Genomic DNA, 57,671 nt, shown 5'->3' with positions numbered 1-57,671 from the left:
GATCGCCGGCACCTGCTCGCGCCTGATCGTATCCGAACAGGGGCGGATCAGCGTCAGCGGCCCCGAAGTGATCGAGACCAACAAGGGTATCGAGGAATTCGACTCGCGCGATCGCGCGCTGGTGTGGCGCACGATGGGTGGCAAGCATCGCTACCTCATCGGCGGCGCTGATGCGTTCGTCGACGACGAGGCGCAGGCGTTTCGTCAGGCGGCGGTCGACGCGCTCAAAGCCAACAGGCGATGCGACGTGGCGGTGCTCGAAGCCGAGCAGACGCGCCTCGAGCGGCGATTGCAGCGTTTCGGCGAGGCCGAGGACGCCGTCGAGATCTGGCAGACGCTTAGCATCGACCAGCCGACCCAGATCCCCGCACTTCCGACCGGCGCATTTCTTCGCGCGGCAAGCAACAGGGAGAACGCCGATGACGCTCGATGACATCCTGGCCAGTCTCTTTCCGAACGGCAGCAAGATCGCAACCACGGGCGCGATGATCGCGGGACAGGCGATCCTGCCCGATGGAGGTCGCGTCCACGTGCTCGGCATCACGCAGGGTCAGCCGCTCGGCGTCGACGAGGCGATCGTGCTCGCAGGGCGCGTGATCGAGATCGTCAAATCCGGCGATCGCGCGCCGATCCTGGTCCTGGTGGATTCCGCCAGCCAGCGCATGAGCAAGCGCGACGAGTTGCTCGGCCTCAGCGAGTATCTGTCGCATCTCGCCAAGACCCTGCTGCTGGCCGAAGCCGAAGGACATCGCACCGTCGGACTGCTCTATGGCGGTAGCGCGGCGGGCGCGTTCATCGCCACCGCGCTCGCCACGGCTACGCTGGTGGCGCTGCCCGGTGCGCATCCCGCCGTGATGGATCTGCCGTCGATGGCGCGGGTCACCAAGCTGCCGATCGATGTGCTGAAGGCCAAGGCGGAAGCGACGCCGGTGTTCGCGCCCGGCCTCGACAACATGGTGCAGACCGGCGGCATTCACGCAGTCTGGGATGAAAATACACCTTTGGCGCCGCAGCTTGCCGCCGTGCTGCAACGGCCGCAGGGACAGGACGATCGCGCCCGGCTCGGCGCCGAGCGTGGCGGCCGGCGGAAGGCGGCCGAGATCGCCGATCGGGTTGTCACACTCGCGGCAGCCGCGCATCAGGAGGCGCCACATGGCTGAAGCCCTCCAGCGCCATACGATGGTGACGGCCTCGGCCACCGGCTGGGCCGCCGCGATGAGCCGAAATCCCGCGCTCGCCAGCGAGCCGATTATCAAGGGCTGGGCGCGCGCCGGCCGCCCGCTCGTGGTTCGCAGGCCGGCCTGCAACGATCTCGCAGGCATGATTCCGCTTGGCCTGCCGCTGCCGCCGAGCCACGGCAAGCGGCGTATCGCCGTCGCGCTCGCCCCCGGCGAACTCATCACGCATGCTCCGCCGCCATTGCTGGCGGATGCGGCAACATCGGCGCCGGCGTCGTGGCGCCAGACCATCGACCTGCTCGTCCGCCTTCTGCCGGAGACACGCACATTCGGCAGTCTGGCCTGGCAGCATCTCACCGGCCTGCCCTATCTGTCCGATGGATCGGACCTCGACCTGCTCTGGCCGCTGTCGTCGGCGAGGCACGCGAACACCCTGCCGTCCGACATCGCGCGGATCGCAGAGACGGCGCCGATGCGGCTCGACGGCGAGATCGTCTATCACGCCGGCGGCGTGCAATGGCGCGAGCTGACCGGCGCTGACGAGGACGAAGTCCTCGTCAAGGGCGCGGCCGGCGTTCATGTCACCATGCGTGCGGCGTTTCTCGCGGGTGGCGCGTCATGAATGTCGCGCTGAGATGGCAAGCGCCGCCGCAACGCGCGCTCCGCGCGGAGCAGCTCGGTCATCTCGCATCACTGTGCCTGAAGCTCGAAGTCGAGACCTATCCGAAGCCGGGGCTCGTCAGCCACGTCGACAACGGCGCGCATCGCGATATGGACGCCGGGCTCCTGTGCCGAAGTGCCGACACGCTGGCTCCGTTCTTCCACGACCTCGCAGCCGCGGGCGCCGAGGGCGCCGGCATGGACCGGTTGCGCGCGATCGGGGTTGCGGCGGAGCGCGCGATGTTGGCGGCGACCTCAGGTGTGAACACGCATCGCGGCGCGATCTTCGGACTGGGTCTGCTCTGCGCCGCGGCCGGGTATCGCGGCGCTCTCGGCATTCGCAAGCCGCTCGGCGAATTGGTGTCGCAACGTTGGGGCGACGCCATCTACGCAGGCCCGATATCCCTGCGTAGCCACGGCGCCGTGGCGTCACGTCGCTACGGCGCCGGCGGCGCCAGGGCGGAAGCGGCTTGTGGCTTCCCCTCCGTCTATGACATCGCCCTTCCCGCGCTGCATGCGGCGCGGACGCTCGCGCCTCGGGATGAGGAGGCGGTCCGGGTTCAGACCTGCATGGCGCTGATCGCAGATGTTGCCGACACCAATCTGTTGCACAGGGGCGGAGTTGACGGATTGCGCTTCGCGCAGGCTAGCGCATCCGCATTCCTTGCCGCAGGCGGAATCGGTTGCCCAGGCTGGCGCAAGCACGCCGACGGCATTCACCAGGCGTTCGTCGCGCGCAATCTCAGTCCGGGCGGATCGGCAGATCTGCTCGCCATGGCTCTGTTTGTGGACGCTCTCTTCGTCGATCGGCTGGCCCCCTGATGCTTGCACTGCTCTGCGGCGGACAAGGCACCCTGTCGGACAATATCTTCGATCTTGTCGCCGATCGGCCTGCTGCGGAATCGGTCTTCGCCGCTGCGACCGCTTGTCTCGGCGAAGATCCGCGGAAGTTCATCAGGACGCGCCGCGCGGACGAGCTGTCCGCCAACCATGCCAGCCAGATCCTAACCGTCACATCGGCGCTCGCGATCCACGCCTGTATCGCGGACTTGCTGACTGAGGGCACCGCTGTCACGGGCTACAGCGTCGGCGAGATGGCGGCCTGGAGCGTTGCGGGAATATGGACCGCCGCCGAAGCGTTGCGACTGACCGATATCCGCGCCCGATTGATGGACGGCGTGGCGGGGCCGGATGGGCGGCTCGGCTATGTCCGCGGGCTCGAACGAGCCACGCTCGAACACCTGCTCGAGACGCACCGCTGCGAGATCGCAATCAGGAATCCCGGCCTTCTTGTCGTGGTTGGAGGCGCGGAGTGCGATGTCATCGCCCTCTGTCAGGAGGCGACGACACAGGGCGCCGCCCGCGCCGGTCTTCTCGCCGTCAAAATCGCCTCGCATACGACGCGTCTCGAACCGGCCTGCACGCCCTTGCAGCAAGCGCTTGCGACCAGCAGACGCGCTCCTGTCGCAGACCAACGAACCCTCCTCGCAGGGGATGGCGGCGAGCGCATCTTCTCCGTGACCGATGCGACAGCAAAGCTCGCATGCCAGATCGCGCGCCCGATCGACTGGGCGGCGACGCTGGAGGCTCTCGTAGAGCTCGGGGTCGATCAAGTCCTGGACCTCGGTCCAGGACACGCGCTTGCCGAGATGACGCAAGGCTTCCATCCATCGATCCGCTGCTACGCCGCCGACGGATTTCGCACGATCGATGGTCTGCGAAATTGGGTTGTTTCCGAATAGGCAGGGCGCCCGGCGGCTCGCGATTGAGCGAACGCATGAAATTTCTCGAGAGAACTCGCCCTCGACAAGAGAAGCCTCCAGATACTCACCGCGATCGGTGCTGAAAGCTGTGGTGTTGAGCGACGCCAGGCATTGCCCCATAAGCCCTGTTGGACCCAAACCAGGGAGCCGCGCCGCCAGGGAGCTCGAGGCCCATTCTGCCTGCTGGCGTCAACTCGCCGCTGGCAAGCGAATAATAGCTGGGGCAGCAGCGCGGCCCACCGAATGGTTAGACTCGCGCTCAAGACGGAGACAAGCCCCAAAGCCATCAGCAGCATGCCAAGCCAGGTCCAAACCCGTCCGTCATCGCCCGCCTCTGCGGCGGAAAAGGCGAGCGGCGCCGCCGAGGCGGCAACCACGTCACTGGCGGCTGGCGCCTCAGCAAGGAGTGCCTCCACGTCGACCTGGCGCGGCGTGATCTCGTCGGCCGTGAGCCGGTCGCGTTTGGAAAGGGGGGCCGGCGACGCGCGGGTTGCGATCCCGGTGGCGAGGACGGGACTGGCATCAACCACCTGCGCGGGCACGGACGGGCTCGGCCGGGACGTATCCGCAGGTGCGGAGCGCGGCAGCTCCGCGCGCGCATCCACCACCGTCTTCCGCTTGCGCGCCGCGGTCTGGTTCTCTTCGGCCGCGGCGACACGATGTTTGGTGGCGCGTTGCTGAACCAGCTTCTTCGCCCTCTCAGTTCCTTCGGCGATCTGGAACCAGCATCTGCGCTGGCCTTCCACCCGATAGACCCAGTGCTGGCCATCGGCGGTCGACTTGCCGGGCCGCGTCAAGCACTCTGCTTCCGCGGAAGCGGGCGCAGGGGCTGTGGCGGGACCGGCATTGAAGAGTTCGGAAAGAGGCGTCGAAAACGCGGATGATGTCGAGAGACCTGCAATAAGCGTAAAAGCGGCGCAATAAACTCGCAAATGACCGGACATGGAAAACCCCGGTGTTGCGCCCCTGCCCGGACGGGAGCGTTGGCCGTGACCTAGGTCGCAATGCGACTTAAATCCGGCAACGCCGTGGATTCATTTTGGCCGCAGGCGATCTGGCCGTCAGCTCGATTGTCCATTTTCGCCATCCCCTCAAGGTCGCACTTTCAAGCATCGGCCCACGCAAAGTTGCAAAGGCTGTTTACCCGAACGGATGTAGCCGATGTTACGGGTGCCAGACGAAGCGCTATATCCGAACTGACGACTGGGCATTCGACCTTCCCGGGATGACAGTCTGTCCGGAGTGCAGAACCCGTCCGATCGCGCGGAGCGATTGCGATGAGGGAGGCTACGATGGATTTTTCGCGGATGTCGGATGGAATCCGGCTGCATCACGCCTCCCATCGCCACGATGGGTACGATGGTGACGACGAAGCGGGTCCGGCACCGAGCGCACCGTTCCTGACTGACGCGGTTGGCGGTGGCGCCCTGGTCCATGGTCCCCGCCCGTTTGCAGGTCAATTTGCAGATTCTGGAGCGCACCCCGCGAGCGCGAACACCCAGCATCATGACTCCGACCCGATTCAATCCAAACATCCCACGTCGGTGGGCGACACGGGCGGCCACGTCGGCAACCACGCTGCGGCGGGCCTGGATGCTTCGTCCACCACGCCCGCTTCCGGCGCATCACATCCCGGGATGGGCATTGCTGCGGTCGAGAGCGGAGCCAACACGGCCGGAAACGGCGGAGATGGCTACTTCTACGGAAGCATCATTCACGCGTCCCTGTTGATCTATCAACCGATCAACATCTCGGTGAGCTTGGGATACGGCTCGGTCGCCCTGGCCAACCAGTCCAACAATTTGAATGTCGATCAGTCCGCTTTTCAGATGGCCGGCGTCGGCGGCCATGGCGGCAATGACAACATTGCATCGGGAGGCAGCGTCAGTACGTCCTTAGGCGCCGGCGTGATCGCGAGCGGTGACAACGGCGCCGGAAACGGCGGCAGCGGCTATTTCTCGGGTGCGATCGTGGACGCTCCCGTGGTGATCTATCATCCGATCAATATTGCGGTGGCGGCCTCGGGCGGCACTGCGCATGCAAGTCAATCGAACACGGTGGATATCGATCAATCGGCCACTCAGATCGCGGGCGTCGGCGGAAGTGGCGGAAATGGCAATTTGGCCGCCGGCGGCAGCGTCATGACGCTCGACCCCAGCTGGGGATCAAGCAACGGAGGCGGCGTCTTTGGCGTTCAAACGGGCGGAAGCCAGGCCGGCAATGGCGGTGACGGCGTGTTCCACGGTGAACTCGTCCATACCTCGTTTGTAATGTACAACCCGATCAACATCGCAATCGCGGGCTATGGCTCCAGCACTTACGCGGTCCAGATAAGTGATGTCTCCGTGGATCAATCCGCGGTTCAGATCGCTGGCATTGGCGGGCACGGCGGCAACGACAACGCCGCAGCGGGTGGCCATGCAAGCCTTCTCTCCCATAATCTGTGGGGCGGCTCCGATACGATCGCGACCGGTTCGAACAGCGCAGGCAATGGCGGCAACGGCTATTTTGCCGGCAGTCTGATCGACGTCAGCGTGGCGATCTATGCACCCATCAACATCGCAATCGCAGGTCCCCATTCGACGGCCGTAGCCGATCAGGTCAACAACGTGCACATCGACCAGAGTGCGGTCCAGATCGCCGGCGTTGGCGGGGACGGCGGCCACGGCAATCTCGCACTGGGTGGCGATGCCGCGCATCTCTTGTCGGATATTCACCTGGTGGCATAACGAAACGTCGCATCGCTCGCATAGCCGATCGCATCGCGGCACGCGCCGTCGCCACTCTTCGCATGCAAAGCCCGCGCAGAGGCGCCTCTCCTGACGAAATGTCGTACTTTCGTACGTAGGCCCACCAAACCGGATGGTGTCCGATTTGACATCTATCGCCATCGCGCGTGGGCGGACCAGACTTGCCGCGCGCGTCCGCCTGATCGGGATGGATGTTGCACGACAGCCAACAAACCGACGGAGGCCTCAAATGATGCCAAAGGCAATCAACATCTCGGATACGATCAAAGTCAAATCGATCGACACCGGTGGTCAAAGTGCCGGAAATGGCGGCGACGGTACTTTCAAGGGAGCCATCATCAGCAAGCCGACTGTCAACTACGATCCGACCAACAAGGCGGAAGGTGCCGACGTGCACGTGAACACCGGCGATCACGTCAAACAGACGGCGGATTGGGATGCCGGCGGCGCAAACGCCAAGGCCTCGTATTTTTCGAAGGCCCATGGCGGAGACGCCGAGTCGAATGGAAGCCAAAAATCCTACAGCGGCTACGATACCTCCAAGGTCTACGCCAATACGGATGCCACCCAGATCAACAAGGTCATGGTGGACCAGCACCAGGAAGTTGTGGCCGGCATCGGCGGCGATGGCGGAGACGGCAACTTCGCATGGGGTGGCGGAGTGACCTTCCATCTCGATACGCTCTAACCAGCCGCTCGTCCGACTGGCAGGACCGGCGGCCGCGGCCGCCGGTCCTGGATTTCACGCCAATGATCTACCGATGCCGTTGCCGGATTGCGTTGGCCATCGGTCAAGCGCGCCGGACCTCGATTTCAGGCGGTGACGATCATGCTGATGCCGCCCATTCGGTTGCCTATCCTGCCGCAGATCGGGACGCCACTGCACGCGGCACTCCGGTCCTGCGCGGGACCGCTCGGTCTCGTATTCGCGTATAGCTGCAGCTACAACCTGCTCCTGTTTGCGCCCTCCATCTATCTTCTTCAGATCTACGACCGGGTGTTGTCGAGCCGGAGTGGCGACACCTTGCTCCTGCTCACGCTCATTGTCGCGATCACTGTGGTCGTCGGCGGCGTGTTCGATGCATTGCGGCGCGCCGTCCTGGGACGCCTTGGCGCCTGGCTCGACGATCGCCTTCGTCCTTGCGTGCTTTCGGCCGGCCTCGAATCGGCGCTTCGCAGCGATTGGACGCAAGCGTCGGGCGCGTATCGGGATCTCACGGTGCTGCGCCAGTTCGTCGAGTCCGGCGCATGTCCGATGCTGTTCGACGCGCTCTGGGCGCCCCTGTTCCTCCTTGTCCTCTTTCTGATCCATCCCCTGCTCGGCGTGGTGGGCGCCTGTTGCGTCGCCTTCCTGTTCGCGCTCACGGTTGCCGGAGAGCTGGTCACCGAAGACGTTCTGCTCAGATCCGGCGCCGCGCTGTCCAGAAGCTGCGGCCGCCTCCAGACTGCAGCGAGCAACATCCACATGATCCGCGCCATGGGAATGTTCGATAGCGCTGCGCGCATGATCCACCGTGACGCGCAGCACGCCCGCAGAGAGCACGATGTGGCACTCCGGCGAGGCGAGATCGTCTCGCTGGCCACCAAGCCGGTTCGCGCGCTGTCGCAGGTCTTGATCATGGGGGCTGCCGCATGGCTTGTCCTCGATCACGGGAAGAGTCCGGCCATCATCTTTGCTGCCACGCTGATGTTCAGCCGGGCGCTCGCGCCGGTCGAAAGTGCGGTCGCAGGCTGGAAATCACTCGTGACGGCCGTGAGCGCCTGTCAGCGGCTCGGCGCACTTCTCGCCGCATTCCCCGCCGCCCGGCAGCAGAGCGCGGAGGTTTCTCCGCTGCAGGCGCCAAGCGGCCTCGTCGTCGACAATGTCGGCGTGAGGCTTGCGGGGACCAGCCATCTTCTGCTGAACGGTGTCTCGTTCAGCCTCATGCCCGGAGAATGCCTTGGCATCATCGGTCCGTCCGGATCAGGCAAGTCCTTGCTCGGCCAGGTGATCGCCGGGCTGTCGATGCCAACGCATGGCCGTATCCTCCTCGACAATACCGACGTCTCGCTGCTTCGCGAGGGCCGAAGCGGCGACCGCCTCGGATATCTCCCCCAGGACATCAACCTGCTCGGCGACACGATCAACGACATCATCGCACGCCTTGAAGATGCCGACCGGCGGAAGGTCATCGAAGCGGCCAAGCTCGTCGGTATCCATGGGGCGATCATGGGCCTGCCGCTGGGGTACGACACGGTGGTTCAGAGCGAAGCAACCTTCTCGCGCGGGTATCGGCAGCGCCTCGGTCTCGCCCGCGCCTTTTTCGGCAGTCCACGCCTCGTCGTTCTCGACGAACCCAACGCCAGCCTCGACTATGGGGGCGAGCGAATGCTCCTGGATGCCATCGAGCGCATGAAGCTCGCAGGCGTCATCCTTGTCGTCGTCACCCACAGGATGGGTCTCCTCGCCGCCACGGACAAGATTGCCATCATGGAGGGCGGTGCGGTCGCCGCGTTCGGCGACAGCGAGGACATCTTTGAACGGCACCTGAGCCGACCCCAGGTTACTTCGCAGATAGCGCCATGATCTGGAACTCTCTCACCGTCTGGAAGCTTCCCGCCGTCTCGAGACTTCCCATGGTCTGGGACCAGCTCATGCGAGCGCCGGCGAGCCCGCTGCCCGCCCGGCGATCTGGCGTCGTGGTGACCGCAATCGACGATTTCGAGCCTCTGGAATTTCCATGGTGCTCGACGCCCACGCCGACCTCTCCGCGTGGAAGGCTTCGCGGTATCACCGTCGCGGGCAATCTGCTGGTGCTCTGCTTCATGCTGGGGCTTGGGACATGGGCGAGCCTCGCGCCGCTCGAGAGCGCCGCGATCGCGTCCGGCGTCGTGGAATCGGAATCGAGCCGCAAGACGATCCAGCATCTGGAAGGCGGTATCATCAGGAAGATCCTGGTTTCGGATGGCGATATCGTGCGCAGCGGCCAAACGCTGATCGAGCTGGACGACACCCGGGCCGGCTCGGAGATGCAAAGCCTCCAAGGCCAATTCTGGGATGCCGCTGCTCGTGCCGCACGGCTTCAAGCCGAGCAGCAGAGATTCGAGAGGATCGCAATCCCGGACGCGCTGGAACAGGACAGCAGGCAGAGCGAGGTGGCGGCCGCCGCGGTGTCGGCGCAGCAATTCATTTTTCAGGCACGCCTCCAGGTTCACGAGTCGCAGCTTGCGGTCATTCGCGAACGAAGGCGTCAAGTCGAGAAGGAGATCGAAGGTCTCAAGGCTCAGGAAACCGCCACCGGGCAACGGGTCGACATCGTTCGGGAGGAACTGGATATGGTCGCGACCCTCGTCAACAAGGGACTCGAACGGCGGCCACGGCTGCTGAACCTGCAGCGGGAGCTGGCCGACGTTGAGGGCCGCCGCGGCGAGATCGCCGCGCAGATTGCCCGCGCCGGGCAGGTCATCAGCGAACAGCAGGCCACCTTGTTCAAGCTCGAGAGCGAGAGGCAGAACGAGATCGCACAGTCGCTTCGTGAAGCACAGAACCAGATATTCCAACTCCGCGAGCGGTTGCTTGCGGCCAGAGATCAGCTATCGCGAACGGAGATCAAGGCGCCCGAGGACGGCGTGATAACCGATCTGCGGGTTCATACGGCCGGCGGCGTCATCGGAGCGGGCGCTCCGCTCATGGACCTGGTGCCCCGGCAAGACCGTCTCATCGTGACCGCGCGCCTGAGGCCCGAGGACATCGATGTGGTTCATCCCGGCCTCAATGCCGAGGTTCAACTCGTACCGTACAATCAGCGTCGCGTGCCTCGCCTGAAGGGAACCGTCGTGCACGTATCCGCAGACCGGCTGCTCGACAAGCGTACCGACCAGCCATACTACGCGACCAGGATCCGGATCGACGACGGACAGATCGTCGCGAACGACATCCAGATCGTCCCCGGCATGCCGGTTCAGGTGTTCATCACGACGGGGCGCGGCACCGTGGCTCTCTACGCGCTCAGGCCCCTGCTCGACAGCTTCCGTGGTGCATTCAGAGAGGACTGAAGCGCGATGAGATTGGGGTGAATCGTCATCGCGCCTTCCGGGTCCGGATCATGCATTAGGTCTCCGGCATGAGAGCCACGCCGGGGACGTGATCGCGACTCGGCGCGGGCAACCGGCCGCGCCAGCGGAGCACGGCCTCCGTGCGATTGTGCGCGGCACATTTCCTCATGATATGCTGAATGTGCATTTTGACCGTGCTTTCCGACAGGCCCAATTTGGCGGCGATCAGCTTGTTGGGCAGGCCGAGCTCCAGTTCCGCCAGAACCTGTTGCTCACGAGGCGTGAGATCGGTCACGCTCCTGTCGATAGCCACTCTGGCTCCCTCGTTCATCAGATATGCGGGCGCGAGCCCGCGCGCATCCGGCGGCTCGAAATCCGGTATCCTGTTCATCCCGGCCACAGGCAACGGCCTGTAGGCGCCGCCGACGAGAACAAGGCGCAGGCCGGCTATGGCGATCTCGATCGGTAGCGAGGTGGAAATAAAGCCGCGCACGCCCCGCTGCATCGCGGCCTGCACGGTCGGCTCGTCCTCGTGGTTTGACAGGACCACAGTGGCGGCGTTGGGACAACACTCCGCAACGAAGGCGAGATCATCCTCAACCGAGGGATCGCCGATGGGCTTGTCCGCGATACTCAGCATCACCAGACGAACATCGCGGGCTGACGTGCAGTCCAGGCCTTGGACCGATGCCATGTCAAGGATCTCAAGTTCGTCCAGCTCCCGCCTGAGGACGTGCAGAATGCATGTACGAGGCAACAGGAGCGGCTCGATGATCACCAGAACCGGCAAGTGAAGCGATTCATTGAGCCGTTTTGAAGCGTTGGTTATGTCGTGCATGATGTCCTCGAGATGAAAAGAACCTCCGCGATATTCCCATTCCGTATTGCGTCTCCCCTGCTCCTGCATTCAACCTGAATGCAGCATCACGAGAGCGGCGCAGTGCCGCCGCTAGTGCCAAATCCACTGCGGGGTCACCTGGCGCCTGGGTGGAAATTCTTTCCGCTCAAATCATTTCGACGCGCACCACGCCGTGGCGCAGTCGACGCATTCCCTCAATTGCAGATGTTTCGATACGCGGTTGACGCCGCCGACCCTGATTTGCCGTCGACGACATATGCTTCATCCTCCTTCACGAGATACAGGAACGGCCTCTCGCCAGTCTCGCCGCCTGACGCGCTTCTTCCTTTCACGCGGCCGCAAATCGTATCCACGGGGCGTCCAAACATGTTCTTTCGCATTGCGCGCTTCACGTCGCTGAGTTCGACCGTTTCCGGCCCCCTCATCTGCGTCGCGATCGCAACCTTCGCCTTGTCCAGAGCAGGGTCCGGCATTTCCGCGGGCCGTTCGGATGCCGGGACGCTGATGCTCGTCCGCGGGGACGCCGCTTTGGCAAGGTCGGTCGATCCGCGTTTCTTCGGAGATTTCGGAGATGATGTCTTGCCGGGCCTTGCCGGCGTTGCGGAACTCGATCTGACAGCCGCAGGCTCTTGCGCCAACGCCGTCGGCATTGGCTGCGCGGGTTGGGCGACAGCGAAACAGGGTCGTGACGCGCATCCGAGGAAGTACCCTCGGGAAGGCGCAAACCAGCCAAAGCCGATCAGGACTCCCGCCAGCACTCCGACAAAAAGCAGTCCCATCCGATTCCCCTCCTCCGGGAGCTCGGCTCGCACTCGTAACTAGGACTAATTCCGCGCTGGTGATCTATCTGTTGCGCAAAAGCATTAAGCGCCCATTAAGCGCGCGCCGTTGTCCGGCCCATGCCTGGATGGGCGGATTAGATCGGGCTCCAGACCCGTGCCGAAATGACCGCGCCGATTGCCACAATGTAGTCGTTTTTCTGAATTCGGCGGAGATCGCCACGCGAGGAGGACGTTCCCCCGCTTCGGACACGCGATCTGCAGGACGACGGCGACTTCGGCGGTCGGCCGACGACTTATCCGCCAAATCGCTTGATCAGCTTTGAGCCCTTGGCTGCATCGATCTGCTGGCCAGTCAAGTCGGAGCCGGCGCTCAATCCTTTCGTCATGAGGTTCTTGACGCGTTGCGCCGCCTGCTTCTCATTGGAATAGTCGATCTCGACATGATCGAGGCTCATCAGATGGCCAAGCTCGTGAGCCCAGGCGCGTCCATTGGCGTGGTCATTGCCATACCACTGGACGAAGCTTGCCGGCTCGGGTTCGCTATTGGGGTATGAACTTCCGCCGGCGGATAGATTTTCAATCGAATTGACGATGTAGATGTGGATGGCATTGTCCGGATCGTGCCGAGAGGCAAGAACACCCAGCAATCGCTGATCATTGCTGCGCGCGCTCTTTGCCATGTCGAGCGGCTTCTCCATCAAGCAATCGCTGATCACGAACGCGATCTTGGCCTTTGACCAGATCGTATTGACCACGTCGAGCGCCTTCTTGGCCGTGTCGCTGCTCCATTGCCCGGGCTCAACGACCCCCCTGTCGGCAAATGGCGTGATGTAAATCCTCAACGGAATGGGCATCAGCTTCTCCGAAGTCCGAAATTCCAATCGTGAGCGGTTTGTTTGACCCTTGTTAGCCACAACGGCGACTATGACTGAACGTGAATCGGGTCAGACGAGCATGTGCCCCTGGTGCGTGGGTCGGCCAATCCAGCTGGAAAATGTGTCGCGAAGACCCGGAAGTCTCCGCAAGGAAAGACTGGGGCCGGGCTTACGTTCAGAATGGCCGATGCAGACTCGAACGGCATGCTTGAACACGGCGCTACACGATATCGGCTGAAATCTTCAAGGCAGGAAGAACATGAATGGCATTCCGCCGCCTTCCGGCTTGTTGCTTGCGCTGGCCTCGGGTCTTGCGGGTCTTGCAGGAGCAGCCTCCCTCTCCCTTCGTTCAAGTCTTGCGGACGGGGCCTGACGGACCTTGCGCTTCTCGCATTCATCGTCGCCATTCAGAAAGTAACCCGCAGCGCAGGCAATCTTGACACAACGATCGCCGTCGCGCTTTAGGCCGGATCCGCAAATCAAAGGACAAACCCGCGCCGCCTTGAGCTTGATCGCATCGAGCGCATCGGCGCTCGCGGTCTTGGTATCGAACTTGGTGCCGGCGCTTTGATTGAACAGCTCAAGCGAGCGCCGCGACGCCGCATCCCACTCCCCACTGGCCGATCCCGTGAGGCAGCCGACCCGGCGCAATTCGCTTTGCACCGATTTTGCCAGCTCAGCTGGCGAAGGTGGCGGCACGGGAGCCTGTGGATTGGGGAGCGCTGCCACTTTTGTGTCCGTGTTTGCCTTCGCCTCTTGCGGCTGCCCTGTTGCTGATGGTGCGGCGTTCTTCGCGGCAGGTGCCGTTTCAGCCGCGACACGCCTTTGTTCGGCTTGAGCAGCCTGATGCTGCGCGGTTTCCTTGGCGGCCTCGGCGGCGGCCCGAGCTTCCTGCGCTGCCTTCAGATCCGACGCCGCCTTGGCAAGTTGCATCTGTTGTGCGCCCTCGTTGACGAGCCGCGCCTGCTCCTGCTCGGCCTGACGCGCCTTTTCGGCCGCAGCAACACGCTTCTCCTCCGCATCGATTTTGGCGAGCTGAAGCTTTGCGAGACTTGCGTAGTAACCATCCGGATACTGGACGATGAAGAAGTTCAGTGCATCCTTGTTGCCAACCTGCAGCGCGAGCTCGTAGTCGCGCCGTATTTCGGATCGCAGCGTTGGCGATGGAGCAGCTTCCTTCGCGGCCTCCTTGGCTGGTTCTCCGGCTGGTTCCCTGGTTGGCCCCTTGGCTGTTTCCTTGGCGGGCACCAGCGGCACGTCGTCGCCGCCAAGAGTGCCGTAAACATAGGGCTCCTGCCGATTGCCCGTTGCTTTCATGACGTCATCGCGAACGAAACCGAACACCCTGCGCAAATCCAGACCCGGAGTCCCGATATATTTGACCAATGCGGCAGCGTAGGGACTGTTCTTGCTGTTGCCGTCCGACGCTGTCGAGCCAGCCTTGGCGGCGAAGGCAACCAGAGTATTCGCCGTCGCCGGCTCAATTCGGGCAAGGCCCCGGCTGATGGACCGCGAGCCGACCGTCCGTTTCATCTTTTCGGAGAAAGGATTGTTGCGGCAAGCGTCGAGGATCACAAGTCGCAGCTGCCTTGCAGGTTCAATGGCCAGCATGACGCGATCGAGCGAAAACGCCTCATCGTACACATCCGTATCGCGCTCAAGGGTGGCGTCGACCGGGATCAGGTAGTTCGTACCTTCGATCTCCATACCATGACCGGCGTAGTAGATGACGGCCACATCTGCGTCGCGAGCCTGATCGGCAAAATCGCGCAGCGTGCGCCGCATCTCGATCGCCTGAAGATCCTGGCGGGTTTGCACAACGTCAAAACCTGCGTTCTTTAGTGTCGCCTCGACAATCGCAGCGTCATTGACGGGATTCGAAAGTGGCGCCGCGTTTTTGTAGGCAGAATTGCCAATGACAAGTGCGACGCGATTCCCCGCCCATGCCGGCTGACAGAAGAAGAGCAGCAGCACAGGAAGAAGGAACAAGATTCGGCGCAAATTCACGAATCCGTGCAAACCCATGGCAGTACTACTGTTTAATTATGCGCTTTATCATTCGTGTCGCCACGACAGGTTCGGTTCAATGACAACTCGACGATCCGGAAGGTCCGCGGAATGTGGAACCGCATGGGACTGGCTGGTGTGGCCGCGCCCGGAGATGTGGCCAGCCAATTGACCTCTCCAGAGGCCTGGCGTCTAGTGAGGCAGATTTTGAGCGAGCGAGATCACTGCTGTGACTGACGCGAAGGTCGGCCAGGAGGGGACAGCCAGGAACCGGATCGCCGGCGGCGTCAATCCCTGGCTGGACTGGACCTCCAGGGTGGCCATCGTGATCGTCTATGGCGGGTCTGCTCTCATTGGCGCCGCCAGCATCCATCGCCTTCCGTTGGGCAGCGTGGACAACTTGCTCATGATCGCAGCCAGTATTGCCAACGTCCTGTTCCTCGGACTCGTTGCACTGACAACCATCACCCGGCTGGTCCCGACAATGAAGTCGAAGGGCGTTGAGATGCGGGTCTCGGCCCTGCTGGGCGCATTTCCGACCGTCGCACTCGCTTTTCTTCCGAAGGCAGAGCTCGGCCCGATCTGGTCGGCTCTGTCGACGACGTTGATCCTGGTGGGGATCTCGCTTTCTATCGTGGTACTCCGCTGGTTGAACAAATCCTTCAGCATTCTACCGGAGGCGAGGCGCCTTGTGACGGAAGGGCCTTATCGAGTCGTCCGGCATCCCCTCTACCTATGTGAGGGGATTGCGTTGGTCGGTGTCACACTTCAGGTCCTTTCACCACTTGCCGTGCTCATCGCCATCGTGGTTGCGATGATTCAGTGCCGACGAATGATCAACGAAGAGCGGATTCTAAGACTGGCCTTCCCTGAATATGACGTCTATGCCGCGGCAACGCCTTTTCTGATCCCTGCAGGTCTGATCCCCGCGAGACTCGGGCGGCGAGCTCATCAGGCCGGACCGGAGCTCTCGACCAAGGCGATCGATCCGCACGCCTGACACCGCTCTTCACGTCTCCTCGATGTGCGGCTCAGCGGAACTCGAGTTCGAACCAAGCCGGAGGCCTTGTGCCGCGCTGCCACGAGCAGCCCCCAGAAAAATAACCGTTTTATATCAATATCTTATTTTGTGATCGCGCCCTCAGCAGAGCACTGGCGGGCGCCTATCATCCACATGAATCGGCGGACAGCGCCCGGCGCAATATCTTCCATGCCTTTTGAACGCGTCCGCATTTCGCAACAACACATAGGAATGGATCGGGCTCGAGTTTGGTACTGTATGCAGATAGGCAGCCGCCGGTAGCGTACGAATTCCAAAAGTCATTTCTTATGCGGCCATCTTCGCGACGTCACCATTCTACGGGCATAGGTTGGGTGTTCGCCATGAGAGTGTACAGGCACCTTCGAGTTTTGCTTCTTCTCGCCGCTTCGCTGTTCCTGGCCTGTCAGCCAGCCTGGGCGACAAAGCGCGTGGCTTTGGTGGTCGGCAATGCCAACTATCAAAACGCCCCTCTGCTCCCAAACCCGGCCAACGACGCTGCGGCCATCACCGCAACCTTGAAGGGGGCAGGTTTCGATGTGGTTGACTCAAGACTTAACCTCGCCGCGACCGATATGCGGCGGGCCTTGAGAGAATTCGCCGATCAGGCCCGCAATGCCGACATAGCCCTGGTGTACTACGCTGGCCACGGTATCGAGATCGACGGGACAAACTATCTGATCCCGACCGACGCCAGACTCGAACGTGACACGGACATCTATGACGAAGCATTCTCGCTCGACCGCGTCCTGCTGGCGATTGAGCCTGCGAGGCAACTACGCGTGGTGATCGTCGACGCGTGCCGCAACAATCCGTTTGCCGACTCGATGAAACGTACAGTTGCCTCGCGATCGATCAGCCGCGGACTGGCCAGGGTCGAGCCCACCGTCTCCAACACGCTGATCGCGTTTGCCGCGAAAGCGGGACTGACCGCACTCGATGGCAACAGCCAGAATAGTCCGTACGCGACGGCTCTCGTGAAGTACATCGCAAAGCCGGGGCTCGACTTGCGAAGGGCTTTCGGCTTCGTCCGCGACGATGTCTTGCAAGCCACGGGCAACCGACAGGAGCCCTATGTCTACGGCTCGCTCGGCGGCGAAGACGTTGCGCTTGTTCCGGCTACCAAGGCCGAGGAGCCGGTACAGGCGGCCAACCCCCAGTCGGAAATTCGACGTGATTACGAATTGGCCTTGCAGCTCCGCAACAAGCCTGCTCTGAACGCGTTCCTGACCCAACATCCGGACGGATACTACTCAAATCTGGCCAAGCTGCAGCTCAATCAGCTCGACGCCGAGGACGCACGTGTCGCGGCCACGGCGAAAGCGCAGGAGGCCGAGCAGCAGCGAGCTCGCCTGATGTCCCAGGGCGCCCAGCGTGCCGACCAGGAGAAGGCGGCCGCGGAGCTGAAGGCTGCGGAAGAGGCCCGGATTGCGGCCGAGAAGACGAAGCAAGCGGCGCAGGAGCAAGCCGCCGAGGCGGAACGGAAACGTATTGCGTCCGAATCTACAATCGTCGCTGCACTCTCCGGGAATAAGCCGGCTGTTGAGAGTACCGTCGCGGATAACCCAGCGGCCGCTACGCCCGCTGAGGACAGCAAGACGCCCAAGCTTGCCGCGCTGAGCGACGAGCCGCGCCAGACCGATATCGCAAAGGCCGATCTCTCCAAGTCCGTAGATATCGCCAAGTCTGTACAAGGCGAATTGAGCCGCGTCGGCTGCTTCACCGGCGCCGTCAATGGCCAATGGAATGCGGCCTCACAGCGCTCGTTGGCTCTCTTCAACCAGCACGCGGGAACCAAATTCGACGCCAAGCTCGCAAGTCTCGACGCGCTTGACGCAATCAAGCTCAAGCCGTCCCGGGTCTGTCCCCTGATCTGTGATCATGGCTACAAGGCCGACGGTGACCAGTGCAGCAGGATCACCTGTGCCGAGGGTTCGTTCCTCAACGACGACAATGAATGCGAGAAGCGACGCGGGAAGAAACCGGTCGCAAAGCGCAACACGGACGAGCGTCCGTCACGTGCGGATCGTTCGGCCCGCGAGAGGCCGGCGCCGGCAGCCGACGTTCCGCGGCGACAAGCAACTGCGAGGTCCGGCGGCGGCGGTGGTCAGGTCGTTTGCGATCAATCTCTGTGCCGTCAGGTCCGTAGTGGCTGCCACCTCGAATACCGTGGCGGCGGCGGCCCCGGGGGCAACGTGGGTAATGTCGAGTCCTGCAACTAGCAACGCGCAAGGCTGCCACGGCGTCATGGAAGGCCAGGAGGCCGCGCGGATCTTGGTGTCGAGAAGGTGTGACGGGCGGCAGAGCTTAACACTGGGTCATCCAGGTCCGTGCCTGGATTGGCCGAAGCGGAGCGACCTGCGTGGTTGCGTGTGAGCTTGAGCAAAAGGACGCCAACGCCTTTCCCGGGGTGACGCTCTTCACGAAGCGGCAGGCCCCCGGCATGAAGCCGACGGCGGTTTATCTTCCGCCAAAGCACCCAACAGCTGCCACCAAGTTCGATGTCGTGATCTGGCTTCACGGCTTCTATGTCAAAAACCATGAATTCCTCTTCCACAGCGATCCAGCGCGGCTGCGCGAACAGGTCCGGGATTCCGGCAAGGACGTAGTGCTTATCGCGCCGTTCCTGGGCTACGAATATGCCGTTGGCGACACCTTTGCCGGAAACTACAGCGTGTCTGACCTGGCAACCGCGAACTGGGGCGAACGCTATCTCGAGGAGATCCTTGGAGCTCTTGCCAGGTTCCTGGGTCTCTCCTCGACGTCCATTCCTCAGCTCCAGATCGGCAAGCTCATCATCGCATGCCACTCCGGCGGTGGTAACGGCATGCGCAACCTCGTCGGGAGCCTTGGAAAGTATCAGGGCAAGCTGACGGCCTGTTGGGGATTTGACTGCCTCTACGGTGCCAATGCGCGGCCCGATGATGCGACCTTCTGGTACCAATGGTTGTCCGGACAGAGCGGCCGGGCGCTCGAGATCGTGTATGGTCCATCAACTCTGCCGCAATCGGTGAAGCTGGACCTGATCGGGCGTGGGCTGGCGACGACCGATGGCAATCAAACTCAGCCTCAGCGCCCTGCCCTCAAGAACCTCAGCGTAAGCTTGGGTCATTACGATCTATTCCCGGCATTTGGCCAGATGGTCAGGGTCAACGATCTTGACCCGGCTTTCGTGGATCGCTTCATGATACCGCAGGTCGCGGACCAGCCGCGGCATAAGCCAGCGCCGCAGCGCGGGGAATTCCTCCAGCACGCAATTTCCAACGTTCGCAGCGCTTTTCCCTTTCCAAAGGACATTCATTACATGATCGCCCGGGGTGGCTTCTTCAGCCGACTGAGCAAGCTATAACCCAAGCTTCACAGGGCTCACTTGATGGAATAGGATTTGACGTCGAACGACCAATTGTTCGTCACCAGCTTTCCGCTGCTGTTGTCCGGCACGCGCAGCTCGCTGGTCCAGGCCGATAGATAGCTCAATGCGTCGGCCTGACCTTCCAGCTTGCGGGGCATGTCCGGCAAATCGAGCAACTGCACGCGTCGCTCGCTCAGGATGGCGATCATCACTGCGGACCCTGTTGGCGGTGCGACGACGTATTCAAAACCACGCTGTCGCGCCGCCGGGGCAGGAACAACAAATTCGACACCCGGCTTGACGAGATTGATGTCGCGTTCGTTCGACTGCGCCAATAGCTCGGGGGTCGGAAAGATCTGGGACATCCGCCCTTCCGCGTCGACGTCGACCAAAATGAGATATCCAGTCTTCCTGGCTGTAACGCCGAACGAGACCTTGCCGCCGACGTTGACGGTCTGGCTCGGCAGGATCTGAAGGGACACACTCGCGGTATTGGTCTGCCCGCGCACCGCTTGTACCGGCCAAAGCCAACGTGCGTACGTCGTGCCGACATGCAACGACGCCGTCGGCAATGGTGCTGCGGGCGCAGCTCCGCTACCCGCCAGTAGCAGCAGGAATGCGAGCCATGGTCGCGCCTGGCGGATCGGCCGAGATGACGGCATGGCCTGCTCCCCTAAGAGTCAGGGGGCACTGAAGAAGCCGATCGAGGCGATTCGCGCGTCTGCGGGCAAGTAACGCTCGAGACTCTTGATCACTTGCCCCGAGGCGCGACGCCGGTTGAACTGCATTAGGGCTGTCTCAAGATCTACCATGCGTTGCTGCGAGGTCACCGCAACGATCTGTTCCGCACCGAACGGCTCGCCGACCCTGAGCGGTAAGCGCAAACTCGCCGATCGGGCCAGCGCCGCATCAGAACCCACCGGATACAACAATTGGATGGTGCCATCGCCAGACACATTGAACAGCAGCACCGCCCTTGACGCCACATCAGACAGGTCAACTTCGACAGTCTGGCCAGCACGCTGTTGGCGATCGTCTGGCCAGATGCGCATGATCTGCGGCGACCGGGTCGCAATGCGTTTCAGTTCACGAATTGCCGCTGTCCGATCGACTACCGTCGGCAAGTTCGCAACGTCGATCCCGTAGGCGACCACGTCGCCCCACGCGATCACGTCGTGCGACACGGGATCCCAGATCAGGTCGGGATTGTCCGTCGGTTGAACCGCCTGCACGGGAACATCCTTTGGCTTCACGCTTGCAAAATAGCTTGTCTTGCCGTCGAGCGCCGCCAGCCGGATTGGTGCAGCGAGGCGGAGAGGCCCCGGCGCGTCGCCGGTCGGAAGTTCCTTGGTCGCCGCCGCGGCAAGGGTCGGAGTGGTTGGTGCCTTGGCCGTGACAGCCGGTGGCGCGGGCGCCTGTCCCTCGACGGCCCCCCCGGATCCGGCCGGACCAGAGGCAGCTCTCGCGGCCGGCCCCTGAATCAGCACGACACCGCGCGTCAATTCGAAGGCGACGTCGGTATCCGGCGTCTGAGGCGGCGATGATATGGTCACGATGTTCTGGCGCTGGTCCGAGAGCTGATAGACCACCTGTCGAACATTGCTGAAGAGCTCCTTGAGCGTCACCTTCCCATCGTGATTGATGTCTGCGCTCCCCTCCACCGCCCGCGCGACCGCATAGCTGAGAGCCCCGCGCAAGCCATCGATGCCAGGGATGCGGACTTCCGGCGCCTTGGTGTAGCGGTCCACCGCAGCCAGGAACGCCGTGTGGTCAAGATCGAGTTCTGACTTCGGATCGTTGCTGTCCGACACCGGCTTCAGTTCGTCGACCAGCAACGTGTAACGCGGGACCTGCCGGAAGCTCATCTCAGCGGCACGCGGATCGATATCGCGCACCATACCGCCACCGTGGCAGGTATCAGCCACGAAGATCACCCTCGCCCCGCGCAGCTCGAACTGCCGGATGAAATGGTTGAACTCACTGCCCAGAACACGTTCAACCGACCCGGTTGGCGTGGTTTCAAAGCTTGGCAGCAAGAACACGTTTTCCATTCCGTCCGGCTCCGAGCCCTTGACGCGCTCCGGCTCCTGGGTGCCATGACCGGCGATCGACAGAAAGATGAGGTCGTTGTTCTTGGTCCGCTCCACCAGTGCACTGATCTCGCGCAGGACGCTTGCCCTGTCGGCCTGGGCGTTCGTCAGTACGACGACGTCGCCAACCCCCATGTTTTTCAAGCTGGTCACGATGTCAGTGGCGTCAGCGACCGCGCCCTTCAATTTCCGCACGTGCTGATAGTCATCGATCCCGATCACGAGCGCGCGCACCGCCGCCCCGTCCGGATTGCTGATCGACAGTCCTCCTGCCGCATATGCGTGAGGGGTTATCAGCCCGATCAACGCAGCGAGCCCGATGGTGGCGCATAGCTGCCTGATCCCGCAATAAAATCCTCTGGGCATCCGCATCGTGATCCACCTCGACATCATGCCTACCCATTTTGTAGCTCTGGCGACACACCGGGTTCAGCGCCTTTTGCTTGCCGTTTTGCGGCCCGCCGGCGATTGTTCGGTCTCCTGATAGGCGCTCGCTGAAACTGCCGTCTGATCGTCCGCGAAGGCTCGAAAGCGGACCGGAACGTAGCCGCGCGAAAGCAGGCTCGCCAACGGGTAGACGTTGCGGCAGACGCGGCCGTTGCAGCCGCCGGTCGAGGATTCCATCACCTCGGCCTTGCGATCGGGCGTGAACCGCAGGAACAACATCACGTGCGAGCCCGGCTTGTTCAGCGCATCGCCCGGCCTCAGGTCCCAGGGATTTGCCACGGGGGCTGCGATCGCGGGGATAGCGGCAGTCGTGTAGTGGACGGACAGCCCCCACGCGGCGCTGACGAAGGCCGAACAGTCGACGCCAGCCACATCCGGCCGTGGCGCATTGCGAGTGCACACATTGCCAGCCAGCGTTCCGCTCTCGATCCGCTGCCGGAAGTTCGCGAGCGAACCGTGGCAGCCCCAGCAATAGGGTACGCCGCGGACCTCCTGATTCACCTTTCCCTGCAGATACCACGGCCGACGAACACGGCTGAAGCCGCTGCATTGGCTGTCGGGATCGTTGCCGTAATTCGCCTGCGTCAGCTTCCACTGGATGCCCTCGAACGCAAACGCTGTCTCGATCGCCTGCTGGCGATTGGACGGTCTCACGGCGGCCGACGCGTCAAATTTGACGCCGGATTGCGGTGCCGGCGCGGCTGCCGTTCGCGACGRCCGCACGTCGATAATCGAAGCGTTGGTCAGAGGCCTGAAGCCCACGCCGACCACTTCAATACCGTCCGGTTTGGTCCGCAGGAAATAGACATCGCCATCGCCCGAAACCGTTACGAATCGCCGGGTCAGCGGCGTGTTTTCCAAAGGAAGCTCATAGATTCCTTCGAGACGGCCGTTCGCGGCATAGCGTGCGACGAACGTAGAGGCATTCTTTCCCGATGGCGGGACGTCCTCCGCCAACACATAGAAGCGGTCACTGTTGTCAATCTCGAGAAACTCTACCGTGCCGAGCTGGTTGCGCACCCGCAGGCCGAGCTGGCCGATCGTCTCGTTGGTGACCATGGTCTGGATTTCGACCCGTACGCTGGCATTGCCCTTGTCCGGAATGATGTCGGCGATCACCGAGCCCTTGCTTCGAGTAGCAACATATTGCCGGTCGGGCTGCCGCGTCGTCTTGATGATGGCCGCGCGGGTGTTCTGGTCGAGCAGGTCGGTCGCGCTGCCTGGCGCCTGTGATCCCATCTGGGCAAAAGCGGAGACGGCGACCTGGTCGTCCGTGCCGCGGCTCGAGACCTCTTCAAGCTGGATCACATCACCACCGAGGCCGCGCGTGGATTGCCCCGGCGCCGCCTTCAGCGTCCGTACGCCGCCGTCCCAAACCATGATGTCGTCGTTGTGGACGACGAGATCCGTCGGCTGGACGTCTTTCGGCATATTGAGGACGTCAGGATCCGAGCTCGGCTGTTTCGGATCAAATTGGAGGATGCGACCGTTGATCTGATCGAGCACAAACAGGTTGCCCTGCCCATCGGCGCTGAGTGCTTGCGGTCCCGCGAGTTCCACGTCCTCGCTGGCCGGGACGATGCCGACCATGGAAGCAGCCGAACCGCCGGCAAAGCTGCGTACAACGGTATCGTCGGCGTACGCCTTGGTTCCAAGAATGCCAGCGCCAACAATGAAGACCCAGATCCAATGATTTGGACGAAGCATGTTCGCCTCAATGTACCCCGAACCGATCGCCGCGTCGGATCGACTAATCCGAGATGCCGTTGATGCGGCGCGTCAATTAGTGGTGAGCAATCTCAATCACGTTCAATCTATCACTGGACGGTGATAGTCCGAATGTCTTCAGCTTGCGGTGCAAAACATGGCCCGGAATAGATTTGAGCAGGTGAGCGAAGTCCAGCCCGACGCGATCACGCTTGTCCTGAAACGCGACAATGACGGCATCTCCGGATCGATCGTGCTGCCGGCCGCCGCGAGCGGGGGACGGCTGACCACCGACCAGGTCAGCGCGCAGTTGCCGGCTCAGGATGCTTTTCGCGGCGCGATCCGGCTGGCAAACGACGTAAAGCTCGCGCTCGTAGTGTGCGATCCAGACGGGGTCTGGAAGTCCGAGTGGGGCGATCTTTATCAGCCGATCGATTGACCCGCATCGGATGGAACCAGCATATGCTGCGACGCCGCATCGAGACTAGCTTGTCGAACGGACCCTCCCCCCGACCATCGTTCCGGATACGGGCCTTGATGGTCGCGCTGCTGGTTGCGACGGGCTGGCCGGCACGCGCCAACGACTCGGCTGCGGAATTGTCGATCGGCGGGCTCCAGTTCGTGCGCACCAATGACGTGGCCATGGAGAGCGAGAACCTTCGTATCGCGCTCGACAGGATTAGCGTTCGCTACCAATTCGCCAACGTCACCGCCAGGCCGGTCACGCTTACCGTTGCCTTTCCGCTGCCCGACATCGACCTGTCGGAGGCTGAGAACATCGCACTGCCGTCAAATGATCCGATCAACTTCGTCGACTTCGAGACCAAGGTCGATGGCAGCCCGGCGCCGCTGACCGTCGATCAGCGCGCCATGGTCGGCAACAGGGATGTCGGTGCCCTGCTCCGCGAACTCAAGTTGCCGCTGCTGCCGATTGGTAGCCGCGAGATCCGGGTGAACGACCTGCCCGAGGCGACCCGGGCCCGGCTCGTGGACGACGGACTTCTGATACCTGCGGGAAAGAGCGACAACGGCCGGCAGCAATATGCGCCGGGTTGGGTTATCAAGACCTCGGCCGTGCGCCAGCAGGTGTTTCCGCCCATGCGCACCGTCTTGGTCGAACACCAGTACCGGCCGAGCGTCGGCTCCAGTCCCGACACCATCCTGCGCTCGAGCCTCCGCCGCAGCGGCGCACTCGCTCAGGAAGTCGCCCGTTACCGGAAAGAGTACTGCGTCCAGGATACGTTCCTCGCCGAACTCGACAAGCGCGCGGGCAGTAACCAAACCAACAGCGCGAAGCTGCAGGAGCGGCGCATTTCGTATGTGCTCAAGACCGGCGCGAATTGGGCCGGGCCGATCCGCTCGTTCAAACTGACTATCGACCCAGGCGGCAGCGACCGCTTGGTGAGCTTCTGTCCCGGGCGGCTAAAGGCATCGTCTGCTACTGGAAACATGCTTGAATATACAGCAAGCGACTTCAAGCCGGATGCCGACCTGAAAATCCTGGTGATCGGAACATTCTGAGCGTGCCGGTCAATTGGTGAGCAGCACGTAGCGCGCGGCCGCGATGACGGTCACCTTGTTGCGCTGAGCCTCGCTTAGCGCCTGCAGAAAGAACGTGTCGGCAGCCATCGGTCGCGGCTGGCGCAATGAGTCCAGAACCTGCGGAACCGCCACGACCAACAGCAATTGCGGACCGCTCGCGCGCGCTGTCGGGAGCGTAAACGAAAGTGAGTCGATGCCCGGCTTCAGAAGGTAGGAGAGGCTCTGGACTTCGCCGCGATCTGACACCATGAGCAGCTCGACCACGCGGTTGGCAAAGTTCTCAATGGTCCCATTGAGGGTTTCGCCGCCCTTCAGCTCTGTCGCTGACAGGGTGATGCGTGGCATTCGCGCCTGATCGCTCCCGACCTGACTCAAGAACTTGACGGCAGGGCATTGCGCCTGGGTCACTTGCCTGACGCCGACCGAAGCTTCGAAACCCTGCTCACGCCGAAACGCTTTGTCGAAGGTGTCGAATGGGGCGGTCGAGGCACCGAACCCTTCGATGACAGCCGCATTTGGGCTCACAGCAATCGGCAAGACAAAGAAGCAGTCACCGCCAGAATATTGGGCCACGTATTTGCGGATGCGCTCAGCTCGCCCCGGCCCATCGAGCGCCGGAGACGGCGTTGCCGTCGGCTGCGCGGACAACTTCTCTGTCTCTTGGCGTCCGGGCTGTGGTCCAGCGGGCTCGACCTTCGGCGGCACCATTGTTCCAGCGAGTTTCGGAGGTGGCGGCAAAACCGCTGTGCCGGGCGCTGACCAGACCAGCTTGTAGAAGGCATATCCGCCACCGCCGACCAGCAGCAACAATGCCGCCACGCCCGCCCCCAGCCAGAGGCCGCGCGCGCTCCGCGCGGTCGACGGCATCCTGTCCTGCGACGCCGGCGCCGCGCTTTCCGGCCGCCGTAGCGGATCGAAGCCATATAACGGCGCGGCCGGTGTCTGGGCCGAACCGGTTGGCGTCCAGTTGGCGACCTCCCCCATGGTCGGGCGCAATGCCGGATCAGGCTGCAGCATCCGCTCCAGCAAAGGCCGGATTCGCATATCCACCGCACCGAGATCGGGCATACGCCGTCGCTTCTCCACCAGTTGAAACTGGCTGCCGCCCATGTCGAGTTTCTGCCCGGTCAGCGCATGGAACAGCACAAGACCGAAGCTGTAGACATCGGATTTCGCAGTCACGTCATTGCCGTACAACCCAACCTGTTCCGGCGATGCGTAATTGTCCTTGCCGGCGAAGCCCGAGCCGATGATGGTCTTGTCACCCATCTGGGTCGACCGCGCGATGCCGAAGTCGATGATCTTGGCCCGCCTGACGTCGTCGAGCGGAACGATGATGTTGTCCGGAGAAACGTCACGATGGATGATGCCGTGCTCATGGGCGGCCTCCAGTCCCGATGCGACGCGCTGCATCAGCCTGATCAGCGCCTCGAAGGCCAACGGCCCATCATCGAGCATGTTAGAGAGCGAGCGGCCATTCACGAATTCCATCGCGAGATAAGGTCGCTGCAGCACCGGCTCCACGGTAAACAGGAAGTAGCGAACGATCGCGTCATGCGGAAGATTGTGGAGTGCCGCGGCCTCTCGACGGAACAGCGCGAGCGCCGCCTCGTTGTCAACCATGTCGGGCAGCAGCATTTTCACCGCAACAGGCGATCCAGTCTGGATCTCACGGCATTTGTACACCTCACCCATGCCGCCCGCGCCGATCACCGCTTCGATCTCGTAAATGCCGTTGAGACGCGTGCCGGGCGGCACGCCGTGATAGGACGATCGGAACGGATCGTTCGGGGTCATGGTTGCGGCTCCCGATTGAGCGGAGATCTTGTCGCCTCCTGAGATCGTGGCGTCAGCAGTCGCACGATCACAATCGTCACGTTGTCGAGCCCGCCACGATCAAGAGCCAGCGCGAGCATGTCATCGCAAGCCGCCTGGGCGCGTCGCGTAGCCGCGTGCTGCAGGATCTCGTCGTCCTGCACGTGCCTGGTCAGGCCATCGCTGCAGATCACGAAGATATCCTCCGGCTCGGCCGGGCCTGTCACCACCTCAAATTCCGGATCATCGGCGACACCGACGGCACGAGTAATGGCATTGCTCGGCCAATCATTCACGTCTTCGCGCGAAAGCGCACCTTCGGCGATCAGTTCCTCCAGTTCGCTGTGATCATGCGACACTTGGCTAATTGCGCCACGACTGATCAGGTAGACCCGGCTGTCACCCGCCCATATGCAGGCATAGTAGCTATCGCGAACGAGCAGAACCGCCGCTGTGGTCCCGACGGTGGCCCCCTGTCGTTCATGACTTAGCGCCAGTATCTGCTGGTTTGCGCTGAACAGCCGTTCCTCGCATTCCGCCAGCAGGTCTGCGGCTGATTCTGGCGTGCCGATCGCGTCAAGCGACTGCACGACAATGCGACTGGCGAGATCGCCGGCCTCGTGACCACCCATACCGTCGGCGACCGCCCAAAGGCCGACGTCGGTTCGTACCAAACATGAATCCTCGTTCCGCTCCCGCACCCGTCCGGCATGGGTGACGCTACCAACATCGAACAAGGATGGAATATGCACCATCGCGTGTCATCCATTCCCGGATGCCGCGTGGCCGAGATCACCGGTCAGCAGCGTGATGTAGTGAAACGGATCTGGTAATCCGCGGCAACTCAGCGCCATTGGCGGAAAGCCTTCCCCTCCGGCGGTCCACCAGAAGCTGGCCGCGGCGTAGACCTGTGGGTTGGCGGCGCAAAGTGCTGCAAACGACCCCGCGAAGGCGTCGACCGCCGAAGCCCTTCCCATTGTCGCACTACCAAGCGACGTGATCGCCGGACCGCCGGCGATGGTCTCCTGCAGTCGTGGCACCGCAAGCTGATCCAATGCATCGGAGATCTGCTCGAAGGTTGCCGCCCGATCCAGGGTCGAAAGCATGAACGCCTCCACTTGCCCGAACCATTCGTCCTGCGGATCAATGCTCGGCGGCGGCAGCGAGACGGCCTCGCCGGTCACCGCATGCAGGGTCAAGGGATAGTATCGCCCCACCCCGTCGAGCGAGGGCATGATCGCACCCGCCACTGTCGTGCCGCAGATCGCGGCGCCGAGCCAAAACCGCCAGACCGGAGCGGTCAGAAAGGCCTGCTGCCATCCTGGGCCAAGCTGGTGGCGACTTGCTGACAGCGCGGCCTGTACCCACGGCTCCCAGGCTTCCAGGAAGCTGCGCGGGGTCGCGATCGCGATGAAATCGCGCTTGGCGCCGATCTTGCCGAATAGCCCGCAACGCATGGTCATATCCCGGTCGGGCAACGAAACTCGCGCAGCACTGACAGATTCAGCGGGTTGCGCAACGACCCAGTCGAAATTTGATAGTTGAGCTCGCGCCCCGCGACGATGAAAGTCGCGCTGGCCGTTTCCGCTTTCACAACCAATGAGCCCGCCTCTAGCATCCGAAATAACGACCAGGGACCAATGCGCTCGAGCACGGATGGCGCGCCGGTGTCGTTACTAACTGAAATTGCCGTTCGCGGCGCTGGGCCCGGCCATAGGACGGTCGTTGGCGAGTTGCTCTGAGGCGGTGGTGGTGGCGGTGGCGTCGGTTGCGGACCGCCGAACAAGGACGACGTGGCCGGTCCGGGAATGGTTGGGCTCGCAATCGTGGTGCCGCCGATCTCGGTCTTAACGGTCACGCCTGGCCCCGGTGCCCCAGGAGGCCGGATCGCGAAAGAAACGGCGGGCACACCGCCGCCCGTCTGGAAGAACGCATCCCGGATATAAGCCGCATTCTGGAATTGTTTGAGCGTGTCGGGCGAGAACGACCGACCAACGGGGCTCTCCTTGCGCCAAGCCCAGTCCGACCGCGACGTGTCGGCATAAGGTGCCAGGTACTGGGTGAAGAACTTGTCCATAACGCCGTTCGGACTGAACAATTTGGCAAAATCCGCCAGCGGGACTTCCTGGCCGCTGCTGCGGACAAACGGGTAGCGGTTGGTCACGGTCTGTTGGCAGACCGGCGTGACCTGATCGCGCAACGTTTGCAGGATTTGCCCAGCGGTTGAAGCCGCGATGCTGCCTTCGAACTCCGCGGCTGCAGCGCGCAGCATGTCGGAGAATGGCGGCGGCATGCGCGAGGCATTGTTGCGGAGCGCTGCGACCTGGGTCTGAAGCGCAGCCGTGGCCTGTGCTGTCAGTTGGGGATTCTCGATGATCAACGTCAGGTTCTGCGCGATGTCGTTCAGGTTCGCGACGGTCGAGTCGATCGGCCGGCGGGTGCTCTCGCCTTCGAGCGCCGCGTGGTAAGGTTTGAACTGTGCCTCGATCGTCGCGCCAGGCGGTCCATCCTGGGCATTCGTGAAGAGTGCCGGCGCCGGTGCGGCAGCTGGCGCCGAAGCGTTCGCCGGCTTCGCCCGTTCCTTGGTCAGCACCGTCTCATCGCGCACCGATTCCAGAATTTGCCGCATCGGCGAGGTCGGCGCCGAAAGCGCCCGCAGCACCTCGTATTTCGGCTTGTCGGCGAGCAGCTTCTTCAGGCGCAGGCTCCCGAGCGCCGTTCGCCAGGTCGTCACGAAATCGTTGGAATAGATGTTGAGCAGATCGCCGGCCAGATTGTCGTACTGCTGGTCGATGGCCGACTGCTGGCCTGCATCACCCAAAACCCATCGCTCCCGCTTCATCCGCTCAGACAATCCGGACAGCCGGGCGACGAACTTCTGATGGAAGCCGTTATACGTGAAGAACTCAGGTACCCGCACCGCGTCCAAAGGCTGCCCCGTCGTGGTTTCGAACACGACACCCATGTCGGGTCCGCCATGGCGGCTAGCGATCCAGTCGCCAGCGGTCGATGCGCGAGCCTCCGATTTCAGAAACTCGTAGGCACGTTGCGACACGCTCAGGCGCGCCAAGGAGCTCTGGGCCTGCTTGATCAACCGGCCGTCGAGTTCGACCAGCGGCTGCTGCTCGGTCTCGAGGTCGAACATTGCCACGAGGTTCTCGTCGAGCAGACGCCGCCCTTCCGCGTTGGTGGCGCCAGGATAGAGGTTGTCCGCCCAGTCACGTTGCATCCAGGAGCGGATCAGCTCGCGGTCCGGCGACTGCAGGCCGCCGACCATCAGATAGACCTTGAGCGCCTCGTAGACGAAGGCAGGTTCGTTGATGCGCGCATTGAGCTGCTCCTCGAGGCGATACAGCAGGCGCGGCCGGAACATGCGCTCAAGCGCCGTATGATAGGCCGCCTTCGAGGGCGACAGCAGCCGGGCGCGCTGACTGAGCCCGTAGCGAGCCGACAGAGGCACCGACTCGCCGCGCGATCCGTAGCCTGCCGGGGCGTTGCGCAGCCGGTAGAGCAGCGGCAGCACCTTGTCGAGATCATGATCGGCAATCAGCGTCTGCTTGATAAGTGGTGCGCCGGCGGCCGCATACTCGCTATCCGCCTGCAGGCTTTGCTCGATCAAATCGGAGTTCCGCTTGTAGCTCATCAGCCAGGCTGCGATCAGTCCGATCGAGACCAGGCCGATCAATGACAGGGCCGCGGTTTTCAGGATCAGCGCGCGGCGCACCGCGGCACGGTCGGTCGAGACCCAGTCGGCCTCGCCGATGATGACCTTGGAAATCAGATCGGCGAGGAAGAAGCTCTTGCCCGTGCCCGAATAGGATCCGGAACCGACCTCCTCAGCGCCGAACGTACGTGCCAGCGACCCGATCAATTGGTCGATCGGCGTGCCCTGCTGCGTACCCGAGGTGAAGTAGAAACCGCGCAGGTTCGCGTTCACGTGATAGCGCGTCGGCTCGAAGATCTGGTTGAGGAAGTCGTGGATCTGGGGCTTGAGCCGCGCCATCTGTGCCGGAAAGCCGAACAATTGCACGCGGTGCTGGGGCGTCGGCTCGTCCTGCAGACGGTCGAGCGTCTCCTCGCTCAGGCGCTCCAGCAGACGGTCGAACTCGACCGGGATCTGCCCCACCAGATTCTGGGTCTTGTCTGCGGTCTGGAACGTGGCACCCCAGACCTGGCGGCGGCCGGCCTCGCCGAGATAGGCGAAATACTCGGTGAAGCCGGCAACGAGATCGGCTTTGGTAAATAGCGCGTAGACCGGGAAGCTGACCTTGAGCCTCTGATGCAACTCGAGCAGGCGCATCCTAATGGCATCGGCGTGAAGTGCGAGTTCCTGCTTCGGCAGCGTCAGGATGTCTTCGATACTGATGGCGACAAGGACGCCGTTGATCGGCTGGCGCGACCGGCTTTTCTTCAGGATGTCCAGGAACGCCAGCCAGCTATCCTTGTCGGCCTTGCTGTTGGAGTCCTGGGTCGTGTAGCGGCCGGCGGTATCGATCAGCACCGCCTCCTCGGTGAACCACCAATCGCAGTAGCGCGTACCGCCGACCCCCGCGATCGCTGCGGGCGTCGCCCCGCGCGCGAGCGGAAATTTGAGCCCGGAATTGACCAGCGCCGTGGTCTTGCCGGCTCCGGGCGGACCGATGATGACGTACCACGGCAGATCGTAGAGATAGCCCGACTTGTTGCCGCTGGCGGTCTTCAGCGTCGCGAGCGCATCCTTCATGCGCTCCTTGAGCACCGGTTCATCGCTGACGGGCTGGTCCGCACCAGCGATGCCATCGGCAATCTCCTTGGCACTCTTGCGCCGCTTGAACAGATTGAGGCCAACAATGCCTGCCACGACCGTGGTGAGCAGCAGAATAGCGATCTGCCGGACGATATGGTTCTCCAGCGGCCGCCAGTCGCCGAACGCGATGAAGGGACCGGCGAGATAGATCACCGCTCCGAGCGAGCTGAGCCCTACTCCGTAGAGAACGATGCGAAGAATGTCCTTGGCAAGCATCTAACCGTACCTGTCGCAAACCACCTGACCCGGCGGTATCTGCCTATTCGCTGCGTTCGATAAAGATCTCGACGCGCCGGTTCTTGGCGCGTCCCTCGGGTGTCGTGTTGCTACCGATTGGCGCATCTGCTCCTTTGCCCTCGACGTCGACGCGCGAACCATCGGTCAAGCCAGGCTTCAGTGCCGCGGCAACCGCCTTGGCGCGCTCGACCGACAACTCGAAATTTGTCGGGAAGCGGACTGTGCGGATCGGCGAACTGTCGGTATGGCCAACGACCCGGATCCGTCCCGGCTCCTTGTCGAGGGTTGCCGCGACGCGGAGTGCGATCGGCTTGAAGCCGTCGAGGATGGTCGCCTGGCCCGACGCGAACAACGCCAGGTCGCAGACCCTGATCACGATGAAGCTCGGGGTCTGGTCCGCCGTCATGGCACAGGCGGTGTTCTCCTTCGCGAGCGCGTTGCGGATGCGTTGCAACTGGGTGATGCGATCCGGTGGCGGCGGAGGTGGCGGCGGCGGCGGCGGTGCAACGATCTGGCGCTTGAGCTCGATCGGGCCGGCCGGATGGAGCGCGAGCGCCACCTCGGCAGCATTCTCTGCCCGGCCAGCGAGGAGCGTCCGCAGGACGAAGTAGGACCCGGTCAGCAGCGCGGCCACGACAGCCGCGACGAGCCAGACCGGAACGCGCAGACGCTGCCGGCGCCCCGCCAGCGCTTGCCCGCGCCAGTTGGGCGACAGGTCGCTCATCGTCTTCGGCCGGACCCGGCGCAGCAATTCATAGAGGTTACGCTGGATCAGCTGCAGGTTCGCAAGTCCGCCCCCTGACGTCCGGTGAATGCCCTGAAAACCAAGCGCAAGGCAGGCGTGCTGAAGTTCGAGGACCGGATAGTTGACCAGTGGATCAACCTTCAAATGGTCGAGAATCTCAAAGAAACGGACGCCGCCGACACGCTCGCCGAAGAACCGGCTCAGCATCGAATATTGCGTCCAGACGTGGCGCTCCTCGGTCGGGATGTGCTGCACGATATCGTCGGCAGTGGCACACAGGATGTATTTCGCTGTGTTGGCCTGGTGCTCGGATATGCCCGCGGAACGGATGTCCTTCTCGAAGAACTTGATCGCGTCTGCAACCTGCTCCATCAAACTCGCGAATGACGCGCGCATGAGCGCCACCCGCAACCGACCAAGCAGCTGCAGCAACGGGCCCGCAGCGCGCATCACTGGATTGGCATTTGGCGCGACGAGATCGTCGACGCGCAACGGCGGTCCCGGCGGTAGCATGGGCTGCTGCGCCTGGGCTGGCGCGGGTGTCGATATCCATTCCTCAGCGGGATGGCTGGCCGGCGCGGAGGCGTAGTTCGAGCCCTGCGGGACAGGAGAAAATGATGACGGTGGCGCCGGCGCGCCGGGAGAGGGTACCGGTGATGGCGAATAGCCTGGACGTGCCGCAGGGCCCTCGCCCGGCGGAGGCTGAGAGGTCGGCGCCGGCGGCAACTTCCCGCCGGGGTTGGGACGGATGATCGTCCGTTCGCCCCGACCGAAAGGATTGACCGGCTTGTCCCTGTCGCTCATGGCCTGTCTTCCAGGATGGCCCAAAGATACAGCTCAAGCTCCGGCCAGTCGCCGGAGAAATGCATTCCGATCGAGGCCGCCGTGCTGAACTCGGGCCACAGCGGCGACTTGCGGTCGAGATAGAAATAGACGTGATCCGTGATGGCCCGGATGTGCGGCGGCGGCGTCGGCAAATGCGCCAAGGTCAGGCCCGGCAGGTTTGCGTGCACGATCTCGTTCATCTTGGTGTTCGGCCCGACCTTGAACAGGTGCGGGAAATCGTTCTGGATCTCCACGAGCGGCCGCCGTGCGGCAACCTCCAGCACCAGGGTCGCGTTTCGGAATAGCGCGCGATCGCGGATCGGCGACACGAACGCATTCTGTGCGCGCTCGATGATCTCCAGGCGGATTGCCCGCCGGCCCAATCGCGCGCTCAAGAAGTCCTGGATGTCGCTCACCAAGGGTGTGAAGACGTTCTCGAGATCGTCGTGATCGTAAGCCGGATAGTTGCGCGCCCGCCGTTCCGCCGTAGAAAATGTCGCAAGTTCGCCCGCGAATCTCAGCAATTCCTCGTACAGGCGCTCGGGGTGCACGCTGCCGGAGCGCTGGAAATGAGTCAGGACGGGAATGGTACGGTTCAGCACTTGCAGGACCAGATAGTCGACACTCTGCAACCCACCGCCGGATGACGGATCGACCGCGTAACGCGCCAGCTCGTCGAGTTTCGTCTCAACCCAGCCGATGATGCGGTTGAGCCAGCCATCGATGATCGGATGCGCGGCGCAGATCAGCATCGGCGGCACGAATTTATCGTCGAACAGGATGTTCTTGTCGCGCACCTCGAGAATGCGCGCGATGCCGAGGCCCATGTATCCGGGCTTGCTGCTCTTGCGCAGTTCGAACGACAAGCGCGGATAAGCGATGTCGATCTCTTCCTCGATGCGTAGCGCAGAGGTCGAGTCAATGAAGGTTTCCGAACTACGAACATAACGACTGGCGCTGTCGGTGCGATCCTCGTCGACCTCGCGGGTGTTTGGCGCCGCGACCGGCATCATCAGCCAGACGACCTGGCCTGCCGCCGTCTCCGGCACATCGATCGCTTCGGGAATTTGGCTGTCCGCAGGGATATCGAACGGCGTACCGTCCGGCATGACGCCGGACGCATTGCGCACCGCGAACTTGCTCTGTTCGGTAAGATCCTTGTCGATCTCCAGCTGGGCAAAGCCCCACGGGTATGGTGTCGTGTAGCGAACGCGCTTTTCCAGCAAGTGTTCGATGTAGCGGTCGTTCTGCTGCAGATGATGCGGCCGCAGAAACAGACCTTCCGACCAGAAAACTTTGCTGTACCAAGACATTCCTACATCCACTTAGAAATTGTCGGCAGCCGCGTGGTCGCCGATAGTTTACTTTGAACCGGGCTTGTCACCGCGGTCGTAATAGTTCGAGAAATGCAACATAAAGGTTTCGATCGGCGCGCTGTTGTCGCGGCCGAGATGCGCCTTCCACCGCGTCAAGAACTCGTCCCAGAGTTTGCCCTTGTTCGTGCCGAGCCAGGAGCTTGCGCCACGCTGAAGCTCGAGCTCGCGGGCCATCAGCGTCGGATCTATGCCCGCAATCAGTTCATGGACAGCGTGCTGCATCGCCATATAGGTCTTCAACTGATGTGACTTGAGATCACTGAAGCCCTGCGCAAAGGCGCGCTGTGTGTCGAGGTAGCTGCGCGTCGGCGGCCCAAAGAGAATGCGCATCGCTTCTTCCGAGGTCGGCGAGAACTTCAGCGGATTATTTTCGAGGGCTTGGACGGTGGTTTGGCTAGTGCTACGGGTCAGCTGCTTGGCTTGGGTCCGCGCCTGCAGCAGCGCCATCAGATTATCCACGGTCATACGCAAGATGACGCCAAGCTGTTCGGCGAGTTCGGCATCGGACTTGCTGGCAAAGAAATTGTCCGGCAATCCTGCAGCGCGCGCCACCAGTCGCGCGAACTCGGGACCGCCGACTGGCTTGGCCGTGACAGGTCCCTCGTCTGCCGCTTGCGCCGGGCGCGATGGCGATGCTGGCGGCTGGGCAGCGGCTGGTTCATCATCAATCCATACCGACGGCCGGCGTGGGGTCGGCATGATGGGCGGGCGCTCGACTTGCGGTTTCGGCGCGTTGGCTGGACCGGCTGCCCAGTTCATGTCGTCGTCCTGCTCGGACGGTTGGTACGGAGACGCCGGCTGTGACCGTCGGAATGGGTCTACACCAGGTGCCGGGACGCTCGCCGCCCAATCCAGGAACCCCGGATTGACGGGCCGCGCAGCCTCGCGTGGCTTCTTCAGCAGTTGCGGATCGATCGGCGGCGGAATGTCACGATCGGCTGTCCAAAGCTCTCCGTAGTCGGCATGCTGCTGGACCGAGGGTTCGCGCAGTTGCGCCTCGTGGTTTGGGCTGCCCCCGCCAGCCTCATTCTCCAGCGAAACTCCGATGATGTAGTGGCCGATCGTGAGTCGGTCACCGTCGCGCAAGCGGTGCGGCCCCCGCATGCGCTGGTCGGCACCATTGAGAAAGGTGCCGTTGGTCGAAACGTCGTGCAGCCAATAGCCACCGTCGCGAAAGTGCACCTCGCAATGCTTTCCGGAAATCGTCCGCGCCGGATCCGGCAGCGTCCAGTCGAGGTGACGGTCCCGGCCAATATCGACTGAACGCCTGCCGGTGACCGTAAACGACACAGGTCCGCCATCCGGAAGGTTCGGTTCGTTCTCGATATTAAAGCGAAGCACCATCACATCGTCTCGTTAGCGCGGAGGGCGCGGTTCGCCGCGTGCCAATTGAATACCATCCTCTAGGCATGACGTCATTATCCGGTCCCGGGCGTCACGGGGGAGCCGGCAGAGGCCGATCAGCAGTGCTGCACGCACCGCCCGCGCGGCCTGATCTGGCTTAGCTTCCACGGGCGCAAATTCCGGGGGAACCACGCTTCCGCCGGACCAGCCGGCCGCCAGCGCCAGCCATGTCGCCGGCTGCTCGGGATCATTGGCATTGCCGACAGCCAGCGCCTTGTTCCGGGACTGCTCGTCCGGTTGCCGGACCCAGGTCTCCACAATATTGAGCGACCTGGTATCGCTGGCGTCGAAATGGTCGAACATCAGTCGCAGAGAGCGACATCCCCAGGCAACTGCTACGCGCCTGGGAAGCAGATAGGCACAGTAAGACACGGCCGGGTGCCAATTCCGCGCATCGGCGGCCTCCTGAAGGAAGTCCAGCGAAGGCTTGTCAGCGTCGGCTTTGCCGACATCATAACGCGCCAAGGGATAGGCCTGAAACAGATCCTGAACCGTACCGAACCGAACTTGTCCCATGACCGTCAACCAACAAGGGTTGGAGTACCGTGGGCGACCAGCGGACCACCGGCAGCAAGCGCCATGCCGGCCTGCGCCGTCATGGCGATCGTCGGCGCGTTGATGACGATGCCCGCCGGGGTCAGGATGATCTGACTAGGACCCACCTGTAGGGTGATGTTCGCATTGGCCATGAGCGTGATGCTGAGGCCTGCATTGACAGACTGGTCCATGGCCAAAGTGATGTGCTGACCACCCAACTGGATATCGAGCTTATCATTGCCGTTCTTGAGCGTGGTGTTGCGCGTGTCGCCGCCAAATGCAGCTTCGCCGATGGTACGTGTCTCGGTGTCGCGGACCGTTACGTCGTGGTCCTTCTCGGCATGCACCGTGATCTTCTCGGATCCCTTCTTGTCCTCGAAGCTCCACTCGTTGAAGCCGCCGCCACCTTTGGTGGAGTCCGACTTCAATCCCCCGATCGTCTTCTTCGACGGCAGATCGTAGGGCAGCTTGTATTCGTCGTTGTACACGGTGCCGATCACCAGGGGCCGGTCCGGATCCCCCTCCAGGAATTCGATAACGACTTCCTGTCCGACGCGCGGGATGATCTGACCGCCCCAGCGCTTGCCAGACCAAACCTGAGCCACGCGCAACCGGCACGACCGCTTCTTCTTCCGATCCCAGAAAAAGCGGACATAGATTTCGCCCAGGGACTCGACGTCGATTTCCTCGCTCGAATTATCGTCTTTGGTCACCACCTTGGCCGTCTGGATGCCGTTGATTCTTGGCTTCGGCGTCATCATCAGCGCTCGAAACGGCCGATCGCTAGGCAAGAACTCGTAGCTGCCGAAATAGACGTGTTGCCCTGCGTCGCTCGGACCGCCGGTGCGATAGGATTCGATCGAGAACGAGTGCACAGCTCGCACCACGAGGTATTCGACGTTCTGCGAGTCCTTGGAGTGCTTTTCGAGCTTCGTCAGCCCGCCAGGGAACAGGTTGACGGCGTCGCCATTGCCGCGGCGACGCCGATCCATCGCTTGCTCTGCCTGGAGCTGGATCTTCGCGTAGCGCTCCCCGTCGGATTTCTCCTTGAACTTCCCGGGATAGTCGTAAAACTCCATCTCCGACCGAGTGTAATGCTCGGAGCCCTTGGCGTCGCTGATCATCTGAGCGTTGGGCTTCTGATAGTTGTAATCGTTGAGTTCGATCTTGCCGGTACGAAATCGCCGCTCCGATACCCATTCATAGATGTGCTGCTCGCCTCGCCGGTCGGCACCCGCCAGCGGGATGTAGGGAATCGTAGCAAGACCATTGATCGGACTGTGCGACGATTTGGAGTCCGCCAACACCAGCGTGTGCTTGCCGCCCTCATGCTTGAAGAAGTAGTAGATGCCGTGCTGCTCCATCAGCCGGCACACGAAGTTCATGTCGGTCTCGCGGTACTGAACGCAATATTCGAGCTTCGGACAAGAACCCTCTTCGGTGAGTTTGGATTCATAGTCGGTGAAGCCGCGTTCGTTGAAGACCTCTTTGATGATGTCGGGCGCCTTCTTGTCCTGAAAGATCCGGCAATCGGTGGTTCGCGACAACAGCCATAACCAGGGCCTCAGCACGATCCGGTAGCTGAAATAGTCGTTCTTCACCCCGAGCCACTGGGCCTCCGTCAGAATGCCGCTGAACTCGCGCTCCTTTTCATGCAGCTTTATGGTCAGCGTGCACTGCTGGCCGATAGCGCGGTCGAAGTCGAGGTCGGCATCCTCACTGAGACACTCGATGCGATACTCGAACAGTTCGCTGAGACCTTCCGAGCCTTCGAATCCGGCAAAAACCAAAACGTCCTTGCCAAGAGGCGTCTTGAGTTCGCAGAGGCGGGTATCCTGAGTAAGCTGGCCCATGTGGGCTTAAACTCCCTCCTTCGATCGAATGACCCGCTGCAAAAAAGCTGATCAGACGTTATGCAAGAACGACGGAAATCCTGCGTGCCGCCGGCTGTGCCGGCAAGCCCGCCCCAGGGCTGGGCTTCCTGACGTTCCACAACGGCCGCCAAAGATCTACCCCGGGCCATCAAGTAGTCGGCTCCAAGAGCTTGCCGGTTCACGCGAAAATGGCATGATCTTCGGGAATGAACCAAKGTCGGCAGGCATCTGACCCATAGGTATAGATTCCGGATCATGCGCCCCCGCGCGATCCCCTAGTCGCCACGGGCTCGGCAGCGGGGCCGTGATCGAGCAGATGGACGGTCCGCATATGCTTGACGTCGCCTCCCTGACGCAGCCCATTGCCGCTGACGATCCCTGCGGACCGGATCTCGACGCCATCGGAGACGTCCAATATCTGAACTTCTTCGCAGGTGCGGAATCGCTGCTACCGATGTCGTTCTTCGAGGTCGTCAATGCCAACGGAGAGCGTGGACGCTTCGATCCAAAAGCGGTCGATTTTGCCGGCCAGTTTGCCGCCGCGCAGCCCATTCTGGCGCGTACCCGCGATCTGCGTCTGAACCTGCTGCTGGCCAAATTTTCAATCCTCAACCGCGATCTCGACGGCTTTCTCTGCTGCCTGAAGGCGACCAACCTGCTGCTGCGCGAGCAGTGGGAAGCGGTGCATCCGAAGGGCGAGGACGGCGACTACGCACTTCGCGCCGTCACAGTCGAGGCAATCGACGTGTTCCCGACCGTGATCAACCCGCTCCAGTTCCTTCCCCTGATCGAGAACCGCAGACACGGCAACCTCAACTACCGTGCCTATCAGATCGCTCACGGCGAAATTCCCGCCGGCGACGCCGACGCCGACGGGCCTGATCTGGCGGCCATCGAGCGCATCGTCAGCGAGACAGATCTCGACACTCTCAAGGCAGCCAGCGGGCGGTGCTCTGCGGTCGCTGCTGAAATCGCGGCCATCAAGCAGACCTGGCACGAGAAGTTGAACGCGGGGCAACCGATCAGCCTCGACAGGCTCTCTGGCTTGGTTAACGGCATGGCTGCCTGGCTTGCGGGTCTTGTCGCGTCGCGCGATCCGGCCGCGATCGCCGCAACCGCGGAAGATGTCGGTCCTGTCGATGCACAGGCGCCGTCAGACACGACCGGTGTGGTGACTTCATCCGCACAGGCATCTGCAGCGCTTGCAGCAGTGGCAGACTATTTTGCCCGAATGGAACCGTCCAACCCGGCACTGTTGCTGGTGCGTCAAGCGCAGGAGATGGTCGGCAAGTCATTTATTGAAGTCATGCGGATGCTGGTGCCTGCGCACGTGGGGAGCGCTGCGATCAACATCGGACGCGACAAGGTCTTCGACCTGCCGATCGAACGGATGGCGGAACTCGCCACGTCATTCTCATCGACGGCCGAGAACAACACCCAAGACATTGTATTTTCAGTGGAAAGCAGAACGCAAGCCTTGGGCCTGCTGGCGAAGGTGGCGTCGTTTTTCCGAACCGCAGAGCCGTCCAGCCCCATCCCCTTTTTGGCAGATCGCGCACGCGACCTCGCGCAACGAGACTTTCTCAGCCTTTTGAATGATGTTCTTCCTGAGGGAGCGCTTAAAACAATCGACAGATCGCATTGAACCCAGCTTTCGCTCGAGGGCACTAAATGGACACAAGGATGTTTGCCGACCGCAGCAACTTGAAGTCCCCTAGCCGATCTGCGTCGCGCAAATTCGACGTCTAAAGCGATTTCGTAGTGAGGGAACCATGGCTACAGATAGCGGTCAAAAATTCATTCGTCGAAATCGCGCACCACGCGTGCACATCACATACGAAGATCCTTACGACGCCGAGCGGCTGATCGAACTGCCGTTCGTCATGGGCGTCCTCTCCGACCTTTCCGGCAATAACCCCGGCGTCGAGAAGACGAAGGTCGAGGAGCGCAAATTCCTCGAGTTCGATATGGACAATTTCGACAGCCGCATGGCGGCAATCCAGCCCGGCGTGACGGCGCGCGTCGCCAATCGTCTCAGCGACGGATCAGACGAAAAACTTTCGGTCAATCTGCGCTTCAACAAGATGGCCGACTTCACTCCCGTGGCCGTCGCCCGCCAGGTGCCGGCTACAGCCAAGCTGCTCGAGGCGCGCGAACAACTTGCCAACCTGCTGCGCTACATGGATGGCAAGGTAGCCGCCGAGGATCAGCTGAAAAAACTTCTGGCCGATCCTCAACTGATGGCAGCGCTTCGGGAACGCGCGATCAGCCAGTCGATCGAACCTGGCACCGAGAGCTAAGGAAGGAACGGGGACCATGGCAAAAGAAGCTRTTCACAAAGAGAGCACCACCCAGGTCAAGACCGTCGAAGCTGACGAGTTTGCCACTCTGCTGAAGCAAAGCTTCAAACCGCGCACCGAACGCGCAGCGACCGAGGTCGACAACGCGGTATCCACGCTCGTTCAAGAGGCATTGAAAGACTCGAGCGTCATCAAGTCGGACGTGCTCGACACGATCGAGGAGATGATCGCGCGGATCGACCAGAAGCTGACCGCGCAGATGAACGAGATCATTCACGCACCCGAATTCCAGGCGATCGAAAGTACTTGGCGGGGCCTCCACTACCTCGTCTTCAACTCGGAGACCGACGCCAACCTCAAGATCCGGGTCATGAACGTCTCGAAGACCGAGCTGTATCGTAATCTGCGGCTTTACCCCGATGCGCGCTGGGACCAGAGCCCATTGTTCAAGCAGATCTACGAATACGAGTTCGGCCAGTTGGGCGGCGAGCCGTTCGGCTGCCTTATCGGCGACTACTATTTCAGCCACCTCCCCACCGACGTGCAGTTGCTGCGCGATCTCAGCAAGATCGCCGGCGCCGCACACGCCCCCTTCTTCAGCGGCGCCGAGCCGACGCTGATGGGAATGGACTCGTGGACCGAATTGTCCAACCCTCGCGATATCGGCAAGGTGTTCGACACGCCGGAATATGCCGCATGGAAGGGACTGCGCGACCAGGACGACTCGCGTTATCTCGGCCTGTGCATGCCGCGCGCGCTGGGTCGCCTCCCCTACGGCGCGAAATCGGAGCCTGTGGAAGAGTTCGCCTTCGAGGAGGAGACAGACGGGCACACCGGCGACAAATACGGCTGGATCAACGCGGCCTATGCGATGGCGGTCAACATCAACCGCGCCTTCAAGGAGTTCGGCTGGTGCACGCGCATCCGCGGTGTGCAATCCGGCGGAGAGGTCATCAATCTGCCGACGCACACATTCCCGACCGACGACGGTGGCGTCGATCTGAAATGCCCGACCGAGATCGCCATCAGCGATCGCCGCGAGCACGAACTTGCAAAGGCGGGTCTCATCCCGCTGATCCATCGCAAGAACACCGACAAGGCCGCCTTCATCGGCGCCCAGTCGCTTTACAAGCCGAAGAAGTATTTCGGCGAGAAGGGCGTGGATGCAACCGCGTCCGACAACCTGTCGTCACGTCTGCCCTACATGTTCGCAGTGTCTCGCTTTGCGCACTATCTGAAGTGCATGGTTCGCGACAAGATCGGATCCATGAAGGAGAAGGATGAGCTGACGGTCTGGCTGCAAACCTGGATCAACGAGTACGTTGATGCCAACCCAGCCCTATCGTCAGAAGCTCAGAAAGCGCGCAAGCCGCTGGCCGCTGCGAAGGTAGAGGTCATAGCAAACGAGGAGAACCCGGGATATTACAACGCGCGCTTCTTTCTTCGTCCGCACTTTCAATTGGAAGCGATGGATGTCGGCCTCAGTCTGGTTTCACGCCTGCCAGGTCCCAGCTCCTGACGCTGCAGCATCGCAACCGTACACACAGAAATTTGAGAGGACCATGCTATGGCTGTCGACATCTTCCTGAAACTCGATCCGATCAAGGGCGAGTCGCTGGACGACAAGCACAAAGACGAAATCGATATTTTGAGTTGGTCGTTTGGCGAGAGCCAGACCGGTACCTTCCACAGCGGATCKGGCGGCGGCGCCGGCAAGGTCAGCGTGCAGGATCTTCACTTCACGCACTTCGTTGACAAGGCCACGCCGGAACTTTTCAAGGTCTGCGCAAACGGCAAGCATATCGACAGCGCGATCCTGACGGTCCGCAAGGCCGGCGAAAACCCGCTGGAATATCTCAAGATCGAGATGAAGCAGGTTCTCGTGACGAGCGTATCGACAGGCGGATCGCACGGCGAAGATCGCCTTACCGAAAACGTGAGTCTGAACTTCGCGAAGGTCAAGATGATCTACAAGACCCAGACGGAGAAGGGTGGCGCCGGAGCTTCGCCGACGTTTGGCTGGGATGTTCCTGCCAACAAGGAATGGGCCTGATTGTCGGCCCCTCGCCTGGCGCCGGTTGCGATTGGCGAACCGGCGCCAAGCGGTGCGATTTTGATCGCACCTCTCGTCAGGCCCGGTTGCGGGCCCGAAAGCCTGCTGGGCGACGCCAAGTCGGACACCAACGCGCGCCCCCCGGGATTGCATGCGAGTTGGGCGTCATGGGGACCGTGAATGACCATTGCACGAAAGAAGGATCGGCTCTCTCCCCCACTGATGCTGGCATTTCGCTCAGCCCATGAAGCGCGCGACGCACGCAAGAAGCTCAATCTACGCGATGAGTCTGGCGAGCGGGTCATTGCAGGGCGGCGGAGCGCGGGCCGATTTCCAATCTCGGAAACGTTGCTCCGGCGCGAGGTCTCCCATGACCTCGAAACGCTCCTCAATACCATTGCCCTGGAATCGACCCTGGATCTGAACGGCCACGATTGCGTCCGAACCTCAATCCTGAACTTTGGCTTCCCTGATATTGCCCACCGTTCGATCGACGAGGTCGCCGACGACGAGCTCACCGACGCGTTGCGCGAGACGCTCACGACTTATGAACCGAGGCTCGATCGCAACACCATCCGGGTCCGACGCGACGGCTCGGTCGGCCCCGAGCAACTCAAGCTGCGCTTCATCGTTCACGCCGACCTGAAGGCCGAGCCGCTCAACGTCCCCGTGGAGTTCGTCGCCGACGTCGACCTCGACAGCGGCGATATCCAGATCAACCGACTTTAGCATGAACCGCGAATTCCTGGATTTTTACAATCGTGAACTGTCACTGCTCTACGAGCAGGCCGGGGATTTCGCCGAAGAGTATCCCGGCATCGCAGAACGCCTCGGTGGGCTGATCCGGGATCGCTCTGATCCCATGATCACGGGATTGCTGGAAGGTGCCGCATTTCTCGCCGCTCGCGTTCAGCTCAAGCTCAAGCACGAATTCCCGGAATTCACTGCAAACCTGCTCGAGCAACTGGTTCCGAATTACCTTGCCCCGACTCCGTCGGCCATGCTGGTCACGGCACGCCCCCCCTATGCCGACCCAGCGCTACGCGATGGCAAGAAGATCGCGCGCGGCGCCTATTTCGACGCCACCTATCGCGAGAGAGAACGAAGTCTCTCCTGCCGATTTCGACTTTGCCGCGATATCGCTCTTTGGCCATTCGACGTCACCGGCGCCGAATACTTCTCGACGGCAGGCGCGCTGCAGGCGCTCGGGATTCCCGTCGGCGGCGACGTCATCGCCGGGCTCAGGCTGTCGTTGACCCACCGTACCGCGGCCCGGCTCGATGAGGAGCTGCCGGACGCGGAGGCCAGGGCCAAGCCGGAAACCTGGTTTGCAGGCTGCCGCACGAGCGAACTTCCGATCTACCTTTCAGGCGCGGAATCCGACGCCATTGCGCTTTACGAGCAATTKATCTCGAACTGCAAGGGCGTCTACTTCCGGCATCTCGATGATTTCGGCGATCCGGTGGTGACTCGTGCGCCCCATGACTGCGTGCAGCAGATTGGTTTCGACGAGGACGAGTCGCTGTTTCCCAACGACAACCGGGTCTTTCGCGGCTCGGAGCTGCTGCGGGAATATTTCATGTTTCCACGCAAGTTCCTCGGCTTCAACCTGACGGGACTTCGCAGCGTGATGCCACGGCTGCGCAGCAAATCGATCGATATCGTCTTCGCTTTCGATGAACACAATTCACGGCTTGCCGCCGCGGTGCGGCCCGATACCTTCAGGCTCTATAGCGCGCCGGCAATCAACCTGTTCGAGAAGACGAGCGATCGCATCCCCGTCAAGTCGAATACGCACGAGTACCATGTGGTGCCCGATCGCAGCCGCTATCTGGAATACGAACCGCACCAGGTACTCGAAGTCTACGCGCACTTTCCGGCCGACAAGGACAAGCGGCCGGTGCGCCCGCTGTATTCGGCCGCCGTCGACCGGACCAGCGGATCGGTCGAGGGGCTTTATTTCACCGTTCGACGGTTGCCCCGGCGCCGCACAGTGGGAGAAAAGACGTACGGCGCATCATCGGACTACACCGGGACGGACATGTTCCTGTCTCTGCTGGAGCCCGGTGAACTTAGCGGCGAAGGTGCGGTCGCCGAACTCAGCGTCCGGGCGCTGTGCTCCAACCGGCATCTCACCGAACACTTGCCGGTCGGCCAGGGCGGCGCCGACTTCCGCCTGTTGGACGATACTTCCCTTGATCTGATGTGCGTCGCCGGTCCCACCCGACCACGCGAACCGATCGTGGCCCAATTGCGCAGCCGCAGCGAGATCGCGAACAGCGGAATCGTCAGCTGGCGGCTGATCAACATGCTGAGCCTGAACTATCTTGGCCTCGTCGAGCGCGGTGGCGGCAAGAACGCCGGAGCCCTGCGCGAAATGCTGTCCTTGTTCGCCGATCAGTTCGACGACGCCACGGAACGCAAGATCCGCGGCGTGCGCAGCATAGAAAGCCGGCCGGTCGTACGGCGGGTGCGCGAGCGCACCGGCAGCGGCGCAGCGCGCGGCCTGGAGATTACCATCACGCTCGACGAGAAGGCATTCGAGGGCAGCGGCGTGTTCTTGCTCGGAGCCGTGCTGGAGCGCTTCTTCGCCGACTATTCGGGCTTCAATACCTTCACACAGACGGTCGTCTCGACGCCGGAGCGCGGCGAGATCATGCGTTGGCCGCCGCGCATGGGCACGCGGAGACCTCTATGACGCTGATCGACCAGATGAAGGCGGAGCCCTGGCGGTTCGATTTCTTTAATGCGTTGCGCCAGCTCGAGCGCGCCAACTCGGATCGACCGCGGATCGGTGACAGCGCTGCACGCCGCGAGGAGTATATCGACCTCGGCCAAGTGCCTTATCTGGAGTTCCCCGCCTCCAACCTTGCGGCCGTCGACGACGTGGGTGGCCGGCTCAGGATACTCGTCAAATTTCTCGGTCTCCTGGGGCCGCAGGGCGCGCTGCCGCTTGCCACCACCGACGAGAGCCTCAGTTGGTGGCTGATGCGGGATGACGCCTTCCCGCGCTTTCTCGATCTGCTCAACGGACGCTTTCTGCAACTCTTCTTTCGCGCCTGGGCCGATGCGCGGCCGATCGCTCAGCACGACCGTCCGGCGGATGATCGCTTCATCGCCTATGTCGGCTCCTTCGCCGGCCTCGGCTCCGACGTTTTCGCTGATCGAGACACCGTACCGGACATGGCGAAGCTCAGCTTTGCCGGACTGATCTCCCCCAGAGCGAAGTGTGCGTCACGGTTGACGCGGTTCCTGCAGGGGCTGTTCGACGTCAAGGTCGAGATCGACGAATTTGTCGGCACCTGGCTGTCATTCGACCCAAGTCATTGCAGCCGGCTCGGCGGAACCCATGCCAGGCTCGGCCGGGACGCTCTTCTGGGCTCACGCGTGTTCAGCGTCGAGGACAAGATCAGGGTGCGGGTCTTTGTCAAGAATTTTACCCAGTACGAACAGTTCTTGCCGACCGAAGCGCGCAACTTGTCGGAGCCTCTGGCGGACGCCGTGTTCTTCTATATCGGCGACGAATTGGAATGGGAGGTGGAGCTCGCCATTCCAGCGGGAGAGGTCGTCCCGGTCAGGCTCGGACAGAGCGGACGACTTGGATGGACCACCTGGGTCTCGCCGAACTGGACTTCCACGGAAGAATATCGCCGCGATGCCCGCTTTCAGCTCAGCGAGCGCTTGAGCGCCCGTCGGGCCGCCGCAGCCGATGCCTCGGCGATTTGAACCTATCCGTAGCGCCGATTGCCTAAAGCTATGGGATTCGATGAAATTTCCGCTTGATGCCAGGCATCCGCGGATGGATTAAGCAGGAGGATCCGCCGTGACCGACATCAGCATTGAGGCTGTAACGGGCAAGCTGAACCGGGCCGGCTATGATGCCTTCATACAGGCCCTGCGCCACGCAAAGAGCGCCGGCAATCGCAACGTCGAGCTAGCGCACTGGCTGTTTCATATCCTGCAGCAGGAACGCAACGATCTCAGCCTCTCGGTCGATCATTACAAGCTCGACCGGGCACGCTTGTTGTCGGACCTTGCCGGCGTGATCAATGGCTTTCGTAAGAACGAAACCGACATGCCGGGCGTCGCCAATCCGGTCATCGATCTGCTCGATCGGGGCTGGCATTATGCCACGCTCTTCTTTGGCGAGACCCAGATCCGCACCGGTCATCTGCTCGTGGCGGGCCTGAAATCGAATGATATTCGTCGCACGCTGAACAACCTCTCGCAGGAATTCGCCAAGGTCAACGTCGACGCACTCGCCGCGGAGCGCCGCAATGTCTGGGCCGGCTCCGACGAGGAAACCATGCGGCCGATGGACGGTTCGGGCCTGGTCGGCGCAGGCACGGAAGGCGCGGCCCAAGCGGGTCCCAAGGGGACGACGCCGCTCGACCGGTTCTCCCAGGATCTCACCGCCAAGGCCAAATCAGGTGAGATGGATCCGATCCTTGGCCGGGACGAAGAAATCCGCCAACTGATCGACGTGCTGATGCGACGGCGGCAGAACAATCCAATTCTTACCGGCGAGGCTGGCGTCGGCAAGACCGCAGTTGTCGAGGGATTCGCCCAGCGAATCGCCGCCGGCGACGTGCCGCCACCGCTCCGCGGTGTAAGGCTTTGTGCGCTCGACATCGGCCTGATGCAGGCCGGTGCTTCCATGAAGGGTGAGTTTGAGCAGCGCTTGCGCTCGGTGATCGACGAGGTCCAGAGCTCACCCACCCCGATCATACTGTTCATCGATGAAGCCCATACATTGATCGGCGCCGGCGGCGCGGCCGGCACCGGTGATGCGGCCAATCTCCTGAAACCTCCTCTCGCCCGTGGCACGCTGCGCACGATCGCCGCCACCACATGGGCAGAATATCGCCAGTATATCGAGAAAGACCCCGCGCTCACGCGACGCTTCCAGCCGATCCAGATCGATGAACCGGAAGTGGAGACCTGCTGCATCATGCTGCGCGGACTTCTCGGTCCGATGGAAAAGCACCACGGCGTTCGCATCTCCGATGCTGCGATCGTCGCAGCGGTCAACCTGTCCCACCGCTACATTCCTTCACGGCAGTTGCCGGACAAGGCGGTCAGCCTGCTTGATACCGCCTCGGCGCGCGTGGCCATCAGCCAGAGCGCGACGCCAGCCCTGATCGAGGATGCACGCGTTGCGATTACCGCTCGTGAAGCCGAGAAATCGGCACTCGTCAGCGACAGCGATCTTGGGCTTAAGGACAGCGACCGCATCACGGCGATCGACAACGACATTGCGGCACTGAAGGACAAGCTGACGAACCTTGAAGCCGATTGGGCCGCAGAGCAGGAACTCGTCAAGGACATCCGGAGCATCCGGGAGATTCTGTCCCAGCCCAAAGAAGGCGAAGATCCGGCTGCCAGGCGCGCGGAGTTGCGCGGCAAGTTCGACACACTTGAGAGCATCCATCCGGAGAAGCGGATGGTCTATGCCCATGTAGACCAGCAATCGGTGGCGTCCGTTGTCTCTGACTGGACCGGCATCCCGGTCGGCCGGATGATGCGCGACGAGATCGAAACCGTGCTGAAGCTACCGGAGATCCTCAACCGCCGCGTCGTCGGCCAGTCTCATGGGCTGACGATGATCGCCAAGCGAATCGAGACCAGCCGCGCCAAGCTTGACAACCCTTCCAAGCCGATCGGCGTGTTCATGCTGGCTGGTCCATCCGGCGTGGGCAAGACTGAAACCGCCCTGGCGCTTGCCGAGACCCTTTACGGCGGTGAGCAGAACATGATCACGATCAACATGTCGGAGTTCCAGGAAGCGCACACCGTCTCGACCTTGAAGGGTGCACCTCCCGGCTATGTCGGCTATGGCGAAGGTGGACGCCTCACCGAGGCTGTCCGGCGCAAGCCCTACAGTGTCATCCTGCTCGACGAGGTGGAGAAAGCTCATCCCGACGTCCACGAGATCTTCTTCCAGGTGTTTGACAAGGGAACCATGGAGGACGGCAACGGGCGGCGGATCGACTTCAAGAACACCTTGATCATCCTTACCACCAACGTCGGCACCGATCTGATCATGGGCCTCTCGCGCGATCCAAAGTATCGCAACGAGCCGGAAGAGCTCGCCAAGATGCTGAGGCCGGAACTGCTGAAGGTGTTTCCCGCAGCGCTGCTCGGACGCATCGTCTCGATACCGTACTTCCCGCTATCCGACGAGATGCTCGCCGGGATCGTTCGGTTACAGCTCGACCGGATCGGACGACGCCTCCGCGACAATCATAACGCGTCCTTCGACTACGATGACGCGGTCGTGGAGCACATTGTGTCACGTTGCAACGACCCGGATTCCGGCGGGCGAATGATTGACAACATCATCACCAACACCCTGCTCCCGGAGCTGTCGCGCGAGTTCCTTAGCAAGTCGCTTGCCAAGGAAGAAATCAAGCAAGCGCGGGTCTCGATCGAGAACGACAAGTTCGCATATTCGTGGAACTGAGGACGATGAACATTCAAACCGAGCATCGCCACCCGAACGCCGGTCCCACGCCATACGACGAGGTCTACTACCCAGGCCACGTCTACGGGCTCACTCATCCGAACCATCTTGCTACCATTGCTGCCGTTTACGGCATGCAGTCAGCGCCGGTCGAGCGTTGCCGGGTGCTGGAGCTTGGCTGCGGCGTTGGCGGCAACCTGTTGCCGATGGCCTTTCAATATCCAATCAGCGAATTCGTCGGTGTCGACCTGAGCGGCGTGACGATCGAGCGCGGCCAGCGAAACATCGCCACATTGGGCCTGAGCAACATCAAGCTTCTCCATTGCGACATCATGAATGTCGACGCAGGCTTCGGGGAGTTCGACTACATCATCGCACACGGCGTGTATTCCTGGGTGCCGCCGGCGGTGCGCGAGAAGATGATGATGATCTTCAAGCAGAACCTGGCTCCCCGCGGGGTCTGCTACGTCAGCTACAATGCGCACCCGTTCTCGCATCTTCGCGACATGGTCCGCGACATGATGCGGTATCACACCCGCCGTCTCACCGGCATGAAGGAGAAGGTCGGACAGGCCCGCGCGATCCTGAAGTTCCTGAGCGACGGCTCGAAGGCCAACTCGGTGCACGGCGCAGTTATGCGCGACCAGTACAACCGCGTCCTCAAGTCCCCCGACGAGCTTCTGTTTCACGACGATCTCGATGATGGTGCCGAGGCGTTCTTGCTGCATGAGGTCGCCGAGGACGCAAGCCGCCATGGCCTGCAATATCTGGGCGATGCTGATTTTTCACGACGCTATCTTGCCGGCTATTCCGAGGAGGTTCGCGCGACGCTGCAGCGCTTCCCGGAAAGCGAGTTCATGGCGCGCGATCAATATCAGGACTTCATCGACGGCAACGGCTTTCGGCGCACCTTGCTCTGCCACGACAGCATTTCGCTGTCCCGCCAGGTCGACCTCGATTTCGTCACCCGGTTCCATTTGCTGAGCACGACCAACCCGGTCGACCCCAACGCCTGCGTGACCGACGATTCCGCGATGGAATTCGAGAACCAGGACGGCAGCAGGGTCACGGTAACCAATCCGCTCTTGAAGGCCGCGCATCTATGTCTGGGCCGGGCCTGGCCGCGAGCATTATCATTCGACGAGCTGCTCGATGGGGCCCGCGCGCTGCTGGGCGACCGGCGGGCGGATGATGACCAAAAGGTGTTGACGGAGGCGATGTTCATCCTGGCTTGCAGCGGCGAGGTTTCGTTCCTGCTGTCGCGTCCCTTTTTGTTGAAGGAAGCTACCGAGCATCCGCAGGCGAGCCTGCTCGCGCGAAGACAAGCGCAAACAGGTCCGCTCGTCACCAACCTCCTCCACCAAACGGTGCAGTTGGAGGACGACCGGACCAGGGATTTCCTGCAATTGCTCGACGGAGCGCGGACCATCGACCAGATCACGGCCGAAATGACGGAAAAATTCGGCCCGACCATCCGGATAGACCAGAAGGATAATGCCGGGCAGCCTGCCGAGCCGTTATTGCTGTCAACGCGAGAAAGCGTTCAGCGCTCGCTTGCGATGGTCGGCAAGCTGGGCCTGCTGGTCGCGTGATGCGCTCAAGTGCGTCGGCTCCGTTGGCGATGAACGGCAGGAGTTGGAAGCTCGTGCCATTTCCTGCAGCGGATGCGGCCCGGCACTCTAGCCGTCGTGGGTATATTGCTGGCCGAGGAGCCATCCCGTGAGAATACCGCCGGGTCCGCTGGCATAGACCGGATCAAGGCCAACACCTGCGCGCAGCATCTTCCATTCATGCTCGCCGACCCAGGGAATCCCGGGATCGCCCTTCTGATACTGGGACAGCAGCGTTCGGGCGACCTCTGCGGCATTGGCGTAGATCGGCCCGTTGGCCCAGCGAGGGCGGGGCAGGCCTGTCATGCGGCAATAGAGCGCCGTGCAGACGTAGGCAGACGCCTCTTCGGCATTGGCATCAAGGCCTGTACGCAACAGATCGTATGCCGCATGCAGGCTCTCGTGGACGATATAGGCCTCGTCCATCCGCCCCGCTGCCGACACGACCTCCAGCGTGTTTGCCGCAACCGCCGTGCCGTCCGCCCTGGTTCTCGCGACATCGTTGTATTGTGCAGCAACGCCTGCCGCGAGATCCGTCGGAGGTCTGACGGTGACCTGCCCCAACCGGATCGCGCGGGCGACGTGATGGAACGTTTGCGGCGCAATCGTCACATGGCTGCCGCGGATCGGAAACCGGAAGCGCATGCGTGCGACCGCCGGGCCATGGAGTACGTCCAATACCCTGCTCCGCAGTGACATTTGATCGTCCTCGTTGTTCGCACTACCCCACGGTTGGTGGTCGCCGTTTCCGATCAGCAGGTTCAAACAGTCATTGCACCGGCGCGATAGGAATTCGAATAACCTGGGCCGGGCGGCAGCTTGGTCGAACGAGCCGGCATTGAACCCGAACCCGTCCGGGCGAGACCAATTTGGGGCGAGGATTGCCTCGGAGTGCGCCCCATGACGACGACCGATCCGACGACGACCGACACTTACCGGAAGATCGCGGCACGACTGACCATGCTGCGGCCGCAGATCGATTTGAAGAATTATTTTGCCGGCCCCAACCCGGATGTGCGCCTTTATGACGAGAAGCCCTACATCCGGCACCAGCTCGAGAAGTATGGTGTCGCTGCCGCGACGACCACGCTCGACGGCGTCACCTTCCTGCCCAAGGACTGGGAAGAGCTGATCAAGAAGCTGCGCATTGCCAAGACGACGGACGGATTCGACGCCTTCGCCGAAGGGCAAAGCCGGGAGAAAGCGTCGCATTGGGCCCTCGATCTGTCGATGGCGGCAACGATCGGCAAGGGGTTCCGGGAGATCTGGCGCCCAAAGCTGTCGGACAGGCCGCTCTCAACGCGGGATCTCCCGGGCCGCCATGGCTTCGGGCTCGGGCGCGACCGCGGACAATGGAGCGACGCCTACAGCTCGCAATTCGGCAAGGACCCGCAGCCCCAGGACATCACCTCGTTGCATTTCGCCGTAGCACCTGATCGGGTGAACGTGCACATCGACGAAACAGGCTTCGTATTCGAAGGCGTGGACGGCGCCCTTACGGTCGGACCGAACTTCGTGCATCACGCCGGCAATGAGCTGTTCTGGAAGAGCAACAAGCATATACCGCAATGGGCCGCGGAGCACATCGATCTGATCCTGCCGAACAGCGCGAACGACTTTTCGCGCGTGGGCATTTCGGTCGACATGTACCAGCGCAAAGACTTGCGCGTTACGGTCACGGGCTCCTGCGGACTTTTCGGCGGTTTCGAGTGCTCCGGAACCGTGAGCATCAGCGGCACGCATGATCTGCTCGGCTCGAAGCCAAAAGGCCGGCGCTAAAGCGGATATCGCTCGTTCGACATTGCTTCGTGTCTACGCCTCCAATCTACGAATGAGGCTCTTCGATTTGCCACTGCCAGTTGGTGGCCCGAATGAATGGAACCATCGAACCGCCTCGAGGTAGCGGCGACCAATAAGTATTGGTGGCGAGAACGCGTAGTTCCGCAGGAATCGGCGGGGGAGGTCTTACATTGCCGAACCAGGAAAGGCCGTTGAAGCCCGTCGTCGAAAGCTATGTACCGCCCGCGGGAATCCGGCATGCGGTGACGGCAGGCGAGACCTGGATATCCCTTGCCAAGCGGATCGGCATCGCCCCCTGGGACCTCATCGAGTTCAATTTTCCGGGCGTCAAGCTCGTCAAGCAGCGCGATTTCCAACAAGCCACACGCCAGGTGAACTGGTACCTGGCCGAGTATGTCGGCTGCCGCGCGATGTCGCCCGATCGCCAAAATTTTGCGTTTTCCTCCGGTACGACGGGCGGGAGAGGTGGATGGCGAGGGGGATTCATCTATCTGCCGCCAGGTACGCCGCCTCCCCCGCCGATTGCGCCCACTCCACCGGTTGCGCCCACCCCAGCGGCTCCGACCCCGCCGGAATGTGAAGGAAGCCGACCCGACTTCGCGCGCGTGCTGGACGTGAGCGAACGGGATTTCGCGCGCAACGTTTTTGGCCCGACGCTGCCGCCGTGGGAGACAATTGCGATTACCAATGGCCTGGGAGCAGGCGGAAGACCGTGGACGAACGATGGACCGTTCTTCAGGGGAGGCAATCCCATGGTGCCGAGCATGCGGTATGCCATCAATCTTGGCAGTGTCGCGTTCAGTAACCTGGCATCGCCTAGCCCCACCTTCGGTCTCTTGTGCGACGACTTCGGTCGCATTTGCGACCTCTTCGTGCACGAAATGACCCATGTGTGGCAGGCGTTCAACGATTCAAACTGGACGATGGCGCGCTCGTTCTGGACGCAGACAATCGGTTCCGGCTACGAGTACACGCCGGGCGATTCCTGGGACTCATACAACGTCGAGCAACAGGCACACATCGTTGAAGATTGGCACAAATACAAAATCAGTTCTCCGATGCTTGCCGAGGAGCGCTATCCGTACGTCCGGCTCGTGATCCGCTCTGGACGCCTCACTTTTCCTCGCGGGCTGGATCTTGTGGCATTGAAAAAGGACCTTCAAGATCTGCGCGCAAGGCACCTGGACTAGAACCCGCTGCAGGGGAGTGGTCGGGAGTCTACTTAACTGAAGCACCGACACGCCGAGCATTCGACGCGGTGCGGTCGCGCATTCTTCCTCTCAAAAGTATTTTTCCGACTTGCGTGCTGGTCAGCTTCGCAGCGCAAGCACACGGAGAAGAATTGCGCGGCCGCCATGCGACAGGCGATCGTGAAACAGTTCGGAGAGCCGGTCTCCACGCTTCCGCACCGAAAACCTCTTCCGGAGCTCATGGGCGCGAGACAGCGAGCAATAGAGAAAATCACGACGTAGCCGGCGCAGGCGGCTGCCATAGCCTCTAACATCGGCGCTCGCGTAGGCCTCCATCAGGGTGCGCATCAAATAGTCATCGCTCGGATCAACATAAGTTTCGTGGGAAACGCTCGATGATCGCATCGACACGGGTTCATCGCTCGACAGAAATAGGTTCCTGCGGGTCAGCCCATCCGATACGCCCGTCGCTTCTTTTGTGAAATCTCCATAGTTCACAAAAGGCAGCGCTGCGAGTTGCCGGCGCAGATTTTCGAGCGTCGCCGACGGGATCCGGACGCCGTTGCCCGCGCTGGTGTCGAGCTTATTGGCGCGCACCGTGGCGTAGAGGTCGCCCCAGAATTTGTCCCAGGGGGCGGTGCCGTTGCGGTTAGACGACGGATTCTTGCGAACGCTATATGTGGTTTGAGTGAGGTAGGCCGCCAGTTCGCCCATGTGGCGCGTAACAGCGCCGTCAGGATCATAGACGTCGATCATGGCGTGGACGCACTCATGCAGGAGCAGCGCCCGATCGCTATCATTTGCGGGCGGCGACTTCTTCTGCGTCAACAGAACATCCGTAACCTGATCGTAGAAGGCGAGATCCTGAGTGCCGCCCTTCACCAATATATTGCCGGCGCGAATGTGATCGCGAACTGTCGTCAAGTATTCGCCCTTGATATGGATCTTGTCGACGTAGAACTCGATACCAAGCGCGACCGAGTCACTGAGTGTGTCCAGGACGTCGCCTTCGGTCAGTGGCATGACCTACCTCCCTTGCGTGGTCGAGCAATAGTGGTCCGGCCAGGCTCCGCAAGCGCTGAAACGCTGTACTGCACCAATAGGAGCCGCCCGCCCCTCCGTTCGCGTTGTGGAAGGTGGCTAGATCGTCCCGCCGCCGCCGCCGAAGATTTCGACGACCACAGCGCGATTGGCGGCCCTGTTCATCACGGTCGTGTTGTCCTTCAGATACTCGTAGTGTGAGGCGGGCTTGACGGAGAAGACGCGCGAGCGGGCGCTTGGGCCGAACAGGTGAAAGACGTTCTTGGCCCGGCCCGTGCGCAGGAAGCTGTTGTTCCGTTCGCCGCCGGTGCTGTCGCTGTATCCGACGATCTGGAACTGCAACGACTTGTCGGTCTCAAATCGGATGAGCTGCGCTGCCAACAGCGGATCGCGCTTGGCGATGTTCTTGAGATGCCGCCAGTCGACGCCGAAATCCCAGATGATGAGATATTGGCAGATGCCGGCCGGCGGGACCAGACTGACGTCCACACCGAGATGGCCGACCTCGGTGCGGGACGTCGCGACTTCATTGGCCACGTAGGGAAAGACGGCGGCGCTGTGAACCTTGGCAAGCGGCGAGCACTGCGGTTGCGTCGCCATATTCGGCATCTGTTCCACCGGGCCCGGCGGCGTGTATTGCGGCAGTGGCTGCGGCGCGCGTCCCATGGCAATTTCTCCCATTGCTGGCGTGGCCTGCCCAAAGCTGAGCACTGGAGGGAGCGTCGGCTCCCACCACGGCTATGACTAGTAGTGACGTGAGCGGTCGGGGAAGTTCAAAGGCGAGGTGCGGGCGCCCTCAACAGGGCCATTAGCGGACATTGATTGGCCTTCCGCGCTCTCCGGAAAGCGGGGTAGGCTACGCCTATTGCCGTCCGTGCCAAATTGTTGCGGAGGAACTGGCCATGAAACTTCGCCGCCGAAATTTTCTGCATCTCGCCGCGGGGACCGGCCAGATTGTTTTCCCGCCGCCGAAGGAGGCTCTCATTTCCGCGCGCAAGATTTCGCGTTGACGGACCGAACTAAGACAGGAGAACCAGACATGGCCGCCTTTCAAGAGGTTTTCCGCCGCTCCGGCATCGATGAGCGCCGCAGCCCGCCGGGCATGGTGGTGCCGTTCGGCGGCTCCAACATCGTGGCGCTGATCGATCCCGGAAGAAAGCTCAAAGTCGATCCTAACGCCCATGCCCTCGGGATCAAGGAGATCGATGGCGCCGATACCCTTAGACGCGTCATGCAGGCCAGAGAAACCTTCTCCAAACCCGATATCGATCCGCAGCTCAGGGCGGCGTCACTTCCCGCCACCTTCAATGGCGATGCACGGTTTTTCGAGATCAATGGCCGGATTAAGCCGATTGGTTTTCCCGGCCTGGAGGTGGTGGCCCGTTCGGCCGGCCGGAAGATCGAAGCCAAGCTCTATGTCGTGGTGCTACCGGAAATCAAGATCAAGGTGGCGTTCCGCAATGTCATGGTTCCGGGGAGTGGCGGCGCTCCGGCGTTTCACGCCAAGAAGCCCTGCAACGAGCAAGACGAATTGCTGACGATGAACAATATATGGAGGCCGCAGGCCAACATCCGCTTCGAGCGGGTGCCAAGCGACTGGCTGGTCATCGACGACTCGCAGGCTGCCATCAAACAGGAGATCGCCAATGCGACTGGCATGAAGGATGCGAGCCTGGCGACCTTTCCCGATGTGATCGACGTCGAGAAACTGAAGGGCATCTTCGTCAAACACAAAGTTCAGGGCGCCCATCTAACCATTTTCTGCGTCGATAAGGTTTGGTCCAATGGCGGCCTCGCCAATGGCTCGTTTGCTCGCGGGCTGGACCTTGCCTTCATCAGCTCGCAACGCGGGCCTAACACGTCTGCCCATGAATCCGGCCATTTTCTCGGCTACTACTCGAAGAGCGCGAGCAAACCTTGGGACAGCCAAGGCCACACGCTGGAGACCGATCCGAAAACCGGAAAAGAAAACAGGGCGGAAGACATCAAGATGCTGATGCGCGGGGGAGGCGCCGGGTGGAAAATCCCGTTCAATCTCGTCAAGGAGTTCCGCGACTTCCCCGGCTAGCATCCGAAGATCAGACAGAAGCTGGAAATCACTCCAGACGTTGAATGTCGCCTTGGGTCAGAAGCTGCCCCGACGGCCCCGAAACGCTTACTTTGCCACCTGGCAGGCAGAGCGTGTCATCGGCCATCATGACCGCAATACGCTGCGCTTACGCCTCGATCCCAAGGGAGATTCGACAGACCTTGAGCCGGGCATGAGTGTCTGGCTTGAGAACTAGTCATCTGGAACGCAAGTTCGCCACATTAGTTGATAGCTCGAATCTCTACAGAGGAGAGAGCTCGTGGCGAATGCAGGTGAACGAGGCCGGCCGATCGCGCCGTTGGTGCTTAGTCCGCAGGAGCGGGCGTACTTGGAGAGGCAAGTTCGTCGTCATCGCGTTGCCCGATCGCTATCTGAGCGCTGCCGCGCGATCCTGCGGTGTGCGGATGGCTTGCCAAGCAAGTCCGTGGCTGCCGAACTCG

Annotated in this window: 45 protein-coding genes and 1 pseudogene (1 of these 46 running past the window's edge); 27 read left to right on the top strand and 19 right to left on the bottom strand. The window is 61.9% G+C overall.

Annotated features, from left to right (window positions below):
- The 5 genes in view from AC1DW2_RS22150 to AC1DW2_RS22130 are tightly spaced (each overlapping or abutting the next) and all read left to right on the top strand, a layout consistent with a single transcriptional unit that may run on beyond the window.
- Positions 1–433: the final stretch of a biotin-independent malonate decarboxylase subunit beta gene (locus tag AC1DW2_RS22150; protein WP_283017300.1), read on the top strand. Its footprint begins 482 nt before the window's first position; the window shows 433 of its 915 coding nt (coding positions 483–915); its start codon lies off the left edge, out of view; it ends in the stop codon at positions 431–433.
- Positions 420–1,160: a biotin-independent malonate decarboxylase subunit gamma gene (gene mdcE / locus AC1DW2_RS22145; protein WP_477007161.1), complete on the top strand. Its 741-nt coding sequence runs from the start codon at positions 420–422 to the stop codon at positions 1,158–1,160. Before AC1DW2_RS22150 ends, mdcE begins: the two co-directional genes overlap by 14 nt.
- Positions 1,153–1,800 (top strand): malonate decarboxylase holo-[acyl-carrier-protein] synthase, encoded by a 648-nt coding sequence (gene mdcG / locus AC1DW2_RS22140; RefSeq protein ID WP_477007160.1) that lies wholly within the window; start codon positions 1,153–1,155, stop codon positions 1,798–1,800. The genes mdcE and mdcG overlap by 8 nt, the downstream gene beginning before the upstream one ends.
- Positions 1,797–2,660 (top strand): triphosphoribosyl-dephospho-CoA synthase MdcB, encoded by an 864-nt coding sequence (gene mdcB / locus AC1DW2_RS22135; RefSeq protein WP_063981834.1) that lies wholly within the window; start codon positions 1,797–1,799, stop codon positions 2,658–2,660. The genes mdcG and mdcB overlap by 4 nt, the downstream gene beginning before the upstream one ends.
- On the top strand, positions 2,660–3,580 hold the full coding sequence (locus AC1DW2_RS22130) for an acyltransferase domain-containing protein (RefSeq protein ID WP_084795019.1): 921 nt from the start codon (positions 2,660–2,662) through the stop codon (positions 3,578–3,580). The genes mdcB and AC1DW2_RS22130 overlap by 1 nt, the downstream gene beginning before the upstream one ends.
- On the opposite strand, the gene AC1DW2_RS22125 is transcribed toward AC1DW2_RS22130, so the two are convergent.
- The gene (locus AC1DW2_RS22125; protein WP_354132315.1) at positions 3,520–4,545 is read right to left on the bottom strand and encodes a hypothetical protein; all 1,026 of its coding nucleotides are present in this window, start codon (positions 4,543–4,545) and stop codon (positions 3,520–3,522) included. The two genes, AC1DW2_RS22130 and AC1DW2_RS22125, sit on opposite strands and share 61 nt — an antisense overlap.
- A 348-nt stretch (positions 4,546–4,893) precedes the next feature.
- Here AC1DW2_RS22125 and AC1DW2_RS22120 point away from each other — a divergent pair, with 348 nt between their 5' ends.
- The 4 genes from AC1DW2_RS22120 (at position 4,894) to AC1DW2_RS22105 (ending at position 10,386) form a co-directional block, all read left to right on the top strand.
- Positions 4,894–6,330, top strand: coding sequence for a hypothetical protein (locus tag AC1DW2_RS22120; RefSeq protein WP_231142823.1), 1,437 nt, complete (start codon positions 4,894–4,896; stop codon positions 6,328–6,330).
- 145 nt (positions 6,331–6,475) lie between these two features.
- A complete protein-coding gene (locus AC1DW2_RS22115) occupies positions 6,476–7,039 on the top strand; it encodes a hypothetical protein (protein WP_244623098.1) in 564 nt (187 codons plus the stop codon).
- A gap of 141 nt (positions 7,040–7,180) precedes the next feature.
- The gene (locus tag AC1DW2_RS22110; protein WP_283017307.1) at positions 7,181–8,917 is read left to right on the top strand and encodes a type I secretion system permease/ATPase; all 1,737 of its coding nucleotides are present in this window, start codon (positions 7,181–7,183) and stop codon (positions 8,915–8,917) included.
- Complete coding sequence (locus AC1DW2_RS22105) at positions 8,914–10,386, top strand: HlyD family type I secretion periplasmic adaptor subunit (protein WP_063981831.1); 1,473 nt, start codon at positions 8,914–8,916, stop codon at positions 10,384–10,386. The genes AC1DW2_RS22110 and AC1DW2_RS22105 overlap by 4 nt, the downstream gene beginning before the upstream one ends.
- A gap of 55 nt (positions 10,387–10,441) precedes the next feature.
- Here AC1DW2_RS22105 and AC1DW2_RS22100 read toward each other — a convergent pair whose 3' ends face one another.
- The 3 genes from AC1DW2_RS22100 to AC1DW2_RS22090 form a co-directional block, all read right to left on the bottom strand.
- A complete protein-coding gene (locus AC1DW2_RS22100; RefSeq protein WP_063986186.1) occupies positions 10,442–11,224 on the bottom strand; it encodes a helix-turn-helix transcriptional regulator in 783 nt (260 codons plus the stop codon).
- Between the two features lie 1,096 nt (positions 11,225–12,320).
- Positions 12,321–12,941, bottom strand: a complete 621-nt coding sequence (locus AC1DW2_RS22095) for a zinc metalloprotease (protein WP_245328578.1) — start codon at positions 12,939–12,941, stop codon at positions 12,321–12,323.
- A 204-nt stretch (positions 12,942–13,145) separates the two neighbouring features.
- Complete coding sequence (locus AC1DW2_RS22090; protein WP_085402427.1) at positions 13,146–14,927, bottom strand: caspase family protein; 1,782 nt, start codon at positions 14,925–14,927, stop codon at positions 13,146–13,148.
- Between the two features lie 211 nt (positions 14,928–15,138).
- On the opposite strand from AC1DW2_RS22090, the gene AC1DW2_RS22085 reads away from it, so the two are divergent.
- The 3 genes from AC1DW2_RS22085 to AC1DW2_RS22075 all read left to right on the top strand — a co-directional run bounded on the left by AC1DW2_RS22085 (position 15,139) and on the right by AC1DW2_RS22075 (position 19,297).
- Entirely contained in the window at positions 15,139–15,909 is a 771-nt protein-coding gene (locus tag AC1DW2_RS22085) for a methyltransferase family protein (protein WP_085402426.1), read from the top strand.
- A 383-nt stretch (positions 15,910–16,292) separates the two neighbouring features.
- Positions 16,293–18,170, top strand: a complete 1,878-nt coding sequence (locus tag AC1DW2_RS22080) for a caspase family protein (RefSeq protein ID WP_231142830.1) — start codon at positions 16,293–16,295, stop codon at positions 18,168–18,170.
- Positions 18,171–18,310: 140 nt separating this feature from the next.
- Positions 18,311–19,297, top strand: coding sequence for an alpha/beta hydrolase family protein (locus AC1DW2_RS22075; RefSeq protein WP_063981828.1), 987 nt, complete (start codon positions 18,311–18,313; stop codon positions 19,295–19,297).
- A 17-nt stretch (positions 19,298–19,314) separates the two neighbouring features.
- Here AC1DW2_RS22075 and AC1DW2_RS22070 read toward each other — a convergent pair whose 3' ends face one another.
- The 3 genes from AC1DW2_RS22070 to AC1DW2_RS22060 form a co-directional block, all read right to left on the bottom strand.
- Positions 19,315–19,872 (bottom strand): DUF4384 domain-containing protein, encoded by a 558-nt coding sequence (locus AC1DW2_RS22070; protein WP_224580845.1) that lies wholly within the window; start codon positions 19,870–19,872, stop codon positions 19,315–19,317.
- Between the two features lie 108 nt (positions 19,873–19,980).
- Complete coding sequence (locus tag AC1DW2_RS22065) at positions 19,981–21,762, bottom strand: caspase family protein (RefSeq protein ID WP_477007159.1); 1,782 nt, start codon at positions 21,760–21,762, stop codon at positions 19,981–19,983.
- A 57-nt stretch (positions 21,763–21,819) separates the two neighbouring features.
- Positions 21,820–23,544 carry a hypothetical protein gene (locus AC1DW2_RS22060; RefSeq protein WP_477007158.1) on the bottom strand — a complete coding sequence of 575 codons (1,725 nt, stop codon included), beginning with the start codon at positions 23,542–23,544 and terminating at the stop codon, positions 21,820–21,822.
- 157 nt (positions 23,545–23,701) lie between these two features.
- On the opposite strand from AC1DW2_RS22060, the gene AC1DW2_RS22055 reads away from it, so the two are divergent.
- On the top strand, positions 23,702–23,983 hold the full coding sequence (locus AC1DW2_RS22055) for a hypothetical protein (RefSeq protein ID WP_028156828.1): 282 nt from the start codon (positions 23,702–23,704) through the stop codon (positions 23,981–23,983).
- A 98-nt stretch (positions 23,984–24,081) separates the two neighbouring features.
- Positions 24,082–25,065, top strand: coding sequence for a DUF4424 domain-containing protein (locus AC1DW2_RS22050; RefSeq protein ID WP_063981824.1), 984 nt, complete (start codon positions 24,082–24,084; stop codon positions 25,063–25,065).
- A gap of 9 nt (positions 25,066–25,074) precedes the next feature.
- Here AC1DW2_RS22050 and AC1DW2_RS22045 read toward each other — a convergent pair whose 3' ends face one another.
- From AC1DW2_RS22045 to AC1DW2_RS22005, 9 genes are read right to left on the bottom strand one after another with little or no spacing between them, the layout of a single operon-like run.
- Positions 25,075–26,883, bottom strand: coding sequence for a serine/threonine-protein kinase (locus AC1DW2_RS22045; protein ID WP_063981823.1), 1,809 nt, complete (start codon positions 26,881–26,883; stop codon positions 25,075–25,077).
- Positions 26,880–27,656 (bottom strand): PP2C family protein-serine/threonine phosphatase, encoded by a 777-nt coding sequence (locus AC1DW2_RS22040; protein WP_014493500.1) that lies wholly within the window; start codon positions 27,654–27,656, stop codon positions 26,880–26,882. Before AC1DW2_RS22040 ends, AC1DW2_RS22045 begins: the two co-directional genes overlap by 4 nt.
- 6 nt (positions 27,657–27,662) lie before the next feature.
- A complete protein-coding gene (tagF, locus tag AC1DW2_RS22035) occupies positions 27,663–28,364 on the bottom strand; it encodes a type VI secretion system-associated protein TagF (protein WP_063981822.1) in 702 nt (233 codons plus the stop codon).
- Positions 28,361–31,903 carry a type VI secretion system membrane subunit TssM gene (tssM, locus tag AC1DW2_RS22030; protein ID WP_085402423.1) on the bottom strand — a complete coding sequence of 1,181 codons (3,543 nt, stop codon included), beginning with the start codon at positions 31,901–31,903 and terminating at the stop codon, positions 28,361–28,363. The genes tagF and tssM overlap by 4 nt, the downstream gene beginning before the upstream one ends.
- A gap of 43 nt (positions 31,904–31,946) precedes the next feature.
- The gene (gene tssL / locus AC1DW2_RS22025) at positions 31,947–33,473 is read right to left on the bottom strand and encodes a type VI secretion system protein TssL, long form (protein WP_063981820.1); all 1,527 of its coding nucleotides are present in this window, start codon (positions 33,471–33,473) and stop codon (positions 31,947–31,949) included.
- Positions 33,470–34,807: a type VI secretion system baseplate subunit TssK gene (gene tssK, locus AC1DW2_RS22020; protein ID WP_014493496.1), complete on the bottom strand. Its 1,338-nt coding sequence runs from the start codon at positions 34,805–34,807 to the stop codon at positions 33,470–33,472. The genes tssL and tssK overlap by 4 nt, the downstream gene beginning before the upstream one ends.
- Positions 34,808–34,855: 48 nt before the next feature.
- Positions 34,856–36,214: a type VI secretion system-associated FHA domain protein TagH gene (gene tagH / locus AC1DW2_RS22015; RefSeq protein WP_063981819.1), complete on the bottom strand. Its 1,359-nt coding sequence runs from the start codon at positions 36,212–36,214 to the stop codon at positions 34,856–34,858.
- A 12-nt stretch (positions 36,215–36,226) separates the two neighbouring features.
- Positions 36,227–36,790, bottom strand: a complete 564-nt coding sequence (locus tag AC1DW2_RS22010; protein ID WP_063981818.1) for a DUF6931 family protein — start codon at positions 36,788–36,790, stop codon at positions 36,227–36,229.
- A gap of 5 nt (positions 36,791–36,795) precedes the next feature.
- Entirely contained in the window at positions 36,796–38,664 is a 1,869-nt protein-coding gene (locus AC1DW2_RS22005) for a type VI secretion system Vgr family protein (RefSeq protein ID WP_063981817.1), read from the bottom strand.
- Between the two features lie 352 nt (positions 38,665–39,016).
- On the opposite strand from AC1DW2_RS22005, the gene AC1DW2_RS22000 reads away from it, so the two are divergent.
- The 9 genes from AC1DW2_RS22000 (at position 39,017) to AC1DW2_RS21960 (ending at position 51,093) form a co-directional block, all read left to right on the top strand.
- Entirely contained in the window at positions 39,017–40,330 is a 1,314-nt protein-coding gene (locus tag AC1DW2_RS22000; protein WP_085402486.1) for a type VI secretion system protein TssA, read from the top strand.
- 127 nt (positions 40,331–40,457) lie between these two features.
- Positions 40,458–40,985 carry a type VI secretion system contractile sheath small subunit gene (gene tssB, locus AC1DW2_RS21995; protein ID WP_085402422.1) on the top strand — a complete coding sequence of 176 codons (528 nt, stop codon included), beginning with the start codon at positions 40,458–40,460 and terminating at the stop codon, positions 40,983–40,985.
- A gap of 16 nt (positions 40,986–41,001) precedes the next feature.
- Complete coding sequence (gene tssC / locus AC1DW2_RS21990; protein ID WP_477007157.1) at positions 41,002–42,504, top strand: type VI secretion system contractile sheath large subunit; 1,503 nt, start codon at positions 41,002–41,004, stop codon at positions 42,502–42,504.
- 48 nt (positions 42,505–42,552) lie between these two features.
- On the top strand, positions 42,553–43,038 hold the full coding sequence (locus tag AC1DW2_RS21985; RefSeq protein WP_014493489.1) for an Hcp family type VI secretion system effector: 486 nt from the start codon (positions 42,553–42,555) through the stop codon (positions 43,036–43,038).
- Positions 43,039–43,218: 180 nt separating this feature from the next.
- Positions 43,219–43,767: a type VI secretion system baseplate subunit TssE gene (gene tssE, locus AC1DW2_RS21980; protein ID WP_094184183.1), complete on the top strand. Its 549-nt coding sequence runs from the start codon at positions 43,219–43,221 to the stop codon at positions 43,765–43,767.
- Between the two features lies 1 nt (position 43,768).
- Entirely contained in the window at positions 43,769–45,736 is a 1,968-nt protein-coding gene (tssF, locus tag AC1DW2_RS21975) for a type VI secretion system baseplate subunit TssF (RefSeq protein WP_477007156.1), read from the top strand.
- Positions 45,700–46,764, top strand: coding sequence for a type VI secretion system baseplate subunit TssG (gene tssG / locus AC1DW2_RS21970; RefSeq protein WP_063981814.1), 1,065 nt, complete (start codon positions 45,700–45,702; stop codon positions 46,762–46,764). The genes tssF and tssG overlap by 37 nt, the downstream gene beginning before the upstream one ends.
- A gap of 97 nt (positions 46,765–46,861) precedes the next feature.
- Positions 46,862–49,501, top strand: coding sequence for a type VI secretion system ATPase TssH (gene tssH, locus AC1DW2_RS21965; RefSeq protein ID WP_063981813.1), 2,640 nt, complete (start codon positions 46,862–46,864; stop codon positions 49,499–49,501).
- A gap of 5 nt (positions 49,502–49,506) precedes the next feature.
- Positions 49,507–51,093 carry a methyltransferase regulatory domain-containing protein gene (locus AC1DW2_RS21960; protein ID WP_477007155.1) on the top strand — a complete coding sequence of 529 codons (1,587 nt, stop codon included), beginning with the start codon at positions 49,507–49,509 and terminating at the stop codon, positions 51,091–51,093.
- A gap of 87 nt (positions 51,094–51,180) precedes the next feature.
- Here AC1DW2_RS21960 and AC1DW2_RS21955 read toward each other — a convergent pair whose 3' ends face one another.
- A complete protein-coding gene (locus AC1DW2_RS21955; protein WP_231142835.1) occupies positions 51,181–51,789 on the bottom strand; it encodes a hypothetical protein in 609 nt (202 codons plus the stop codon).
- Positions 51,790–52,011: 222 nt separating this feature from the next.
- On the opposite strand from AC1DW2_RS21955, the gene AC1DW2_RS21950 reads away from it, so the two are divergent.
- On the top strand, positions 52,012–52,890 hold the full coding sequence (locus tag AC1DW2_RS21950; RefSeq protein WP_085402419.1) for a hypothetical protein: 879 nt from the start codon (positions 52,012–52,014) through the stop codon (positions 52,888–52,890).
- Positions 52,891–53,102: 212 nt separating this feature from the next.
- Positions 53,103–54,101, top strand: a complete 999-nt coding sequence (locus AC1DW2_RS21945) for a hypothetical protein (RefSeq protein ID WP_245344163.1) — start codon at positions 53,103–53,105, stop codon at positions 54,099–54,101.
- Positions 54,102–54,221: 120 nt separating this feature from the next.
- Here the strand turns inward: AC1DW2_RS21945 and AC1DW2_RS21940 are convergent, their stop codons facing one another.
- Positions 54,222–55,124 (bottom strand): hypothetical protein, encoded by a 903-nt coding sequence (locus AC1DW2_RS21940; protein WP_085402418.1) that lies wholly within the window; start codon positions 55,122–55,124, stop codon positions 54,222–54,224.
- A 117-nt stretch (positions 55,125–55,241) separates the two neighbouring features.
- On the bottom strand, positions 55,242–55,808 hold the full coding sequence (locus AC1DW2_RS21935) for an OmpA family protein (RefSeq protein WP_063981809.1): 567 nt from the start codon (positions 55,806–55,808) through the stop codon (positions 55,242–55,244).
- Positions 55,809–56,181: 373 nt separating this feature from the next.
- On the opposite strand from AC1DW2_RS21935, the gene AC1DW2_RS21930 reads away from it, so the two are divergent.
- Both AC1DW2_RS21930 and AC1DW2_RS21925 read left to right on the top strand, forming a co-directional pair.
- A complete protein-coding gene (locus AC1DW2_RS21930) occupies positions 56,182–57,210 on the top strand; it encodes a hypothetical protein (protein WP_063981808.1) in 1,029 nt (342 codons plus the stop codon).
- A 280-nt stretch (positions 57,211–57,490) separates the two neighbouring features.
- A pseudogene (locus AC1DW2_RS21925) lies at positions 57,491–57,671 on the top strand (IS630 family transposase); the annotation flags it as partial.

The sequence above is a fragment of the Bradyrhizobium sp. P3_C3 genome, assembly GCF_056402655.1.
This window is presented reverse-complemented; position numbering and strand designations above follow the sequence as displayed.

Excerpts from the sequence above, each read along its gene's own strand:
- AC1DW2_RS22050 (WP_063981824.1), top strand. The coding sequence starts at position 24,082 with ATGGTCGCGCTGCTGGTTGCGACGGGCTGGCCGGCACGCGCCAACGAC.
- AC1DW2_RS22130 (WP_084795019.1), top strand. The coding sequence starts at position 2,660 with ATGCTTGCACTGCTCTGCGGCGGACAAGGCACCCTGTCGGACAATATC.
- AC1DW2_RS21940 (WP_085402418.1), bottom strand. The coding sequence starts at position 55,124 with ATGCCACTGACCGAAGGCGACGTCCTGGACACACTCAGTGACTCGGTC.
- AC1DW2_RS22055 (WP_028156828.1), top strand. The coding sequence starts at position 23,702 with ATGGCCCGGAATAGATTTGAGCAGGTGAGCGAAGTCCAGCCCGACGCG.
- AC1DW2_RS22090 (WP_085402427.1), bottom strand. The coding sequence starts at position 14,927 with ATGGGTTTGCACGGATTCGTGAATTTGCGCCGAATCTTGTTCCTTCTT.
- tssE (WP_094184183.1), top strand. The coding sequence starts at position 43,219 with ATGACCATTGCACGAAAGAAGGATCGGCTCTCTCCCCCACTGATGCTG.
- AC1DW2_RS21960 (WP_477007155.1), top strand. The coding sequence starts at position 49,507 with ATGAACATTCAAACCGAGCATCGCCACCCGAACGCCGGTCCCACGCCA.
- AC1DW2_RS22080 (WP_231142830.1), top strand. The coding sequence starts at position 16,293 with ATGAGAGTGTACAGGCACCTTCGAGTTTTGCTTCTTCTCGCCGCTTCG.
- AC1DW2_RS21930 (WP_063981808.1), top strand. The coding sequence starts at position 56,182 with ATGGCCGCCTTTCAAGAGGTTTTCCGCCGCTCCGGCATCGATGAGCGC.
- AC1DW2_RS22000 (WP_085402486.1), top strand. The coding sequence starts at position 39,017 with ATGCTTGACGTCGCCTCCCTGACGCAGCCCATTGCCGCTGACGATCCC.
- AC1DW2_RS21935 (WP_063981809.1), bottom strand. The coding sequence starts at position 55,808 with ATGGGACGCGCGCCGCAGCCACTGCCGCAATACACGCCGCCGGGCCCG.
- tssK (WP_014493496.1), bottom strand. The coding sequence starts at position 34,807 with ATGTCTTGGTACAGCAAAGTTTTCTGGTCGGAAGGTCTGTTTCTGCGG.
- mdcG (WP_477007160.1), top strand. The coding sequence starts at position 1,153 with ATGGCTGAAGCCCTCCAGCGCCATACGATGGTGACGGCCTCGGCCACC.
- AC1DW2_RS22100 (WP_063986186.1), bottom strand. The coding sequence starts at position 11,224 with ATGCACGACATAACCAACGCTTCAAAACGGCTCAATGAATCGCTTCAC.
- AC1DW2_RS21950 (WP_085402419.1), top strand. The coding sequence starts at position 52,012 with ATGACGACGACCGATCCGACGACGACCGACACTTACCGGAAGATCGCG.
- tssM (WP_085402423.1), bottom strand. The coding sequence starts at position 31,903 with ATGCTTGCCAAGGACATTCTTCGCATCGTTCTCTACGGAGTAGGGCTC.
- AC1DW2_RS22105 (WP_063981831.1), top strand. The coding sequence starts at position 8,914 with ATGATCTGGAACTCTCTCACCGTCTGGAAGCTTCCCGCCGTCTCGAGA.
- AC1DW2_RS22120 (WP_231142823.1), top strand. The coding sequence starts at position 4,894 with ATGGATTTTTCGCGGATGTCGGATGGAATCCGGCTGCATCACGCCTCC.
- tagH (WP_063981819.1), bottom strand. The coding sequence starts at position 36,214 with ATGGTGCTTCGCTTTAATATCGAGAACGAACCGAACCTTCCGGATGGC.
- AC1DW2_RS22125 (WP_354132315.1), bottom strand. The coding sequence starts at position 4,545 with ATGTCCGGTCATTTGCGAGTTTATTGCGCCGCTTTTACGCTTATTGCA.
- AC1DW2_RS22065 (WP_477007159.1), bottom strand. The coding sequence starts at position 21,762 with ATGCGGATGCCCAGAGGATTTTATTGCGGGATCAGGCAGCTATGCGCC.
- tagF (WP_063981822.1), bottom strand. The coding sequence starts at position 28,364 with ATGACCATGCGTTGCGGGCTATTCGGCAAGATCGGCGCCAAGCGCGAT.
- AC1DW2_RS22040 (WP_014493500.1), bottom strand. The coding sequence starts at position 27,656 with ATGGTGCATATTCCATCCTTGTTCGATGTTGGTAGCGTCACCCATGCC.
- AC1DW2_RS22010 (WP_063981818.1), bottom strand. The coding sequence starts at position 36,790 with ATGGGACAAGTTCGGTTCGGTACGGTTCAGGATCTGTTTCAGGCCTAT.
- mdcE (WP_477007161.1), top strand. The coding sequence starts at position 420 with ATGACGCTCGATGACATCCTGGCCAGTCTCTTTCCGAACGGCAGCAAG.
- AC1DW2_RS22045 (WP_063981823.1), bottom strand. The coding sequence starts at position 26,883 with ATGACCCCGAACGATCCGTTCCGATCGTCCTATCACGGCGTGCCGCCC.
- AC1DW2_RS22005 (WP_063981817.1), bottom strand. The coding sequence starts at position 38,664 with ATGGGCCAGCTTACTCAGGATACCCGCCTCTGCGAACTCAAGACGCCT.
- tssL (WP_063981820.1), bottom strand. The coding sequence starts at position 33,473 with ATGAGCGACAGGGACAAGCCGGTCAATCCTTTCGGTCGGGGCGAACGG.
- tssB (WP_085402422.1), top strand. The coding sequence starts at position 40,458 with ATGGCTACAGATAGCGGTCAAAAATTCATTCGTCGAAATCGCGCACCA.
- AC1DW2_RS22110 (WP_283017307.1), top strand. The coding sequence starts at position 7,181 with ATGCTGATGCCGCCCATTCGGTTGCCTATCCTGCCGCAGATCGGGACG.
- mdcB (WP_063981834.1), top strand. The coding sequence starts at position 1,797 with ATGAATGTCGCGCTGAGATGGCAAGCGCCGCCGCAACGCGCGCTCCGC.